The organism is uncultured Bacteroides sp., from assembly GCF_905207245.1.
Taxonomy (GTDB): Bacteria; Bacteroidota; Bacteroidia; order Bacteroidales; family Bacteroidaceae; genus Bacteroides.
In genome coordinates this window covers 57,672-106,914 of record NZ_CAJLKP010000011.1, presented here as the reverse complement: position 1 = coordinate 106,914, position 49,243 = coordinate 57,672, and the positions used below count along the sequence as shown (strand labels likewise).

Annotated in this window: 35 protein-coding genes (1 of these 35 running past the window's edge); 23 read left to right on the top strand and 12 right to left on the bottom strand. The window is 44.2% G+C overall.

Features of this window, described 5'->3' with window-relative positions; all coding sequences use genetic code 11:
- Nucleotides 1-337: 337 nt before the first annotated feature.
- The 4 genes from QZ135_RS05780 to QZ135_RS05765 are packed head-to-tail and all read right to left on the bottom strand — an operon-like array spanning nt 338 to nt 4,699.
- Nucleotides 338-1,993, bottom strand: a complete 1,656-nt coding sequence (locus QZ135_RS05780) for a hypothetical protein (RefSeq protein WP_294606693.1) — start codon at nt 1,991-1,993, stop codon at nt 338-340.
- A 13-nt stretch (nt 1,994-2,006) separates the two neighbouring features.
- Nucleotides 2,007-3,173 carry a MalY/PatB family protein gene (locus tag QZ135_RS05775; RefSeq protein WP_294606691.1) on the bottom strand — a complete coding sequence of 389 codons (1,167 nt, stop codon included), beginning with the start codon at nt 3,171-3,173 and terminating at the stop codon, nt 2,007-2,009.
- 27 nt (nt 3,174-3,200) lie between these two features.
- Complete coding sequence (locus QZ135_RS05770) at nt 3,201-3,818, bottom strand: type II CAAX endopeptidase family protein (RefSeq protein ID WP_294606689.1); 618 nt, start codon at nt 3,816-3,818, stop codon at nt 3,201-3,203.
- Nucleotides 3,819-3,820: 2 nt separating this feature from the next.
- Nucleotides 3,821-4,699 (bottom strand): prenyltransferase, encoded by an 879-nt coding sequence (locus QZ135_RS05765; RefSeq protein WP_294606687.1) that lies wholly within the window; start codon nt 4,697-4,699, stop codon nt 3,821-3,823.
- Nucleotides 4,700-4,940: 241 nt separating this feature from the next.
- Here QZ135_RS05765 and QZ135_RS05760 point away from each other — a divergent pair, with 241 nt between their 5' ends.
- From QZ135_RS05760 to QZ135_RS05745, 4 genes are all read left to right on the top strand, one after another.
- The gene (locus QZ135_RS05760; protein ID WP_294606685.1) at nt 4,941-5,726 is read left to right on the top strand and encodes a Cof-type HAD-IIB family hydrolase; all 786 of its coding nucleotides are present in this window, start codon (nt 4,941-4,943) and stop codon (nt 5,724-5,726) included.
- 34 nt (nt 5,727-5,760) lie between these two features.
- Nucleotides 5,761-7,770 (top strand): tetratricopeptide repeat protein, encoded by a 2,010-nt coding sequence (locus QZ135_RS05755; protein ID WP_294606683.1) that lies wholly within the window; start codon nt 5,761-5,763, stop codon nt 7,768-7,770.
- 72 nt (nt 7,771-7,842) lie between these two features.
- Nucleotides 7,843-8,457 carry an L-threonylcarbamoyladenylate synthase gene (locus tag QZ135_RS05750; RefSeq protein ID WP_294606681.1) on the top strand — a complete coding sequence of 205 codons (615 nt, stop codon included), beginning with the start codon at nt 7,843-7,845 and terminating at the stop codon, nt 8,455-8,457.
- A 52-nt stretch (nt 8,458-8,509) separates the two neighbouring features.
- Nucleotides 8,510-9,520: an AI-2E family transporter gene (locus QZ135_RS05745; protein WP_294606679.1), complete on the top strand. Its 1,011-nt coding sequence runs from the start codon at nt 8,510-8,512 to the stop codon at nt 9,518-9,520.
- A 317-nt stretch (nt 9,521-9,837) separates the two neighbouring features.
- Here the strand turns inward: QZ135_RS05745 and QZ135_RS05740 are convergent, their stop codons facing one another.
- From QZ135_RS05740 to QZ135_RS05720, 5 genes are all read right to left on the bottom strand, one after another.
- Nucleotides 9,838-11,481 carry a sialidase family protein gene (locus tag QZ135_RS05740; protein ID WP_294606677.1) on the bottom strand — a complete coding sequence of 548 codons (1,644 nt, stop codon included), beginning with the start codon at nt 11,479-11,481 and terminating at the stop codon, nt 9,838-9,840.
- A 47-nt stretch (nt 11,482-11,528) separates the two neighbouring features.
- Nucleotides 11,529-12,167, bottom strand: a complete 639-nt coding sequence (locus tag QZ135_RS05735; protein WP_294606674.1) for a hypothetical protein — start codon at nt 12,165-12,167, stop codon at nt 11,529-11,531.
- Between the two features lie 240 nt (nt 12,168-12,407).
- Entirely contained in the window at nt 12,408-13,220 is an 813-nt protein-coding gene (gene nagB, locus QZ135_RS05730) for a glucosamine-6-phosphate deaminase (protein WP_294606672.1), read from the bottom strand.
- Between the two features lie 100 nt (nt 13,221-13,320).
- Complete coding sequence (locus QZ135_RS05725) at nt 13,321-14,529, bottom strand: FprA family A-type flavoprotein (RefSeq protein ID WP_294606670.1); 1,209 nt, start codon at nt 14,527-14,529, stop codon at nt 13,321-13,323.
- Between the two features lie 60 nt (nt 14,530-14,589).
- Nucleotides 14,590-15,519, bottom strand: a complete 930-nt coding sequence (locus QZ135_RS05720) for a TIGR01212 family radical SAM protein (RefSeq protein WP_294606668.1) — start codon at nt 15,517-15,519, stop codon at nt 14,590-14,592.
- 525 nt (nt 15,520-16,044) lie between these two features.
- On the opposite strand from QZ135_RS05720, the gene QZ135_RS05715 reads away from it, so the two are divergent.
- The 8 genes from QZ135_RS05715 to QZ135_RS05680 all read left to right on the top strand — a co-directional run bounded on the left by QZ135_RS05715 (nt 16,045) and on the right by QZ135_RS05680 (nt 24,041).
- Complete coding sequence (locus tag QZ135_RS05715; protein WP_294606666.1) at nt 16,045-17,004, top strand: ROK family protein; 960 nt, start codon at nt 16,045-16,047, stop codon at nt 17,002-17,004.
- Nucleotides 16,997-18,142, top strand: a complete 1,146-nt coding sequence (locus QZ135_RS05710) for an MFS transporter (protein WP_294606665.1) — start codon at nt 16,997-16,999, stop codon at nt 18,140-18,142. Before QZ135_RS05715 ends, QZ135_RS05710 begins: the two co-directional genes overlap by 8 nt.
- 36 nt (nt 18,143-18,178) lie before the next feature.
- Nucleotides 18,179-18,940 carry a sugar isomerase domain-containing protein gene (locus tag QZ135_RS05705; RefSeq protein WP_009131686.1) on the top strand — a complete coding sequence of 254 codons (762 nt, stop codon included), beginning with the start codon at nt 18,179-18,181 and terminating at the stop codon, nt 18,938-18,940.
- Nucleotides 18,941-19,106: 166 nt separating this feature from the next.
- Nucleotides 19,107-19,418, top strand: a complete 312-nt coding sequence (locus QZ135_RS05700) for a type II toxin-antitoxin system RelE/ParE family toxin (protein WP_294606662.1) — start codon at nt 19,107-19,109, stop codon at nt 19,416-19,418.
- Between the two features lie 4 nt (nt 19,419-19,422).
- Entirely contained in the window at nt 19,423-19,731 is a 309-nt protein-coding gene (locus QZ135_RS05695) for a HigA family addiction module antitoxin (protein ID WP_009131687.1), read from the top strand.
- A gap of 55 nt (nt 19,732-19,786) precedes the next feature.
- Nucleotides 19,787-22,000: a S9 family peptidase gene (locus QZ135_RS05690; RefSeq protein ID WP_294606660.1), complete on the top strand. Its 2,214-nt coding sequence runs from the start codon at nt 19,787-19,789 to the stop codon at nt 21,998-22,000.
- A complete protein-coding gene (gene lipA / locus QZ135_RS05685) occupies nt 21,997-22,866 on the top strand; it encodes a lipoyl synthase (protein ID WP_294606657.1) in 870 nt (289 codons plus the stop codon). The genes QZ135_RS05690 and lipA overlap by 4 nt, the downstream gene beginning before the upstream one ends.
- Nucleotides 22,867-22,922: 56 nt before the next feature.
- Complete coding sequence (locus QZ135_RS05680; RefSeq protein ID WP_294606655.1) at nt 22,923-24,041, top strand: hypothetical protein; 1,119 nt, start codon at nt 22,923-22,925, stop codon at nt 24,039-24,041.
- Here QZ135_RS05680 and QZ135_RS05675 read toward each other — a convergent pair.
- The gene (locus QZ135_RS05675) at nt 24,007-24,711 is read right to left on the bottom strand and encodes an SAM-dependent methyltransferase (RefSeq protein WP_294606654.1); all 705 of its coding nucleotides are present in this window, start codon (nt 24,709-24,711) and stop codon (nt 24,007-24,009) included. The two genes, QZ135_RS05680 and QZ135_RS05675, sit on opposite strands and share 35 nt — an antisense overlap.
- 114 nt (nt 24,712-24,825) lie before the next feature.
- A complete protein-coding gene (locus QZ135_RS05670) occupies nt 24,826-25,683 on the bottom strand; it encodes an SDR family oxidoreductase (protein WP_073312601.1) in 858 nt (285 codons plus the stop codon).
- 505 nt (nt 25,684-26,188) lie between these two features.
- Between QZ135_RS05670 and QZ135_RS05665 the strand changes: the two genes are divergently transcribed.
- From QZ135_RS05665 to QZ135_RS05620, 10 genes are all read left to right on the top strand, one after another.
- On the top strand, nt 26,189-27,799 hold the full coding sequence (locus tag QZ135_RS05665; protein WP_294606651.1) for a glycoside hydrolase family 28 protein: 1,611 nt from the start codon (nt 26,189-26,191) through the stop codon (nt 27,797-27,799).
- 282 nt (nt 27,800-28,081) lie between these two features.
- A complete protein-coding gene (locus tag QZ135_RS05660; RefSeq protein WP_294606649.1) occupies nt 28,082-29,302 on the top strand; it encodes a DUF4861 domain-containing protein in 1,221 nt (406 codons plus the stop codon).
- A gap of 128 nt (nt 29,303-29,430) precedes the next feature.
- On the top strand, nt 29,431-31,110 hold the full coding sequence (locus QZ135_RS05655; protein WP_294606647.1) for a glycoside hydrolase 43 family protein: 1,680 nt from the start codon (nt 29,431-29,433) through the stop codon (nt 31,108-31,110).
- A 384-nt stretch (nt 31,111-31,494) separates the two neighbouring features.
- A complete protein-coding gene (locus QZ135_RS05650) occupies nt 31,495-32,148 on the top strand; it encodes an HAD family hydrolase (RefSeq protein ID WP_294606645.1) in 654 nt (217 codons plus the stop codon).
- 119 nt (nt 32,149-32,267) lie between these two features.
- Nucleotides 32,268-34,751, top strand: a complete 2,484-nt coding sequence (locus tag QZ135_RS05645; RefSeq protein WP_294606643.1) for a glycoside hydrolase family 95 protein — start codon at nt 32,268-32,270, stop codon at nt 34,749-34,751.
- Nucleotides 34,752-35,043: 292 nt separating this feature from the next.
- Nucleotides 35,044-38,349, top strand: a complete 3,306-nt coding sequence (locus QZ135_RS05640) for a TonB-dependent receptor (protein ID WP_294606641.1) — start codon at nt 35,044-35,046, stop codon at nt 38,347-38,349.
- Between the two features lie 20 nt (nt 38,350-38,369).
- Nucleotides 38,370-40,427, top strand: coding sequence for a RagB/SusD family nutrient uptake outer membrane protein (locus tag QZ135_RS05635; protein WP_294606639.1), 2,058 nt, complete (start codon nt 38,370-38,372; stop codon nt 40,425-40,427).
- A 14-nt stretch (nt 40,428-40,441) separates the two neighbouring features.
- Nucleotides 40,442-42,169 carry a hypothetical protein gene (locus tag QZ135_RS05630; RefSeq protein ID WP_294606637.1) on the top strand — a complete coding sequence of 576 codons (1,728 nt, stop codon included), beginning with the start codon at nt 40,442-40,444 and terminating at the stop codon, nt 42,167-42,169.
- Nucleotides 42,170-43,237 (top strand): nucleoside hydrolase-like domain-containing protein, encoded by a 1,068-nt coding sequence (locus tag QZ135_RS05625; RefSeq protein WP_308757856.1) that lies wholly within the window; start codon nt 42,170-42,172, stop codon nt 43,235-43,237.
- Between the two features lie 25 nt (nt 43,238-43,262).
- On the top strand, nt 43,263-44,672 hold the full coding sequence (locus QZ135_RS05620; protein ID WP_294606635.1) for a glycoside hydrolase family 140 protein: 1,410 nt from the start codon (nt 43,263-43,265) through the stop codon (nt 44,670-44,672).
- 22 nt (nt 44,673-44,694) lie between these two features.
- Here the strand turns inward: QZ135_RS05620 and QZ135_RS05615 are convergent, their stop codons facing one another.
- Nucleotides 44,695-49,146 carry a two-component regulator propeller domain-containing protein gene (locus tag QZ135_RS05615; RefSeq protein ID WP_294606695.1) on the bottom strand — a complete coding sequence of 1,484 codons (4,452 nt, stop codon included), beginning with the start codon at nt 49,144-49,146 and terminating at the stop codon, nt 44,695-44,697.
- 85 nt (nt 49,147-49,231) lie between these two features.
- Between QZ135_RS05615 and QZ135_RS05610 the strand changes: the two genes are divergently transcribed.
- Nucleotides 49,232-49,243, top strand: the start of a protein-coding gene (locus tag QZ135_RS05610; RefSeq protein ID WP_294606633.1) for an alpha/beta hydrolase family protein. It continues 1,143 nt past the right edge of the window; the window shows 12 of its 1,155 coding nt (coding positions 1-12); it begins with the start codon at nt 49,232-49,234; the stop codon falls past the right edge of the window.

Below are 49,243 nucleotides of genomic sequence, written 5' to 3'. Positions count from 1 at the left end.
TACAAGCTACAAGTAGCTGCGCTATGTTCCGAAAGGCACTTGTAGCTTGTAGCTTGTAGCTCGTAACTGATTCAAATCCGTGCAGAAACGAATCAGCCCCACCAACACGTCCGCTTAGTTCACTGATTATCAATAGATAGCATTTACATACAATTTACCTCACAATGTAAAAGCATTTACCGCAGGATGTAACGGCCTTTACCACCTATTGTAACGGTCTTTACCACGGTATGTAACGGCCTTTACCTCGGCATGTAAATGAAGTTACCATTTGGAGGAAATGGAATCACCACGAGAGGAAACTCTCTTCATCACACAGAGTACACAAGGAACGGTATTATTTACCCAAAACGAACTCAACAATGTCTTCCTTCTCTCCCATCCCCAGCTTCTTACGGATGTTCGTCTTTCGTTGATAAATGGTAGGAATGCTTTGCTGCGTCACTACACTAATCTCCTTTGTGGAGAACTCCGCACAAAGCAAACAGCATAGTTGCTGTTCTTTATCAATGAGTACAGAGCCGAAACGTTGGTTCATTCTAGTGTAGAAACCATCATAGATACGGTCGATTACAGGATACAAGTCTTCCCATACTAACAGGCTTTCTACGGGAAGCTCATGATTGGTGATGCCGGATATGCGCCGGAGCAATTCCTGGTTTTGGGATGTTGGCTGCGTGGCAACTAAACGAATAATGCCTAACTGCTGCAACAGAATCTTTCGAAAAAACTGACCATCTTCTACTTCCGCGGCTGGTTTCTCCTCTTGTCCACTATCTCCTTTCGTAGCCTCTGCCAACAATCGGTTCAAAGTTTCAATACGTTCTTCCGCCTCAATCAAGCGGTTACGGCGCCCCCGGATATAGAAGAAAGCTCCTCCACCTACCAATACCAGCACCAGTACACAGAACAATAGCGTCAACTGCGCTTCCTGCCGCTCCACCGTCAGCATCAGATTGGCATTGGAAAGCGACTCCTTACTTTCATCTTTTCGTTGAATAGTGCTTTGCAAGGCATAGAGGGCATTGTGAATGGAATCGTTATAGCGCATCACATTCAAGAAATCAAATGTACCGTAGCGAGTATAGTCTATCAGCCCCTGATAATAGGCAATCATATTTTCCGTAGTCAGGAACTTTTTGAATTGACCAACCTCGGACTTCCCCCGGTCGAGATAGTATTGGGCAGAATCTAATTCTCCAATTTTCAAATAGCATTCCGTCAGTACAAGAGTAATCATTGCATCTTTCACTTTATCAGAAGGGAAGCTCTGCAAGCGTTTTGAAACTTTTATCGCCTTTTCATAATCTTGTCCTTTATAGGACAACAATTGCGCATAGTTGCGCAGATAATGTGCCAGACGTGCCGTATCTTTCTTTTGCGCAACCAATTCGATACTCCGATCCATATAATAAGAAGCGGAATCATTTCCTTGTAATCCCATAGCAATGCCCAGGGAATAGCACAATCCTGCATCCTCTCGAATAGCAATCGCCCGGAGGTGGGCTTCTATCGCCTTCTTATAATCCTTCTCAATATATACATATCTATACGCCTGTTCAGCAAGCATACTAACAATCAGATAGGTATCCCGGCAAGCAGTAGCCTCCACAATACCGCTATCGAGCACTGCCATAGACTCAGCGTGCTTTTTCAACCAATACAAATACTTGGACTTCAGCACGTATGAGTTCAGCATCTTCACCGTGTCCCGACCGGAAACAAAATAATTGAATGCAGGCAGAATCAAAGAATCTTCTGCCATAGAAGCCCCTCTCATATTGTGTGCAAATGTACGCAACCAGCCATACAGCATTTTTTCCTCAAACGGCAACCGCTCCGGGTTCTTTATCTGCGACAAGAGCTTCATGGCACTATCTGCATTTTCATAAATCACGACATCTGCCTGACGGAGTACAGCCGTATTATCGATACGGCTACAAGCACACAACAAAACACAAATTGTGACGAAAAGATATAAGAGTTTCTTCATTAGATATAATTCTTTATTGCATCACCGCATCACGAAGTTGCTGTAAAGCCTGCTCCAGCACCGAGCGGGGACAACCGATATTCAGCCGCATGAATCCTTCTCCGGGTTTGCCGAACATAGTTCCGTCGTTCAAAGCCAGATGTGCTTTCTCCGCAAAAAGACGGGTTAATGCTTCCTGAGTCAGTTCCAGCTTCCGGCAATCCAGAAAAACGAGGTAGGAGGCTTGGGGACGTATCATGCTGATGACGGGAATATGCTCTTTCAGGTAGCTTTCCGTAAAGTCTATATTCCCTTCTATATAAGCAAGCATTTGCTCCAACCACTCAGCACCATGCTGGTAAGCGGCGGCGGCACCAATATAGGCAAGCAAATGTCCCTCGCTGAACTCTCCGGCTTCCATAAATGTCTGAAAACGTTCGCGGATGGTTTCATTTACAGTAATTGCATATGAACTGCCCAGTCCCGGCATATTGAAGGCTTTGCTGGGAGCCATGAAAACCAGCGAATTTGCAGCCGCTTCTTCGGAAACTGTGGCAAAAGGATGATGCTTATAGGAAGGCAGAGTCAGATCGGCGTGGATTTCATCGGAAATAACGAAGGTAGCGTTCTTGTGGCAGATGGCTGCAATCTCTTTCAGTTCTTCTACTGTCCAGACACGCCCGCCGGGATTGTGAGGATTGCAGAGGATAAGCACTTTGCACTCCTGTATATCTTTGCGAAAGCGTTCGAAGTCAATATAGTACTGTCCGTCACGCAACTCCAGAGGGGAATAGACAACTTCGCGTCCCATACGCTCGGTTACCAGGAAGAAAGGATGGTAAACAGGTGTCATCACCATCACTTTATCACCAGGGTTAGTGAAGCACTGCAAAGCAAAAGCCTGACCACGAACAATACCGGGAACGAAGGTCAGCATCTCACGGGTGATATCCCATTGATGACGATTGTGTAGCCAGGAACAAATAGAGGTGTACCACTCTTCGCAGGCAAAAGTATATCCCAGTACTTCATGTTCCAGACGCTCCCGCAAAGCATTCATCACGAAAGGCGGGGTACGGAAATCCATGTCGGCCACCCACATAGGGAGCAAGTCGTCGCGTCCCCAGATATTTTTAACACCATCCCACTTCACAGAATTGGTTCCACGGCGTTCTATGATTTCATCAAAATTGTATTTCATAAGATCTCTATTTTATTTCACCACAGATTATATCGGAAAAACGACAAACACCGCTACGTCCCATACCGCATGCGATACAATCAGCGCCCCCAGTTTATGCGGATACATCCGGTAAGCCAATCCCCAGATGCCACCGACCACCAACGCAGCCATCACCAGCATAAAATTGAATGACCAGATGTGCACCAGTGCATAAACCAATGTCGTAACTATAAATCCCACATTAGGGCTCCATCGTTTGGAAAGCGCATTCTGCACATAGCCCCGCCAAAAGATTTCTTCCGCAGGCCCTATCAGGATAAGCAGCAAGACGGAAAGCAACCAGGGGTTTTCTCCGGTTTTCATCCCGTAAATAAGTTCCACCTGTGGACGGGCAAAGTCGAAAAGCCAGGCGGAAGCTTTATCTCCCACCCAAAAGACTCCCCACAGGACAACTGCCAACGCCACGCCACCGGAAATATTCTTCCAGTCGAACTTCACATCTTCCACCCACCACTGCGGACGAAGGGCAAAAGCCATATTCATCAGTACAATAGCTGAGAAACTCATCGCTGTCCAGAAGTTGAATATCCCGCTGGTCCAGGGTGAAAACATGAAGAACCACAGAAAAGCAGCTATCAATAAAGGAATAATTACTCGTTTCATAATTATATAAGGAATGTAACCGTAAAGAGCAGACTGAACAGGAGTTGCAGCTTTGCCGTCTTTTCATCCAGATTGGAAATCGCACAGATTCCTTCCTTAGGCAAGCGCAACATAGTACGCGCGTTGGCAATGGCAGGCAGGAGTCCCAGCATAGTCAGCAACGACCACCAAGGGAAATATCCCAATACAGCACAAACCACAATCCACAGAAATGGGAAGATGACTTCGAATATATAGAGGTACACGTCAGTCTTCTTCCCCAGTCTCATTGCAAGAGTGCTGATTTTAGCACGCAAGTCAGTCTCTATGTCACGGGTATTGTTGGCGTGCAGAATAGCTACAGTAATCAAGCCTACCGGAACAATAATCAGCAAAAGGTCAGGCAAGAATTTCCCGACGGTGATATAAGAGATTCCCAGTGTAGGCAATATGGCATAAGCTACAAAAATAACAAAATCTCCGAAAGCACGGTATTTCAGCCAAGGATAGAGTAAAGAACAGAATGCTCCGCAAACTCCTACCCAAAGCAAAGGGAGTCCTGTACGGACTACCAGCCAAAGGCCGATAACGACTGCCGGCACCATCAGTCCCAATGCCAGGTTACGTATTTCCAACGGCATGAACTGTCCGCTTGTCAGCGTCTTCACCCCAAAAGTATCTGCCCGGTCGACTCCCCGTTCAAAGTCGAAGTAATCACTCCAGGCATTACCCGAAGCATGAAAGATAATAATGCCGACTAATGCCAGCAGTCCATTCTTCCAATCTATCACACCATAAGCCCAATATAAATATGCCAGCGTCACAATCACAGGCATCGCCGACGCCGGAAATGACCAGGGACGCACGGCAATCAACCAATCTTTTAAGGAATGCTTTTCCATTGTTTCTTATCTGTTAAAGGAACCAGTGACGAGCTACAAGCTACCGGCTACAAGTTGCTGCGCTATGCTAGCGAGTGAAAATTATTCGTCCGGCTATCATACCGAAAGGTACTTGTCACTTGTAGCTCGTAGTCCGTCACTTAATTTAGCGCTCCGCGCTAAATTATCATTTATTTGCTTGCAAAAATACAAATTATCCTCGCTTTTGAGTACTTTTGCACACAAGTAAAATAGAAATAATATGATTAAAGCCCTGTTTTTTGACATCGACGGCACTTTAGTGAGTTTTGACACCCATGCTATTCCCGAAACCACCATCGAAGCCATCGCCGCTGCCAAAGCCAAAGGCATTCGGATTTTTATCGCTACGGGACGTCCCGCAGTTATCATCAACAACCTTTCTGCCCTGCAAGACCGCAACCTGATAGATGGTTACATAACCATGAACGGCGGATATTGTTTCGTAGGCGAAGACGTGATTTACAAAAGTGCCATACCTGCCGCCGACGTGCAAAAACTTGCACGCATCTCTGCCGAACAGAACTTCCCCTGCATCTTCGTGAGCGAGCATGACATCTGTGTATGCCAGCCGGACGAAATGGTGAAAAAGATATTCAACGATTATCTGAAAGTAGATATTATTCCGGAAAAGACGCCCGAAGAAGCTATCAACCAAGAGATTTTCCAGATGACCCCATTTATCACACTGGAGCAAGAACAAGTGATTCTTCCCCAGTTGCCGGGTTGTGAAGCCGGACGCTGGTTTCCCGCTTTTGCCGACATCACTGCCAAAGGAAATACCAAACAGAAAGGCATCGACGAAATCATCAACCACTTCGGCATCCGCCTGGAAGAAACGATGGCGTTCGGCGACGGAGGCAATGATGTAAGCATGCTCCGCCATGCAGCTATCGGTGTAGCTATGGGCAATGCCGTAGATGAGGTAAAGGAACATGCCAACTACATCACCACCTCAGTGGACGAAAACGGAATTGCCAATGCGCTCAAACATTTCTCCATCATATAGCCCTCCTTTAATTTTTAATTATTAATTTTTAATTTTGACGCAGTCAATAGATACCAATAACAAAGAATTTCAGGATGCCCTGAGTCTTATACAATATACCCGCCAGTCCGTCTTCCTGACCGGAAAAGCGGGCACGGGTAAATCTACTTTCTTGCGATATATCTGCCAGAACATCAAGAAGAGGCACGTAGTTTTGGCACCTACGGGCATTGCCGCCATCAATGCCGGTGGCAGTACCCTGCACAGCTTCTTCAAACTACCTTTTCATCCCTTGTTGCCCGACGACCCGAATCTGAGCCTGCAACGGGGACGCATTCATGAATTCTTCAGGTACACCAAGCCTCAACGCAAGTTACTGGAAGAACTGGAACTCATCATCATCGACGAAATTTCCATGGTACGTGCAGACATTATCGATGCAGTGGACCGTATTCTGCGCGTTTACTCCCGCAACCTGCGTGAACCTTTTGGCGGAAAACAACTCCTATTTGTAGGCGATGTTTTCCAGCTCGAGCCCGTGGTGAAAGGTGATGAACGGGAAATATTGAACCGCTTCTATCCTACCCCTTACTTTTTCTCTGCAAGGGTATTCAGCCAGATAGACCTCGTATCCATCGAACTCCAAAAGGTTTACCGCCAGACGGATAAGGTCTTTGTCAGTGTTCTGGACCACATCCGCAGCAATACGGCCGGTGCCGCCGACCTGCAATTACTCAATACCCGCTACGGCACCGACATCGAAGAGAATGAGGAAGATATGTACATCACCCTTGCCACACGCCGTGACAACGTGGACTACATCAACGACCGGAAACTGGCGGAATTGCCCGGCGACTCCGTCACTTTCCATGGTGAAGTTACAGGCGATTTCCCGGAAAGCAGTCTGCCTACCTCGCGGGAACTGGTACTGAAACCGGGCGCACAAGTCATCTTTATCAAGAATGATTTCGACCGTCGCTGGGTGAACGGCACCATCGGCGTAGTCAGCGGCTTCGATGAAATAGAAGAAACCCTCTACATCATCACCGACGATGGGAAAGAATGTGACGTCAAGCCGGAACACTGGAAGAACATCCGCTACAAATACAACGAAAAGAAAAAAGAAATTGAAGAAGAAGTGCTCGGCACTTTCTCTCAGTTCCCCGTACGGCTGGCATGGGCAATCACCGTCCACAAAAGCCAAGGACTGACCTTTAGCCGGGTTGTCATCGACTTCACCGGTGGTGTGTTTGCCGGCGGACAGGCATACGTAGCCCTTAGCCGTTGCACATCACTGGAAGGTATTCAATTAAAGAAGCCCGTCAACCGTGCCGACATCTTCGTCCGCCCGGAGATAGTGAACTTTGCCGAACGCTTCAACAACCGGCAAGCCATAGACCGTGCCCTGAAGCAGGCACAAGCCGACGTAGAATATGCGGCTGCCAGCAAGGCCTTTGATGAAGGAAACTTTGAAGTCTTCCTAAACCAGTTCTTCAAAGCCATACACTCCCGATACGACATAGAAAAACCCGCCATTCAACGGCTCATCCGCCGCAAGTTAGGCGTGATTAACAAACTGCGTGACAGCAACGAACAACTAAAATCTCAGATGGCAGAGCAACAGAAGCGCCTGCAAACTTATGCACGTGAGTATTACCTGATGGGCAATGAGTCGATTACTCTTGCCCACGACTCCCGTGCCGCCATTGCCAACTATGACAAAGCACTGGAACTTTATCCGGAATACACGGACGCGTGGGTACGCAAAGGCATCACTCTCTTCAATGAAGGCAAATATCTTGAAGCGGAAGAGTGCCTGACGCGTGCCGTGAAATTACGCCCGGCAGAATTTAAAGCCGTCTACAATCGCGGAAAACTACGCCTGAAGCAACAAGACACCGAAGGCGCCATTGCCGATTTAGACAAGGCCACCACCCTAAAACCTGAGCATGCCGGAGCACATGAACTCTTCGGTGATGCCCTGATGCAGGCAGGGAAAGAAGTGGAAGCCGCACTGCAATGGCGGCTGGCAGAGGAACTCCGTAAAAAATCATCCAAGAAATAAGGCACACTTATTTGATAATAAGAAACTTATTCTCTACTTTTGCGTTATTATATATAGACTAATTCCAGCCCTATGCTTCTGAAACTTTACGAAAAGAATAACAATCCCCAAGACCTGCAACAGGTAGTGGATATTCTGAATGACGGCGGACTCATCATCTACCCCACTGATACTATGTATGCCATCGGTTGTCATGGGCTGAAAGAGCGTGCCATCGAGCGCATCTGCCGCATCAAGGACATTGACCCGCGCAAGAATAACCTTTCTATTATCTGCTATGACCTGAGCAGCATCAGTGAATATGCCAAAGTGGATAACAATACCTTCAAACTTATGAAACGGAATCTACCCGGTGCTTTCACCTTTATCCTGAACGGTACGACCCGGCTACCCAAAATTTTCCGTAACCGGAAAGAGGTGGGTATCCGTATGCCGGATAGTGCTATCATCCAGGAAATAGCCCGTATATTAGATGCTCCCATCATGACTACCACTCTTCCTCACGACGACCATGAGGACATAGAATACAGTACCGACCCGGAACTGATTGACGAAAAGTTCGGTAATCTTGTCGATTTAATTATTGATGGCGGCATCGGTGGAACAGAGTTTTCCACTATTGTGGACTGTACCAACGGAGAAGCGGAAATTGTGCGTCAGGGAAAAGGTTGGTTGAATGAAGGATGACTCAACCAAATGCCCGGTTTGTTTGTTTTTTTAAGAAAGCAACAAAAGGTATATGAATACAAAAGAACAATACTGGAAATATTCACTAATCACCATCATCATCGGACTGGGCGTAATCCTATTTTTTCAGATTACTCCCTTTTTGGGCGGGTTACTGGGTGCACTTACCATTTATATTCTCGTCAGAAAACAAATGATACATCTGACAGGCAGACGAAAAATGAAACGAAGCCTTGCCGCCACACTCATCACTACCGAATCCATACTCTTTTTCCTGGTCCCACTGGCACTGGCGGTATGGTTGCTGGTCAGTAAATTACAAGATATTAATCTCGACCCTCAGAGTATTATTGCCCCTGTTGAAGACATGGCACGTATTATTAAAGACAAGACAGGCTATGATGTACTTGGTAAGGACACAACTTCATTCATCATCTCCATACTCCCCACGATAGGTCAATTCGTTATGAATGGCATCAGCAGTTTTGCCGTCAACCTCTTTGTACTGGTCTTTGTGCTCTACTTCATGCTGATAGGCGGGCAGAAAATGGAGAAATACATCAACGAAATACTTCCTTTCAGTGAAACCAATACAAACCATGTAGTGCACGAAATCAAGATGATCGTCCACTCCAACGCTATTGGTATCCCTTTGCTGGCAATCATCCAGGGAGGTGTAGCCATGATAGGTTACTGGTTCTTTGATGTCCCGGACATTTTGCTGACAGGATTCCTCACCTGCCTTGCAACGGTTATCCCGATGGTAGGGACAGCGTTAGTATGGTTTCCCATTGCCGTCTACATGGCATTGTCCGGTGATTGGTTCAATGGCATTGGGTTAGCCATCTTCGGAACTTTGATTATCTCCCAGCTTGATAACCTGATACGTTTCATCCTGCAAAAGAAAATGGCTGATATACATCCGCTTATCACGATATTCGGAGTCGTCATCGGTCTTTCTCTATTTGGTTTCATGGGTGTTATCTTCGGACCGCTATTACTTTCGCTGTTCTTCCTTTTTGTGGATATGTTCAAGAGAGAATATCTGGACAGGCAAAAATAAGCTGGCACATTGTTCCGATGATATATAATTGTTCTCCTATACAAAATAAAGGCGGCAAGTCCCCCTATTGCTTGAGGACTTTCCGCCTATAGAGCATTTGGATAATTGAATATCCAACACCCCAACCAGTAGTTATAATGATAATATAGCAACGGTGTCTGTGATGCCAACTCTGTTATCAATTTGTCGTCAAAGTTAGAGCTATGAAACTACATAACCTAAAAAAGAGTGTGGACAAAGGAAATATGGATATTCAATTATATATCAACAATATACCTCGGATAAGCGCGCCATTATGTGGACAAAAAAAGTAGAATTTAACTATCCGGACACACAATATCTTTCAGTTTAATTGCCTGAAACGTAATATGGGCTACACTACTCTCATAAAGAATACCAATGGTTTCTTTATCAACCATAGTAAGACAGGTGTATCCCCAGTTATCACCTTCGTCCAACAAAAGCTGATGTTCCGGAAGCCAGGTCATACCTCCATCCAAACTTATTTTGATTGTAATATTACGACGTCCCTTCGTTGTATTGGGGTTAGAGAAGATAAGCAAATCCCGATTCAAAACATTATCCTTCGCCTTTACGCTAATCAGACTTGCCATACAGACCGGTTCTTGCAATGCTTTACGCGAAGACTCATGCTCAGTCCATGTTTTACCTAAATCTTTCGTGATTGCTACAGCACGACTCCCTCCCCGGTTATCACGCATGTTCAGCATCAGTACTCCCGGCTCAATCTCAGCAACCTGCGCTTCTGTAGTGTTTGTACGGGCATAGTTATGCATTTTCCAAGTATTTCCCCTGTCCTTACTATACATGATGCCGGCATTGGGTACACGGGTGGAATCAATGAACTGAGTAGGAAAAACAAGAGTACCGTCATCCATCGTAATGCCGCGTCCGGGACCTTGCAATAAAAAGTACCAGGATGGATTTTTCACTTGCTCTGTAATATTAATAGGAGCCGACCAGGTTTTACCATCGTCTGCACTCTTTGCCAGCACAAGTTGTGCCGTATGATTCATATCCAGTCCCGGATGTGAACTCCACCAGGCACGCTGATTTCCCATGCCATGGGTCCAGGCAGCAACTATCCACACATTGTTGTTTTTTGTATCTACTAATATAGCAGGGTCTCCCACTCCATTTTGAGCCGAAGGCAATCCACCCGTTTCACCGAAAGCCAGAGGAAGGCGCATCTTTTCCCATGTTTTTCCACCATCTGTACTCCGACTCAATCCTATATCTACATGTTCCTGTAAATCGACGCTACTATTATAACGCACATCATATACACCCAATAAAGTTCCTTTATTTGTAGTCACTAAACCCGGAATGCGAAATGCCGCCGAATTATCATCACCGGCATGGCGCACGCCTACTCCCATCCGATGTTCGATACCTTGCCGGGAGACGATATCCAAAAGTGCTTTTTTACCATCCAGAGTAACGGAAGCCACAGTCGCTATCACCTTAGTATCCAATGAAGTTTCCGGCTTCATCTGCAAACTAATCCAAAAGAAATTAATACCGGGAAACAGTTGCTGGTTAGCAGCAAGAACAACACGATTCTGCGGATTAGAAACTTCCGCTTTCTGTATGGAATAAGAAGGATTAGCCGCCAGAGTTTTCCCAGGTGTATGACTTGAAATGTATTCCACAGAAGCAAAACGTCCCTTTTTCTTATCCTGTAATGCCTCAGTACCACTATAATAAAGCTTTATCGACTGGATTGCAGACAAATTCGTATCCTTTCCCCAATCCAGAACTACCTCATTCAGCACCTTACTTTCTTTTGCATCCAGACGCAAACAAAATAAAACATTATCTACCCTTTCTATCAAAACAGGAATCTGTGTTTCCCGAACAAAAATTGTATCCGCAGCCCAGATAACTGGAATTGAACACAGTAAACAGAATAATAAAAACAGAATTGCCGGCTTCTTCATAATATCAGATCAAGTTAATAGAGTGTTATCGGTTACAAAGATAATATTCAATAATAAAAATCCCATATCTGTTGCCGTAAAACATTCTTTCCCGCCTCATCTTGTTGCAACATTCCCTTTTCCTGAAGAGAATAAAGCCTCTCCAACAAAAGAACCATTTGCTTTTCACAGATATGCATGTCGCAGACTTCTTTCACCCAGTCCACCGTTTCCTCAAAAACATCGACAGAAGAAAGACAAAGATTTTTTTGTTTTTCTGGCTTGCGGAGCATATCCGCCATGAATGACAGAATTCTGGATACCATCTTCTTACTCCGGCTGTGAACACGTGATTTCGGATTCTTTAAACGCAATAGAAAATATTCCCCAATCCATAAAGAGGCAGTAAAAGCCTCCGCAGAAGGATACTCCAGCCTTTTCCAGAATTTAATAAGAAAAGTATCCACTTCCCCTAACATTCCATCAGTGTTGTCATCTATATAGTACCTGTGCGCCAGGCATTCTATCACGCATCCCAGTTTTGCTACACAAACCCCGTTCTTCGTATCACTCACTATCTTTTCCGCTTCCCTCAGAGCCTTGAGAGCATTATCTTCTTCTATGCAATCGTCATACAGCCGGAATTGATGGAATAATGAAAGAGAACGGCATAGCAGATCGTCGAAAGGGCAATCCGTATCATTCATATTCAAACGATTTATTCATTTAAAAAGCTATAAAGTTAGGAACGATAAAGATAAAAACAAACAAGTATCAGTGGACAAAATCACTCCGGAACAGAAAGCTAATTTTCAACACATTACCTCAAAAAAGAGATATTATTTCCAAGTAAGAAGCGGACAAGGCTTAAAAAAAGAATTGCGCATCCCCCCCACACTATCAACGGAAAGCAGACTGCGCAATTACTCTTATATGAAGTGCTTTTTTTACTTCAGTAAAGAAACAGGATCCAGATGGTCCGCCTCAATATCTTTGAAATAACGATACGTACCAACTTTCAGTTCAAAAGTTGCGTCATCGTCTGCCACGATAATACCTTTTTCGTGCATTTGCAGGGCGCTGATAGTCCACATCTGTGTGATAGCACCTTCTACTGCATGATAGAGGGCACGGGCTTTATTATGTCCGTTCACAATAATCATCACTTCCTTGGCGGAAAGCACTGTACCTACACCTACCGTAAGAGCTGTTTTAGGCACTTTGTTCACATCGTTGTCAAAGAAACGTGAATTAGCAATGATGGTATCTGTTGTCAAAGTCTTCTGACGCGTACGTGAAGATAAAGAAGAGCCCGGCTCATTGAAAGCGATGTGTCCGTCAGGACCGATACCACCCATGAACAAATCGATGCCGCCATAAGATTTAATTTTATCTTCATAGCGTGCACACTCAGCATCCAAGTCGGCAGCATTACCATTCAGGATATTGGTATTCTCCGGTTTGATATCGATATGGCTGAAGAAATTGTTCCACATGAAAGAGTAATAGCTTTCGGGATGCTCTTTGGGCAGACCTACATACTCGTCCATATTGAAGGTAACCACATTCTGGAAGGAAACAATTCCTTTCTTATTCAGGTCGATTAACTCTTTGTACATGCCAAGCGGCGATGAACCGGTAGGACATCCCAAGACAAACGGTTTTTCAGGCGTCGGGTTAGCTGCCTTGATTTTAGCGGCCACATAATGTGCAGCCCACTTGGATACGGATTGATAATCCGGTTGGATGATTAGTCTCATTGTGATTGTTTTTTATCAGGTTAATAAACAGTTCTAACTATGAATTATTAATTATAAACTATTAACTGGCTGCGCTGTGATACCACATGGCAATTTATATTTAATAATTCTCCCCCCTGTCCTTCTTCAGGCGCTCTGCCATAGAACGTGCCAGGTGTTCGCATTGTTCGTAAGTGATGTCTTTCATCGCTTGCTTCATTTCTACCGGATCGGCTACGATTTCGAACTTACTCTTCTCTGCGAATTCAGCCATACGCTTCACCGCAGCACCGGCCCAAGTGAATGAACCGAAATAGCCCAGATAGCGGCCTTTCACTTCGCGTATCAATATCTTGGAAAGCAAAGACTCTATATCCGGATAAATCTGGTTACTATAAGTAGGGCTACCGATAATCAGGCCACGATATTTAAAGATGTCAGCAATAATATAAGAGGGATTGCTCTTGCTCACATTGTGCATCACAATGTTCTTGATACCCTGAGCAGATAGCTCGGCAGCAATTGCTTCCGCCATCTGTTCTGTATGACCATACATGGAACCATAGGCTATCACCACACCCTCGTCCGTAGCATAACGGCTCAGTTTGTCATAAATGCCTATCACCTTATTTATATAGTCTGTCCATACGGGACCGTGAGTGGAGCAAATGGTGGTGATATGCAGTCCGCCCAACTTCTGCAAAGCTTTCTGCACCGGAGAACCGTATTTACCTACAATGTTGGAATAATAACGCACCATCTCGTCCCAATAACGGTCGGTATTGATGCGGGTATCGAGAAAGCCACCATCCAGCGTACCGAAACAACCGAATCCGTCACCGGAGAAAAGTACACCTTCCGTTTCATCAAAAGTCATCATGGTTTCGGGCCAGTGCACCATCGGTGTCAGGTAGAAACGCAGTTTATGATGTCCCAGCGCCAGGAAATCTTCGTCTTTCACAACGTATTGTTCGCCCGTTACGCCATAATATCCCTCAATCATGCCGAAAGTTTGCTTGTTACCTACGATGATGATATCGGGATAATGCTGTTTTATAAGTCGGATGGAACCGGAATGATCGGGTTCCATGTGATTGATAATGAGATATTGAATGGGACGTTCGCCGATAATGCTTTTTATCTTACGGAGATATACCTCAAAGTAACAGGCATCTACCGTATCAATCAGCGCTACAGTTTCGTCATCTATCAGATAAGAGTTATAGGACACTCCGTAAGGCAACGGCCACAGGCCTTCAAACAGATGCTTGTTGCGGTCATTCACTCCTACGTAGTGTATTTTTCCTTTTATCATTGTCTTTTGGTTCATAATACTTCTTTATTTAGATTGATTCCACATTTAAACAACCGCAAAAATAAGTTTTTTTTCTCACATTTCATATTTCTTTCCCTGATAAGCACCAAGCTGACGCATTCTTTTTTGCACACGATGGTTAAATTCATAATTTTTCAGCCCCCAGTCGGGCGCAATTAACAATTCTTTAGGAGACTGTGAGACAAAGCGTTCCAGTACTAAATCAGGACGGAGATGCTCTATGTAGTCCACCACCAAGTCAATATATTCTTCTACATCGAACAGATGGAAATCTTCGGGGTTCTGTTCGTATTCATGTGCCATGCGGGTGCCACGTATCAATTGCAACTGATGCATTTTCAAAGTGGTGAGTGGCAAGCGCGATAAGGTTGTGGCTTGTTCTACCAACTCTCCGTGCGTCTCTCCCGGAAGCCCCAATATGACGTGCCCGCCTGTAAGGATGCCGCAGGCAACAGTGCGTTCCACGGCATCTATCGTATCCTGATAGGTATGTCCGCGATTGATGCGGCGAAGCGTTGCATCATTGGTACTTTCGATGCCGTATTCAACTAATAAAAAGGTATTTTTGTTCACCTGTTCCAGATAACGCAGCAAAGCATCCGGCATGCAGTCCGGACGGGTGCCGATGACCAATCCTACCACATCGGGCACTGTCAGAGCTTCTTCGTACTTTCGTTTCAGAGCATCCAGTTCACCATAAGTGTTGGTATATGCCTGAAAATAGGCAAGATATTTCATTTCGGGATACTTATGGGAGAAAAAGACTTTGCCTTCTTCCAGTTGCCGGGTGACGGATTTCTCTGTACGGCAATATTCGGGATTGAAAGTCTGGTTATTGCAGTAAGTACAACCGCCATAACCTTTGGAACCATCCCGGTTGGGACAAGTAAAGCCGGCGTTGAGCGATATTTTCTGTACCTTATACGGAAAATAACGTTTCAAAAAGAGTGGAAACTCATTATATAATATAGGTGTAGAATCCATATATCAGTTATTTAATGACAAAAATAAGGCTTTTCTCCGGGAAGTATGTGCTAAAGGAACACAAATTATACAAATAGTCAATCACCTCATAAGGGAGGCAGTTCAATATAACAGATGCACAAACCTATAATATACCAGCTATAGATTTATCACTCATTTAAACCGGAGCTGAACCGGACCTTCTCCTTTCCCATAGAGAAGGAGAAGGTAAGGAGTAGGTAGGGAGTAAGTAAGGAGTAGGTCAGTAGCAAGCTATTAGCATAACTGAGTAGTTACTACTCGGATAAATTTGTTAACGAACATAAATGAATATTTTTTAGGCTGTACAAAAAAACGTTTCAACTACTGATTTTCAAGCATATTCAATAACTATCTTACAGTAAAAGCCAATTGTATTACATATATTTTAGTGATTAGTGACATATTTTACACACATTTTCTTCCTTTCCGAAGCATAGAAAACGAAATAAATTCATAGCTTTGCCTAAAACCTTGATAAATCAACCTATAAATACTATAATCACCATGGCTACCATTGCTCTCGATATAGGCGGTACCAAAATAGCAAGTGCTATTTTCCTCCCTGACGGAAGTATGTTGTTCAACCGGAAGCGCCTGCTGAAAGGAAGGACAGGACACGAAGTAGGTAAACTCGCTGCAGAAATCCTTGCCAAACTCCTGACTGTTGCCCGTAGAAGCCGCATCCAGATTGACGGTATCGGCGTATGTGTGCCCGGCATCGTTTATTCACAGACGGGACGCGTATGGGCGCCGAACATCCCCGGGTGGGAAAACTATCCACTACAAGAAGTGCTCCGTACCGTAACTGCACCGGGCATTGACATTTACATCGATAGCGACCGCACCTGCTACATGTATGGAGAAATGTGGCAAGGAGCCGCCAAAGACTGCCACAGCGCAGTGTTCATTGCGGTGGGAACAGGCATCGGCGCAGGCATCATCATCGACGGGCATGTGCTGCATGGCGCAAGTGACATCATCGGCGCTACGGGTTGGATGGCACTACAGCCGCCTTATAATGAAGAATATGATGCTTGCGGTTGCTTTGAATATTATGCTTCGGGCAATGGCATCGGAGCCAGAGTGCGGGATGCTGTCCGTGCAAACAAGTCCTATAAAGGGCGCCTGCGCCAGAAGCCAATTTGCCGCATTTCCGCTTACGACGTGTTCAGCGCATATAATGAGAAAGACCCGATTGCAGTTTCCGTTCTGCACAAAGCCATAGAAATGTGGGGAATGGCTTCTGCCAATATTGTCAGTCTGCTCAACCCGCAAAAAATAATCTGGGGTGGCGGTGTATTTGGTCCCGCCGGCATTTTCATTGACGACATCTACAAAGAAGCCTGCAAATGGGCACAACCGCTCAGCATCAAACAGGTGGAATATGTAGCCTCTCAACTATCCGGCAATGCCGGACTGATAGGAGCCGCTTTTCTTGCTATTAAAAAGCATTTATATGAGTAATTACAAAAAGAATCTGGTATTCACGGCTGCGTGCATCGGTATGTGCTTCTTTGGCATTTCGATGATTACGTTGGGGGCGGTATTGCCATCCCTCACCGCCAAACTGGGTTTGGATAACCTCCAAGCCACTGCATTGGTGACGTTCCTGCCTCTCGGCCTATTGGGAGGTTCCCTACTGTTCGGTCCTATTGTGGACCGCTTCGGACATAAGGCTTTGTTATTGCTCAGTTGCCTGGTGGTGCTACTCGGACTGGAGGGAATCGCTTTCTTCACAAGCATTCCGTTACTACAGCTCTCAATTATAGGCATCGGGCTGGGTGGCGGCATTCTGAACGGCGAAACGAATGCATTGGTAGCCGATATTTCCAATGAGGAGGAGAAAGGTTCACGCCTCAGTCTGCTCGGAGCGTTCTATGGCATAGGAGCATTGGGCATTCCTGTGTTACTGAGTTTCCTGTCCGAATACTATTCTTTTGAAATAATACTGCAAGGCACAGGCATTGTGATGCTGGCAGGTATTCTGTTCTGCCTCGGTGTACGCTTCCCCGCCCCCAAACAGCCGCAAGGATTTCCCATTAAGGAAGGATTGGGACTGTTGAAGGAAAGCAGCCTGCTGTTGCTTAGTTTCATCCTGTTCTTCCAAAGTGGTATCGAAGGTGTATGCAACAATTGGACTACTCTCTATCTGGGGCAAACCACCAGCATTCCCGAAAACCGTGCTCTCATGGCACTGACCTGTATGGTGGCCGGACTGACCGTTGCCCGCTTGTTGCTGGTAGTCCTGTTCAAAAAGATAAAACAGGAGACAGTCCTGCGCACCAGCCTGATTACGGCTGCGGTAGGCTTCGCGCTATTGACTTTCTCGCCCAACTTCGCACGTGCCGCCGCAGGCATGGTGCTGATTGGTGCGGGATTGGCATCCACATTCCCCGTTATACTCAGCATCATCGGCAGCCGGTACGCCTCCCTTTCGGGAACGGCCTTCAGCGTGGCACTCGTCATCGCCCTTATCGGACAGACGTTGCTGAACAGCCTCACGGGAATCATTTCACAAGGATACAGCATCGCAGTGTATCCATACATGATGATTGTTTCCCTGCTCATCATGCTCTTATTGTTTAAACGTTCACTCAGATAAAAGAAATTATTTACCCCCTAAAAAAACAAAAAAATTATGTTAGCATTAGAATGGTTAAAAAACGCGCATGGCATCATGGAAAAACTGGAAGCCACGCAATTGGAGAATATCAAAAAGGCAGCCACCGTTATGGCAGACTCTATCGAGGCCGGACGCTGGGTACACACGTTCGGATGCGGTCACGCTACTATCCCTGTTGAGGAAATGTATCCGCGCATTGGTAGCTTCGTAGGTTTCCACCCGCTATGCGAACTCCCGCTGACATTCTTTACACAAATCATCGGCCAGATGGGTATCCACCAATTCCTTTTTCTGGAAAGAACCGAAGGCTACGGACAAGCAATCATGAAGAATTACGATTTCGATTCCAAAGATTGCCTCTGGATTTTCTCTCACACAGGCATCAATGCAGTGAATATCGACGTGGCACTGGAAGCAAAGAAACGCGGTATGAAAGTGATTGTTTACGGTTCGGCCGGAGAAACGGGCGACAAGGCAAGCCGTCATTCCAGCGGTAAGAACCTGTTTCAGCTTGCAGACATCGTAGTTGACTCGTGCGTGCCTTTGGTAGATGCTTCCGTGCCTTTGAAGAACCACTTTGACAAGGTAGGTCCGTTGTCTACTCTAAGCTTTGTGACTATGGTATGGATGACCATCACCACCGTTGCCGAGATTCTGGCAGACCGTGGCGTACAATTGTACATACACCCGTCACATAATGTTCCGGGCGATACAACGGCTCATGAACGTCTGGATGCAGCCATTGCCGAGTATCAGAAAAAAGTAAAAATCCTCTAAAAACAACAGACGACCCTAATCATCATCTATGAGTGACGGTAGCCCGCCTCAGCTTTGCCCCCACAAAGCTGGACGGGCTTTTTTTATTGAATAAAACAAAATAAATATTCACTAAATGAGTGAATATCTCAAATTAGAGTTATCTTTGTAACATAAAGATAGAACAATGATTATTGAATATGACAAAGACTATCTGCGTGACCTTTATGAAGATGGCAAATGCAAGGATAAGAAACACCGCTTTGATACATCTGTAGTAAAGAAATACCAGAAACGTATAGATACCTTGACGGGAGCAACAAGAATTGAAGACTTATTCGTCTTCAACTCATTAAATTTCGAGGCACTGCATGGTAAAGATAGCTTCTCTATACGTATAGACTATCATTATCGACTGGAATTCAAAATAAAAAAAGAAGGAAGCGAGACAGTTGTAACAATATGTACCGTATTGGATATAACCAATCATTATCAATAAAATTATGAATACAGTAAAAAGAATACCAACGCATCCGGGAGATGTTTTGAAAGAAGAATTAGAATGCCGTAAAATCTCTCAAAAGAAATTTTCAGAAGTTTTAGGAGTATCCTATACTATGCTCAATGAGATACTAAACGGAAAACGCCCCATAACCAGCGACTTTGCCTTAATGGTGGAAGCGGCTTTGGATATTAATGCGGAACTGCTTGTCAACATGCAAACCCGTTACAATATGGCTGTCGCCCGTAAAGAAAGTACGCTGAATAATAGACTACACGAAATACGCAAAATGTGTGCTTCCTTGTTATAGTCTTCTTTTAATAATTTATTCCCATATCCACCCACTAAAGAAATCAATCAAAATTATGAAACAGATAAGTATTGCAATTCTTCTTTGCCTCTGCACATTGGCAGGTTTTGCGCAAGGCGGTCAGGCACTTGATTTAAAAGACATTGTATCGGGTAAGTTCCGTGCTGAAAACATTTACGGAGTGATTCCTATTCCCGGAGACGGAGAACACTATTCACAAATGAATGCGGCAGGAACGCAGATTATCAAATATTCCTTCAAAACGGGAAAACAGGTAGAAGTATTATTTGATGCCGCTACCGCCCGCGAATGTCCGTTCAAGACATTCGACAGCTACAGTTTTTCGCCGGATGGCGGCAAATTACTCATCGCTACGGAAAAGACTCCGATTTATCGCCATTCTTATACCGCTATACATTATATATATAGTCTGAAACGGAACATCAACGGAGAAATCAACAATATAGTGGAGAAACTGTCCGACGGCGGTCCGCAGCAGGTACCGGTATTCTCACCGGACGGAACGATGGTTGCTTTCGTGCGAGATAATAATATCTATCTCGTAAAATTCTTGTATGGCAACAGCGAAAGCCAGGTTACGGAAGATGGCAAACGCAATGCTGTGCTGAATGGCATTCCCGACTGGGTATATGAAGAAGAATTCTCCTTCAACCGCGCTTTGGAATTCAGTGCCGACAGTAAAATACTGGCCTATATCCGTTTTGACGAGACAGACGTACCTTCTTACAGTTTCCCGGTTTTTGCCGGAAGCAATCCCCATATCTCAGCCTTTGAGAAATACCCGGGTGATTATACCTATAAATATCCCAAAACCGGAGAAGCGAATTCAAAGGTATCTGTACATACCTTTGACATCAAGTCGAAAGTAACCCGCAAAATGCAGGTGCCTATGGATGCTGACGGGTATATTCCGCGCATCCGCTTCACACAAGACCCTAACAAACTGGCTATCGTGACGCTGAACCGTCATCAGAACCGCTTGGACATGTACTTCGGCGACCCACGTTCCACGGTTTGCAAACAGGTGTTGCGCGACGAAAGCGATGCTTATATTAAGGAGAATGTATTCGACAATATTATTTTCTATCCCGATAACTTTAGTTATCTGAGCGAAAAGAGCGGTTATAACCATCTGTACTGGTACAGCATGGGCGGCAACCTGATTAAGCAAGTCACTGCCGGAAACTACGAAGTAAAGAACTTCTTAGGCTGGGATGCTGCTGATGACAGCTTCTATTATATCAGCAATGAAGAAAGCCCGCTCCGCCAAGCTGTGTATAAGATAGACCGCAAGGGAAAGAAGACTAAACTTTCCGCTCAGCCCGGTATCAACAGTGCCCAGTTCAGCACGAACATGAAGTACTACATGAACCGCTATTCAAATCTGAGTACTCCTACTGTTATCACCCTGAACGACAATACAGGCAAAGTATTGAGTACGCTGGTAACCAACGACCCATTGAAGCAAACCCTGGCGAAATACAACATACCCCAGAAGGAATTCTTCACTTTCCAGACGCAGGACGGCGTAACGCTGAACGGCTGGATGATGAAACCGACAGATTTCTCCGCATCCAAGAAATATCCTGTACTTCTGTATCAATACAGCGGTCCCGGTTCCCAGCAAGTGCTCGACACATGGGCTATCAGTTGGGAGACTTACATGGCAAGCCGCGGTTTCATTGTCGTCTGCGTGGACGGACGCGGAACAGGCGGACGCGGTGCGGAATTCGAGAAGTGCACCTATCTCAATCTGGGTGTAAAAGAAGCGAAAGACCAAGTGGCAACCGCCCAATATATGGGTAGCCAGCCATATGTAGACAAGAACCGCATCGGCATCTGGGGATGGAGCTACGGCGGATACATGACCATCATGAGTATGAGTGAAGGTACCCCCGTCTTCAAAGCCGGAGTTGCCGTAGCTGCCGTGACCGACTGGAATTATTACGATACCATCTACGGCGAACGCTTCATGCGTACCCCGCAGGAGAATGCCGAAGGATACAAAAGTTCTTCCGCCTTCACACATGCCAACAATCTGAATGGAAACTTATTGTTAGTTCACGGCATGGCGGACGATAATGTTCATTTCCAGAATTGCGCTGAATACGCAGAACATCTGGTGCAACTGAACAAGCAATTCGATATGCAAGTCTATACGAACCGCAACCACGGTATCTATGGCGGCAATACCCGTTATCACCTGTATACAAAACTGACGAACTTCTTTGAGAAAGAGTTGAAATGACAGACAGAATACGCAAGCCCGAATGGCTTAAAATAAGTATAGGAGCCAACGAACGGTACACCGAAACCAAACGTATCGTCGACTCCCACTGCCTGCACACCATTTGCAGCAGCGGACGTTGCCCCAACATGGGAGAATGCTGGGGAAAAGGAACCGCCACCTTCATGATAGGCGGTGACATCTGCACCCGTTGCTGCAAATTCTGCAATACCCAAACAGGCAAACCGCTTCCGCTGGATGCGGATGAACCCACCCATGTGGCAGAGTCCATAGCTTTGATGAAGCTATCTCATGCAGTCATCACCTCCGTAGACCGGGATGATTTGCCCGACCTCGGAGCAGCACACTGGGCGCGTACCATCCGGGAAATCAAACGACTGAACCCCGAAACCACGGTCGAAGTACTTATCCCGGACTTCCAAGGAAAGAAAGATTTGGTTGCACAAGTAATCGAGGCTTGTCCGGAAATCATCTCCCACAATATGGAAACAGTGAAACGCATCACCCCCTTGGTGCGCAGTGCTGCCCGTTATGATACGAGTCTGGAAGTGATACGTCAAATAGCCGATAGCGGAACAACAGCCAAATCGGGCATTATGGCAGGGTTGGGAGAAACTCCGGAAGAAGTGGAAGAACTGATGGACGACCTGCGCCGGGTGGGTTGCCGGATATTGACAATCGGTCAATACCTTCAGCCATCACACAAGCACTATCCTGTAGCAGAGTACGTTACCCCTGCACAATTTGCTTCTTACAAAGAGACAGGTTTAACCAAAGGCTTCGACCAAGTAGAGAGTGCACCTTTAGTACGCTCCTCTTACCACGCCGAAAAACAAATCAGATTTTATAAAAAAGAAACGAAATAAAAACCAATTGCTCTATTTATTTGTTATCTATAAGATAACGACAAAATAATGTAGCAATGTCTAAAAAAGGAGTTCTATCATCTAAGTTCAATATGTCTTTGGGATTTATCCCTGCTATCGTATCTATTGTATTATGCGAATTCATAACCCAAGACATTTCCATCTACATTGGTGCAGGTGTAGGGGTCCTTTATAGTTTATTTACACTATGGAATAAAGGAGCCAGAATTCCCAATTTCCTGCTTTACTGTACTACGGGAATGCTCCTGTTATTAACTCTTACCACTTTCTTCTTCGGTGATTGCTCCACTCGCGACATGTTTCCGTTGACGTTGGAAATCAGCACTCTCATACCGATTGTCGTTATCTTCCTGAACAGAAGAAGATTTCTTGCCCATCAGATTTCCCAATCAAAGAAATGTTGCAAACAGCTTTTTGCACAGGGGGCGGAATCTGCCATTGTATCTGCACGGGTGGTTATCATTATCACTTTCATCCATCTGCTGGCCATCTTCATAGCTATACTGGTTCCCGGTCCTTTAAGTGATACCGCCCGGAATGTACTGTTCCGTTTTTGTCCGCCCGCCGTATTTATATTGAGTATACTGTTCAATCAGTTCGGCATCCTCTATTTCAACGTAATGATGGAGCATACTGCTTTTGTTCCCATTGTCAATACGAAAGGAGATGTCATCGGAAGAAGCCTGGCAGTAGATGCCATCAACCGGAAGAATGAATATATCAACCCGGTAGTCCGTATTGCCGTATCTCACAACGGCATGCTCTATCTACGCCCGCGTTCGCAACGTTGCATTCTCGAACGGGGAAAAACCGATGTGCCGATGGAGTGCTACCTCTTATACGGAGAAACTCTGGAACAAAGCATCGTCCGCCTTGTGAAACAGGCATTTCCACAAGCTCCGATACAGGACTTACAATTCAATATCATGTATCATTTTGAAAATAAAGTAACAAACCGGCTTATCTACCTTTTCCTTCTTGATATAGAAGATGACAATCTTTTACGGGATAAGCAGATAAAAGATGGAAAGCTCTGGACTTTCCAACAGATAGAACATAATTTAGGCAAGAACTTCTTTAGCTGCTGCTTTGAGAATGAATACGAGCATCTGAAAGAAGTTATTTGTACAAGAGAAAAATACAAGGAATTTTAGAAAGGTCGGGAACTTTTCCCTGCCACTCTTTCACTGTTTTGGTTTTGATATACTCTCCTTCGCACGTAATGTTCGCAGCAATACAAAGTTTGGTTTGCGGGCGGCAGGTACGCAAAATATCATCCACCATTTTATTATTGCGGTAAGGTGTTTCAATGAAAAGCTGTGTCTGTTGCTCGGCATAAACTCGCTGTTCCAAGGTTTTCAGTTTCTTGGCACGCTCATCCGGTTCGATGGGGAGATAGCCATGAAAAGCAAAACTTTGTCCGTTGAATCCCGAGCCCATCACAGACAAGATAATGGAAGACGGTCCTACCAACGGAACCACTTTTAGGTTGTTCCTCTGGGCAATCGCCACGACATCCGCTCCCGGGTCGGCCACTGCCGGACAACCGGCTTCGGAAATCACTCCCATAGATTGCCCTGCCATCAACGGTTTCAGATAACCGGAAATATCCTCGGGCGATGTATGCTTATTCAGCGGATAAAAAGTCAACGTATCAATATCTATTTCCCGTTCCACCTTTTTCAGAAAGCGGCGCGCCGAACGCACATCTTCTACAATGAAATGACGAATACCAAGTATGACCTCCTTATTATAAGAAGGCAACACAGTTTCAATAGGGGTATCCCCCAAAGTGACGGGCAAAAGATAAAGAGCAGGAATCATAAATTAAGAAATGAAAGAATGAAAAAATGAAAGAGGAAGGAAAGGAATGAAAGAATTAAAAATGGAAGCAAACAGCCTTTCATTATTAATTCTTTCATTATTAACTTTTACGGCCTAACCGTAAATAATGTTTCCATTTTCATCCATATACTCATCCAGCCCTTTTTCATAAGTGGCCATGGCACGAAGACTCATACCTACGCTGGAGAAACCACCATCGTGGAATAAGTTCTGCATAGTCACCTTACGGGTCAGGTCGGAGAACATCACGATACAATAGTCGGCACATTCATCGGCTGATGCATTGCCCAACGGAGACATACGGTTGGCGAAATCGAACAATTTATCCATCCCCTTCACACCCGAACCTGCAGTTGTCATAGTCGGTGACTGAGAGATTGTATTGACACGTACATTATGTTCGCGACCATAGATATAACCGAAGCTACGTGCAATGGACTCCAACAATGCCTTGGCATCTGCCATATCGTTGTAACCATAGAATGTGCGTTGTGCAGCCACATAGCTCAATGCAAGGATTGAGCCGTAATCTGCAATGGCATTCAACTTCTTGGCAGCCTGTATCATCTTATGGAAAGACACGGCGGAAATATCCAGCGTCTTGTCCAGCATATCATAATCCAAATCATCATACGTGCGTTTCTTGCGAACATTGGGAGACATGCCGATAGAGTGGAGCACAAAGTCAATCTGACCGCCCAGCACTTCTACGGAACGCTTAAATACATTTTCCAAATCTTCTACGCTTGTAGCATCTGCGGGAATAACTTCGCATTGCAATTTATCTGCCAGTGCAGATACTTCGCCCATGCGAACTGCTACCGGAGTGTTTGACAAGGTGATTGTTGCACCTTCTTCTACAGCTTTTTCTGCTACTTTCCAGGCAATGGACTGCTCATTCAGAGCACCGAAAATAATGCCTCTTTTTCCTTTCAACAAATTGTAACTCATACCTATAATAATTAAAAGTTGACAAGGTTTTCAGGGAACAAGTAAGCAAGGCATCGCCTTGTTATCTTGCATCTTTCCACCTTGTTCACTGATTTTGAGGTCGCAAAGATAGTGCAAATTGAACGCATAGCAAAATAAGCTTGCTTATTTTTGCCTTTGCTGAAATGCCGCCTATCTTATTTAAAGATATGAACTTTCTGCATAAAAACCCCGAAAGTGTGCAAAGAAAAGGACAAAACCACAAAAAATCCACCTAAACCAACAAATTATGCACATGGTTTCCACTAAAGCCCGATACATTTGCAAACGGTAATTAAGAGGTTTTTTCATAATATTTATTTAAGGTTAGAATTAGGTTAACATGAATCATTTATTATTTCTTTCGTAAGCCACTCGGGAGAGCCGCTTGCGGGAGGATAATAATTAAAGAAGTTGAGAGTTAAGGAAAGACCTGTTAATCCACAACTAATAACGAATAATTTATAACTAAAATATAGTATCACGAATGAACACATTTGTCAAAAAGCTATTGGTGCTTACTGCACTAACCCTCCCTTTGCTACCCGTTCAGAACACGGTGAAAGCCCAAAACGGAGATTATATAGATGATAGTATCTATGAGAATTTACCCTTCGATATGCCGAAAGTGGAACAACCCACATTTCCGGACTATACAGTCAGTATTATAGACTTTGGAGCCAAAGGAGACGGCATTATACTGAATACCAAGGCTATCAACGACGCAATCAAAGCAGTCAACGCTAAAGGCGGCGGTAAAGTAGTCATCCCCGAAGGCTTGTGGCTGACCGGTCCAATCGAATTGCTGAGCAATGTTAATCTGTACACAGAGATGAACGCACTGGTTCTGTTCACAGACGACTTTGAAGCTTATCCTATTATAAAGACATCTTTTGAAGGACTGGATACCCGTCGTTGCCAATCCCCTATTTCTGCATGGAATGCTGAAAACATTGCAATTACAGGACATGGCGTATTCGATGGTTCGGGTGATAGCTGGCGTCCGGTGAAGAAAGGCAAACTGACTTCCGGTCAATGGAATAGCCTGGTTAAATCGGGAGGTGTTGTCGATGCATCCGGTAGCATCTGGTATCCCACTGCCGGAGCTTTGAAAGGAGCTATGGCTACCAAAGATTTCAATAATCCGGAAGGCATTGAAACAGATGAAGAATGGAATGAAATCCGCCCGTGGCTGCGTCCGGTGTTGCTGAATATCGTGAAGAGCAAGAAAGTATTATTGGAAGGCGTTACTTTCAAGAACTCCCCCAGTTGGTGTCTGCACCCACTGTCATGCGAACATATCACTATCCACAATGTAAAGGTATTCAATCCCTGGTATTCGCAGAATGGCGATGCACTCGATTTGGAGTCTTGCAAGAATGCACTGATTATCAACAACATCTTTGATGCGGGTGACGATGCTATCTGTATCAAGTCAGGTAAAGACGAAGACGGCCGCAGACGTGGCGAGCCTTGCCAGAATGTGATTGTAAAGAATAACACCGTATTGCACGGTCATGGCGGTTTTGTGGTAGGTAGCGAAATGTCAGGCGGCGTAAAGAATATATATGTAACAGACTGCACATTCCTTGGCACAGACGTAGGTCTGCGTTTCAAAAGTACCCGTGGACGTGGTGGTTTGGTTGAAGGTATTTATATCCACAACATCAATATGATTGACATTCCGCACGAAGCACTGCTGTTCGACCTCTTCTATGGCGGCAAGGCTGCCGGTGAAGAAACGGAAGCTGACCTGGCAGGCAGAATGAAATCGTCTGTTCCACCCGTAACGGAAGAAACTCCCGCTTTCCGCGATATCCATATTACGAATGTAACTTGCAAAGGTGCCGGACGTGCCATGTTCTTCAACGGTCTGCCGGAAATGCCTATCCGCAATGTACATGTAAAAGATGTTGTGGTTACGGATGCCAAAGAAGGTATCGTTATTAGCCAGGCCGAAAATGTTTCTATCGAAAATGTAAAGATAGAGACAAAAGGCAAGGCATTGCAGGTGAAGCAGGCCAAAGACCTGAAAGTAAACGGAAAAACATATAACAACTCGGCAGCTAAAGCTTTGAACATCGATTTGTATAAGTGATTAGGGTTCAGGATGACAGATACTCAGTAAATCATCAGTTAATTCATAACGTATTAGTTACGAGCTACCGGCTACAAGCTACAAGTAGCTGCGCTATGTTCCGAAAGGCACTTGTAGCCTGTAGCTGATTCATAACCGTGCAGATATAAGTTAATAAAGAATGTACGCAAACAAATTTATTGACCTTACTCACAAAGCTGACAGTATTTATATCAAAATAGAAAAGGAATTACGCGAGGTTTGCACTACTTTTGTGGCAAATTAATTATATATTTAAGAACCATGAGAAAGAAAATCTTTACAGTATTACTGTTATTGTGCGGCCTTTCTGCTGTAGTAGAGGCACAAGACGCAGAAAAGAGTTTTACAGTGGAAGTAAGCAATGCCTGGAACAAGGCGAAAGCTGACGAACCGGTAGTAATCAAACTCAGCGAAATCAATCCCCAATTCCGTGTACGCTCGGCAGTTGTCATGAACGGCAACGAGGAAATCCCCTCGCAACTGGACGATCTGGACGGTGACCGCCGCCCCGATGAACTGGCATTCGTTATCGACCTGCCCGCCAAGAGCAAAAAGACACTGACTGTCACCCTGTCTTCTGCCAAAAGCGACAAGACGTATCCCGCCCGCGTGTATGCAGAAATGCTCGTCAGCGACAAAAGAGGCAAACATGTGCCTGTGCAGTCCGTAACCATTCCGGGCACCAGCAATATATACAACCAGATGCATCACCACGGTCCGGCTTTCGAGTCTGAGTTAGTGGCTTACCGCCTGTACTTCGACCATAAGCAAACCGTTGATATCTACGGAAAATTCAATAAAGGTTTCGAAATCAAAGAATCACAATTCTATCCGACTGACGAACAACTGGCACGTGGTTTCGGAGATGATGTTCTCCTGGTAGGCGGCAGTTGCGGTCTGGGTGCACTGAAAGGCTGGGACGGCAAGAAAGCAACCCACATCACTCCCGTTGCCACTCTCACCGAACGTATCATTGCCTACGGTCCGGTGCGCACCATCTCGGAAATAGAAGTGACCGACTGGCAATATCAGGGCTCGGAACTGAACATGACCAACCGTTACACCCTCTACGGCGGACACCGCGACGTATTCGTGGAAACTTTCTTTGCCGAACCACTGAAGGATGAAATCTTCTGTACCGGCGTCATAGACATCAAAGGTTCTGTCTCTTACTCCGACCACAAAGGTCTGATAGGTTGCTGGGGAACGGACTGGCCCGTAAATGACACGGTGAAGTACGCCAAAGAAACCGTAGGATTGGGTACGTACATTCCACAGAAATATGTAAAAGATGAAGTGAAGGACAAAGCCAACTATCTGTACACCATTGGTGCCAAAGGCAGCAAATACTTCACTCACAATATCACATTCACTTCCATGAAAGAAACTTTCGGATACAAGACGCCCGAAGCATGGTTTGCCTATATCCGCGAGTGGAAGGAGGAACTGGAACATCCGGCAACGGTGAAAGTGATAATTTAGTGCTATGCACTAAATTAAGTGACAAGCTACAAGCTACGAGTGACAAGTAGCTGCGCTATCGTGCCGAATGGCACTCGTAGCTTGTAGCCTGTAGCTTACAAATAACTAATCACTAATAGCTAAAAAACATGAAAGCAAGAAAGACCCTCATGAGTCTATGCCTGTTGCTCGCCCTGCCACTGGCGGCACAGCAGAAGAACTATGTTTCCGAGGTATGGGTAGCCGACCAAGGAAATGGTAAGTACAAGAACCCGGTGCTCTATGCAGACTATTCCGACCCGGACGCCTGCCGTGTAGGAGATGACTACTACATGACATCCTCCAGTTTCAATTGTCTGCCCGGACTCCAGATACTCCATTCCAAAGACCTTGTGAACTGGACTATCATCGGTGCTGCCGTACCTTACGCACTCCCCCCCATTGAAACTCCCGAACGTCCCGAACACGGTAACCGTGTATGGGCGCCCGCCATCCGCCATCACAACGGTGAGTTTTATATCTTCTGGGGAGACCCCGACCAGGGTGCTTTCATGGTGAAAGCCAAAGATCCGAAAGGTCCGTGGACCGAGCCTGTACTGGTGAAGCCGGGCAAAGGCATCATCGACACCTGCCCGCTTTGGGATGACGACGGTAAAGTGTATATGGTTCATGCCTATGCAGGCAGCCGCGCCGAACTGAAAAGTGTCATCACCATCTGCGAACTGAATGCCGAAGCAACCAAAGCCATCACTCCGTCACGCATCATCTTCGATGGTCATGAGGCACACCAGACTTGCGAAGGCCCGAAATTCTACAAACGCAACGGTTACTATTACATTTTCCATCCGGCAGGTGGTGTTCCCACAGGCTGGCAGGTAGTGCTCCGCTCCAAAAACGTATACGGTCCCTATGAATGGAAAACAGTGCTTGCACAAGGTGACAGCCCAGTGAATGGCCCCCATCAGGGTGCATGGGTAGACACCCCGACCGGTGAAGACTGGTTCTTCCACTTCCAGGACGTAGGCGCTTACGGTCGTCTGGTGCATCTGCAACCCATGAAATGGGTGAACGACTGGCCCGTTATCGGTATCGACAAAGACGGTGACGGCTGCGGCGAACCCGTGATGACTTACAAGAAACCTAACGTAGGCAAGACTTATCCTATCTGCACTCCGCAGGAAAGTGATGAATTCGACGGTTATACCCTGTCCCCACAATGGCAATGGCATGCCAACATCAACGAGAAGTGGGCCTATTATGCAGGCGACCAAAGCATTGTACGCCTGTACTCTTATCCGGTTGTGAAAGAGTACAAGAATCTCTTCGACGTTGCCAACCTGTTGTTGCAGAAAGCTCCGGCTCCCAACTTCACCGCTACAATGAAGCTGACCTTCAAGCCGACAGAGAAATATAAAGGCGAACGTACCGGACTGGTAGTGATGGGTATGGACTACGCCGGACTGATTCTGGAAAATACAGATAAAGGACTCGTTCTTTCTCAGGTATCTTGCCCGAAAGCCGACAAAGGCACTCCGGAAGAAGTGAACGGCACAGTTGACTTAACGGACAACACTATCTACCTGAAAGTAAAGTTCACCAGCGACGGAAAGAAAATCTCCAAGAGCGAAGGCGGACATGACTTATTGGTAATGTGCAATTTCAGTTACAGCCTCGACGGAAAGAAGTATCAGTCGCTTGGCAAACCCTTCCAGGCCAAAGAGGGCAAATGGATTGGCGTAAAGGTAGGTACATTCTGCACACGTCCTGCCATCACGACCAATGACGGCGGATGGGCGGATGTTGACTGGTTCCGCATCACCAAGAAATAAAAATAGTGCTTTAGCTATCATCATTCATTCCTCCTTACTGAGACTTTGTTTTCAGTAAGGAGGAATTTTCTTTTTGCATATACCACTAAATATCAACACATTGCATTTACCAATTATTTACCGCAGGATGTAAAAGCATTTACCGCCGCATGTAACGACCTTTACCTCCTATTGTAACGGTCTTTACCACGGCATGTAACGACCTTTACCTCGGCATGTAAATGAAGTTACCATTTGGGATAAAAAGAGTTTCCCCGTAAAGTAACGGAAGATATGCCACAAGATAGCAGAAGTCTCCCTGCAGAGTTTTCTTCTTTTACTCTGATATTGTTTGAACGGAATGCGCTATATTTGTGTTCTCTAATAAAAAACACCTAAAGAAATATGAAGAAACTGGTTATATTCGATTTAGACGGAACCCTGCTGAACACCATTGCCGACTTGGCACAAAGTACCAACCACGCATTAGCTGCGTTAGGTTATCCCACCCATGAAGAAAAAAAGTATAATTTCATGGTTGGCAACGGCATCAACAAACTATTTGAACGTGCCCTGCCCGAAGAAAGCAGAACGGAAGAAAATGTTTTGCGCGTACGCAAAGAGTTCGTACCTTATTACGACCAGCATAACGCCGACAAAAGCCGTCCCTATCCCGGCATTACGGAACTTCTGGATGAATTGCAAGCCAAAGGCCTGCAACTGGCCGTTGCTTCCAATAAATATCAGGCTGCCACTGAGAAACTGATAGCCCACTATTTCCCAAATATCCGCTTCACCGCCGTCTTCGGGCAACGGGAAGGGGTGAATGTAAAGCCCGATCCCACCGTTGTACATGACATATTGCAAATAGCGCAACTTTCAACAAAAGACGTTCTCTACGTGGGAGACTCCGGCGTAGATATGCAGACTGCCAACAATGCGGAAGTGACATCCTGCGGTGTAACCTGGGGCTTCCGTCCGCGCACGGAATTGGAAACATTCCACCCGGATTACATAGTGGACAAGGCTGAAGAGATAGCGGCAATAGCTTTCAAGTAAAAAGGAAATGCACTGCAATGTGACATAATTCTATTTTTACTCCTTTTTAGCCAGATATTCCCCCTGAAAGTGCCGCAAACTGCCTAATCTTGCAATCGAAATACCAAAAATGAAAAACAATGATAAAGAAATGGTTATTAGCATGCTTCGCCGTAGCCTGCATAGGAAGTAACGTGCAGGCACAGCAAGCAGATGAAACACTTAAATTATGGTACGACACCCCCGCCACACAATGGGTGGAAGCTCTGCCATTAGGTAACGGACGTATAGGTGCGATGGTTTTCGGTGATCCTGCGCACGAACAGTTCCAATTGAACGAAGAAACCGTATGGGGCGGCTCCCCTCACAACAATACCAACCCTAAAGCCAAAGAGGCTTTGCCACGCATCCGCCAGCTTATCTTCGAAGGTAAGAATGCGGAAGCACAGGCTCTTTGCGGCCCCGCCATCTGCTCACAATCAGCCAATGGAATGCCTTATCAGACTGTAGGAACGCTGCATCTCGATTTCGACGGAATCAGTAACTATACTGATTATTACCGCGATCTGGATATTGAAAAAGCTATCAGCACCACCCGCTTCACAGCCAACGGAGTGACTTATACCCGGGAATCCTATACTTCTTTCCCCGACCAGGTACTGGTTATCCGCCTGACAGCCTCACAAAAGAAGAGCATCTCATTCACCGCCAAATATACAACTCCTTACAAAGAGAACATTGTGCGTTGCATCTCTCCCCGAAAAGAGCTGCAACTCAATGGGAAAGCCAATGACCACGAAGGCATCGAAGGTAAAGTTGAATTCACCGCCCTCACCCGTATAGAGAACAACGGCGGAAATCTGGAAGTATTGTCGGACAGCACCCTGCAAGTGAAAAATGCCAATAGCGTCACTCTATATGTTTCCATGGGCACCAACTTTGTGAACTATAAAGACGTCTCCGGCAATGCCCAAGCTACGGCGCAGAAGTATCTGGCAAACGTAAACAAGAACTATACAAAAAGTAAAGCAGCCCATATCAGCACCTATCAGAAGTTCTTCAACCGCGTATCACTGGACTTGGGTCGCAATGCCCAGGCCGATAAACCGACTGACGTACGCGTCAAAGAATTCAGTTCCAGCTTCGACCCGCAAATGGCGGCCCTGTACTTCCAGTTCGGACGCTACCTGCTGATATGTAGTTCGCAACCCGGCGGACAGGCAGCCAACCTGCAAGGTATCTGGAACTATCAGCTCCGTGCCCCGTGGGATGGCAAATACACCACCGACATCAATGTAGAAATGAACTACTGGCCTGCCGAAAGCACTTCCCTGCCCGAAATACACGAACCTTTCCTGCAATTAGTGAAAGAAGTAGCCATACAGGGACGTGAAAGCGCCGCTATGTATGGCTGCCGCGGCTGGACGCTGCACCATAATACGGATATCTGGCGCAGCACTGGTGCCGTAGACGGCCCCGGTTATGGCATCTGGCCTACCTGCAACGCCTGGTTCTGTCAACATTTGTGGGATCGCTATCTTTTCTCCGGTGATAAGAACTATCTTGCCGAAGTATATCCTCTGATGCGTGGTGCTTGCGAGTTCTACCTGGATTTTCTGGTACGTGAACCTGAAAATAACTGGCTGGTGGTAGCTCCCTCCTACTCTCCGGAGAACAGACCGGTTGTCAATGGGAAGCGGGACTTCGTAGTCGTTGCAGGAACCACAATGGATAACCAGATGATATACGATTTGTTCTATAATACCATTACTGCCGCCCAGTTAATGAAGGAAAACACCGCATTTACCGATAGTCTGCAAATGGTAGTTAATCATCTAGCCCCCATGCAAGTAGGTCGTTGGGGCCAATTACAGGAGTGGATGCACGACTGGGATAATCCCAAAGACCGCCACCGTCACGTTTCCCACCTCTGGGGCTTATATCCCGGACGCCAGATCAGTGCATACAACTCTCCTATCCTGTTCGAAGCCGCCAAAAAATCGTTAATCGGTCGTGGTGACCACTCCACCGGTTGGTCTATGGGTTGGAAAGTCTGCCTGTGGGCACGCCTGCTGGACGGCAATCACGCTTATCAACTGATTACCGAACAACTTCATCCCACTACCGATGAAAAGGGACAAAATGGAGGTACTTATCCGAACCTGTTTGATGCCCACCCGCCTTTCCAGATTGACGGAAACTTTGGTTGTGCGGCCGGTATTGCCGAGATGTTTGTTCAAAGCCATGATGGTGCCATTCATCTTCTTCCGGCATTGCCCGAAGTATGGAAACAGGGAACACTAAAAGGTATCCGTTGCCGCGGAGGATTTACGGTTAAAGAAATGAGATGGGCAAACGGTGAGTTGCAAACAGCCATAATCACTTCTAATATCGGCGGCACACTCCGCATCCGAAGTCTGACTCCCCTTTATTTGAATGGGGAAAAATTGAGCTCTACCTCGCAGGAAGTATCTGATAACCCGCTTTTGCAATCACAGAGTATTCGCAAGCCACTGGTTGCAGCCAATGCTCCAGTTTGTGTACCGGAATATGCACAGACGTATGTGTATGACATAGATACGAATGCAGGAAATGAGTACATTTTGACGGCAAAAGGGCTATAAGCTAAATAGTAATTAAAACCATAGAGCTACTGGCGAAAGTCGGTTGGGAATATGTTAAAATGTCAAGAGGGGAACAATAAATTCCCCTCTTTTCTGTTATATAACATCATTTAGGTAATCCGCAAAAGCATAATAGACAGTAAATAACAAAAAATACCACCCTAAAAACAGATATTACACATTTATCTTTTCACATCCCTATACATTTGCAACAATGAATTAACAGTGTGCCCGAACACACTAACGAAAAAAATCATATTAAATTAATATCATGCAAAGAATGTCTAACAAGATGAAAAACATGCGCGCCGCGCTACTATTCTTTTTAGTAGCCGTGATATCGCTTAGCGTATCAGCGCAAAATGTAACCGTAACAGGTACTGTGACGGACAAAACGGGAGAAACCGTTATCGGCGCTTCCGTAGTACAGAAAGGGAATACCGGTAACGGTACTATTACCGACATTGATGGTAATTTCACCCTTAGTGTTCCCGCCAATTCCACATTAGTATTCTCTTATGTGGGAATGACTCCTCAGGAAATAGCATTGAAAGGAAAAACTTCGGTCAACGTAGTTATGGAAGATGATGCACAAGCTTTGGAAGAAGTTGTGGTAATCGGTTATGGTACGGCAAAGAAGAAGGATTTGACTGGTGCGGTTAGTACGGTAAAAGGGTCGGAATTAGCCAAAGTACCCGTTACCAACGTAGCAGAAGCATTGACCGGTAAATTGGCAGGTGTGCAAATCACAACAACCGACGGTTCGCCGGATGCCGAAATGCTTATCAAAGTACGTGGTGGTGGATCTATCACAGGTGATAGTTCTCCTCTTTATATTGTTGATGGTTTCCCTGTATCAAGTATGGGTGATATTTCTCCATCAGATATTGAAGACATTACAGTATTGAAGGATGCAGCTTCTACAGCAATTTATGGTGCACAAGGTGCCAATGGTGTTATTTTGATTACGACCAAAAGTGCCAAGGGAGGAAAGACTGTTGTTAGCTACAATGGCTATATACAAGGGAAAAGTATCCGCAACACCCTTGACGTAATGGATCCTTACCAGTTTGTCATGTACAACTACGAAAGACAAGCACTCAGAGGAGCGTCTTCCATTAAAAATTTTGAAGAACGTTACGGTGCTTATGGTGATTTAGATTTATATCAATACCAGAAAGGACACAATTGGCAAGAAGAAATGTTTGGTAATAATGAACTTTCTCAATCCCACAACATCAGTGTTACGGGCGGTAGTGAAAAAACAAAATTCACATTAAGTGGAACTTACGCCAACGATAAGAGTTTAATGGAAGATAATGGCTACAGACGTTACAACATGAACTTCAAGTTGAAACACGAATTATACAAAAATCTGAATCTGGATTTTGGTGTACGTCTCGCTGATACAGAAACTCAAGGTGTAGGAACTGGTGGCGGTACATATAAAATCCGTTCTTACGATGCTTTAATGAAAGCACCAGTTTACGGCCTATACGACCAAATTGACATTGATCCGAGTACATTGCCGGAAGATGAGTATCAAGAATACGTTAATGCTACACGTTCTCTGAAAGATCAGGTAAATGACTACTGGAGAAGAAAGAATGAACGTCGCTATAATTTCAACGCTGCAATTACTTGGGATATTACCAAAAGTTTCAGCTATCGTGCTGAAGGAGGTTATGATTATACATTCAACCAACAAAAGGACTGGTATGGTCCGAAGAGCAGCAAGGCCGTACAGGACGGTGGTGAACTTCCTATGGGCGAATGGTCTAAGAAAGATTCCTGGAAATTACGTGGTGCACACACATTGGCATGGAAACAGAACTTTGCAAAGATCCATGATGTAAATATCATGATTGGTCAAGAATATGTTGCTTCTAACAGTGAAAGCAATAATATGATCGGTAAATTCTTCCAGGAAGATATTTCACCAGAGAAGATGTTTGCAAGCATGGCCAACAACTCTAAAGCGACAGGTGCTCAAACAATATCTTCGACTCTTGGAAAGGAAGACAGAACCATTTCTTTCTTCGGACGTGCTAACTATAGTTTATATGACAGATACTTATTGACAGTAACTATGCGTGCTGATGGTTCTTCCAAATTTTCTAGAGGTAACCGTTGGGGATATTTCCCTGCTGCAGCTTTAGCATGGCGTATTATTGAAGAGCCGTTCATGGAAAATACAAAGGAATGGATGTCTAACTTGAAGCTACGTTTTTCTTATGGTACTGCCGGTAACAACCGTATTGGCGACGCCATGTACGAAACAACGTATAAAGCATATTCCGGAGGGAAATACTACGGACAAGGAGGCGAACAGAATCCTCACTATACATTAAATAATAATCAGTTGGCTAACTCTAATTTGAAATGGGAAACAACCATCACACGTAACGTTGGTTTGGACTTTGGTTTCTTTAATGAAAGACTCTCCGGTAGCATCGATTATTATTGGAATACTGTAAAAGACCTGCTGATAGAAATGCCTATTACTGCTATTGGTTATACTAGTATGCAGCAGAATCTAGGTCAAACATCTAACAAAGGTATCGAATTATCATTAAATGCGTCTATTCTCCAAAATAAAGACTATTCCTTAAACTTCAATTTCAATATTGGCTTTAATAAGAATAAAGTGGATAAATTAGCCGATGGTGTAAACTCCATGTCATTCAATTCCGGAGCATTTTCTTCTGATATGCGCGGGCAAGACGACTACCGTGTAATAGTAGGTCAACCCTTAGGACTTGTATGGGGATTTGTATATGATGGAGTATATGGTGTAGATGATTTCGTAACCTATACTGATGCCAGCGGCAAAACACAGTTCCAATTTGACCAGTCAGGTAATTATATTCTCAAGGAAGGTATAGTAGATAATACCTACATGACAGCCAGTTCTTACGGAGGTTTACGTCCAGGAGCCATGAAGTTGAAAGACTTAGATGGTGATGGTAAAATTTCAGAAGATAAGGACCGCACTATCATTGGCAAAACTCAACCCAAATTTACCGGTGGCTTTGGTTTGAATGCAACTTATAAATGGTTCGATTTCTCTGCAAACTTCAACTTTGTTGTTGGTAACGATGTATACAATATGGATAAGATGGTATCTTCTCAATCCTATCGTAACACTTATGCTAACTTACGTGCAAACATGGCACCTGTTACTTTGGGGGGCAAAGCCTGGACATACTTAGACCAGACAACTGGGACTATTGTTACGGACTATGAAACATTAAAGAGTATGAATGCAAATGCAACGTACTGGTCTGCTACTACAATGTCTGATAATAATCCTGTACCTACATCCTGGGCCGTAGAAGATGGTTCATTCCTCCGTCTTCAAAACTTAACAGTTGGTTTCACCTTACCTAAGGATTGGACAAAGAAATTTGCATGCAGTCAGCTTCGTTTATACTGCACTTTGAATAATGTATTCTGTCTGACTAATTACTCCGGATATGATCCTGAGGTTAGTACAGCTATCCGTAACAGCAAGACCAGTGGTTTAACCCCGGGAGCGGACTTCTCTGCATATCCCAAGTCATTCTCTTGGACTGCCGGTGTGAATATTACATTTTAATAGATTAAACAATATAGAAAATGAAAAAGAAAATTTTATATATAGCAGCTTTAGTTGCCGGAATGTGTTTCACAACCTCTTGTGAAGACATGTTGGATACTAAATCCCTGTCCACCGACAACTTGGAGTATCTTACCTCCAACCCTACTGACGCCCGTAAAATGTTAGCTCATGTCTATTCATATTTCTGTGAAGATACTTATACTTCACGTATGAGTACCAACTGGATGCAAAACACTGACATCGAAGTGGGATTCATTACAAAAGCACAATCTGAAAATACCGACCGCCGTGGTGTTTGGTGTCTGAATATGAAGCAATTTAATGACATTAAGAATTGCTGGGATAACAGTTTTAAAGCCATAGACTTTGCCAACCAATGTATTCAAGGCATTGAAAATAGTGATATGTACAAAGAAGGTAATAAAGACATGAAACAGCTCCACGGAGAAGCGTACTGTCTTCGCGCATACTGGTATTGGTTAATGTGTAACTTCTGGGGAGATGTTCCATTTGCAACGACTCCTACGACTGCAGAAGATATGCACAATGATCCTCGTACTGATAAAAATATCATTTACTCTCATCTTATCCAAGACCTTATCAATGTAGAAGAAGAGATGCAATGGAGTGATGCATTGACAGTGGAGTATATGAACCGTGATTTTGCACTAGGCTTTATCGTAAAACTGGCAATGTTCCGTGCCGGATATTCTATGCAGGCTGATGGCACAATGGCTCGTTGCATACAGACAGGTGAGGAATATACAGTGACATACGTCAATGAAAATGGAGTAGAGGTTACCGCAAGCAGTGCAGATGACTACTACAAAGTAGCCAGAGCATATGCTCTTAAACTCATCAATTTAAAAGACCGTAATTTGAATACCAACTTTAAAGAAATCTTTGATAACCAAATAAACGGTTGCAATCCTGGTAATAGTGACGTACTTTTTGAAATGGGATTTGTTCCTAATTCGGGTGGTGACATCGGCTGGTGTCATGGCCTAAGTGTTGTAGACGGTTCAAAAGGTGCTGGAACAACATATACCAACTTAACTCCGAATTATGCTTGTTCTTTTGATTCACAAGATCAACGTCTGCCTGTTACATGTGCCAATTATCGTTGGCTATATGATGAAAAACAAGCTGCTGTAGATGCTTGGGGTATTCAACCTGCAAAATGGTGTCGCCTGGATATGAAAACCTCTGTAGCAAGTAAAGGCACAGGCATAAACTGGCCTGTACTCCGTTATGCAGATGTATTACTCCTATTGGCAGAAGCTGAAAATGAAATCAATAATGGACCTACTGCAACAGCCAAAGAGATGTTGGGACGCGTACGTGAACGCGCATTCATCAATGCAAGCAATAAATCAGAAATGGTAGATAAATATATCAACGCATTAGGAAATTATGACGCTTTCAAAAAAGCTATTATTGATGAACGTGGTTGGGAGTTCGGTGGCGAGAATATCCGCAAATTTGATTTGATACGCTGGAACTATTATAGTAATGCAATTGTAAATACAATCGAATGGATGCGTGATGTAGCCATGAATTATAACCAATTAGAAAACGTAAATGGCGAATTCACTTATAATTCTAAAAAGGAAATTGAAGATATGAATGTTGCTTCACGTTTGTACTACAACTACACAAACGGACGTGTTATTTTTGAAAATGATTACTTCACTTATCGTGATCAATCTAACAGTACATATAGTACAGCTACAACTTTGAGTGATAATGATATCAAAACTCCTAATGCAACATTCAGTGGATTAAAGCGTATCAGTTTTGCAGATAGCTTCATTAGCGTAAGCTCTACAAATCCTGAAACAGGGGAATCTTATGGTAAAGATGAAAATGGTAATGATATCAAAAAAGGTACATTACATGAACGTGTTATGTATTCATGGCATGGTCTGACAGACGGGGCTTTAATTAAAGGGACTGAAGATATCAGTAGTTTGAGAAATAAAGTAACCCCTTATGTTTTCCCTATACCGACAGACCGTGTCGTTTCATCCAATGGTATATTGTCTAACGATGGTTACGCTATCCGTAACAAATAAAAAATAGAAGAATTATGAAAATAAAGAAATATATAACAATGATATTGCTTGCCTTTACGGCAAGCAGTACATTCATCGGTTGCGACGATGATGACTTTACAAATGATGCCCCTCGCTTATTCCGCCCGGTAGCCTCATTGGAAGTTCAGAATAATAATATCATAACTACCTGGGAAAACATAAAAGGAGCTACAGAGTATCAATTACAACTATATCGTGTAATTTCTACCGATGATGCAGGTCAAAATACATATGAGTTGTACACAGAAGCTTCCTGCGAACGCTCTCCCTATACATTTGAAGGATTAAATTGGGATGAGAAATACATGGTTAAGATTAAATGTATAGGAACAAACAAAGAGTCTGAGATGTATACAACAACAGATATCAATGTTACTTATATCTCAAAAATCAAAAGTCTAAAGCTCATTGATAATGCAGCACGCCTAACTTGGGAAGAAGGTGGTAGTACCATTAAATTAGTAAAAGCTGTTCCAGCAACCGAAGGGTTGGAAACTATCATTAAAGAAGTTTCTGAAGGAGAATACATAAATGGCAGCGTTGATATTCCAGGTTTAGTATCAGAAACATCCTATACTGTATATGCTTATAGCAGCGTAGAAGAACAAAGTAACGCTACATATGCCGGAAAAATTACGGGTAAAACAACAGTTCCTATGGATTTTGATGCTTTATTTGGTGCAGGAAAGTGGATTGATATTCGTAGCTATGATGAAGTAGAAGCCGTAGATACATTGAAAACCAAAGAGTTTTGGCAGCAGGTTACAGATGGAATGACCATTATTCTGAGAGGAGACTTTGATTACAAGGTTAATAACAGCATTCAGTTTGATCGTTCTGTTACTTTTAGAACAGCCGCTACTTTAGGAGGTAATGCACGTTTTATCTCCAGTGGTGGTTTACAATGTAGCAAAAATGTTACCATTGATAAAATCGCATTTGAAAACGTTGATTTCTATAGTGATATGGCGCTTCCCGGAGGTGGAAAAGAGGTTGCTACCACTGATGATAAAGGCTTCGGTGGACGACAAGTATTCAACGAGAATGGTACGAATTCTACTATTAAAGAATTGGTATTCAGAGGTTGCCATATTGAAGGATATCGTGCAATTGTACGTGCACAAGCAGATAGCGATAATATCACAAGTTTATTATTTGACGAATGTACGATTAATGGAGTTGGTGACCAGGGAATGATAACAACCAATAACAAGAAAGCTGATTGGAGAAACGTGACTTTCAGAGACTGTACCATTACTAATATTGTAATGTTAGGAGATCTTCGTTCCACAGCGAAACAACTAACTCTAAACATAGAAAATTGTACTTTCTGTTATGCACCTATAGAAACAACAGCTAATGCAAATACTCCTTTATTCCGTTGTGATAAGAACGCTGTTATAATAAATATCAGTAAAACTCTTTTTGGTCCATCCATGGCCTCAGAAGGAAGTGCCGGATCTAAGATTAAAACTTATACAGCAGGAACTGTCGGCTCTATCTTCTTAAACGCCAGTGCAGCTTTGGTATCTGCAAGTCAAAGTTACAAAACAGACTTTAAATGGACAGAGATTGGTGAGACTAAAGTAACATATCCAATAGATGGACTTATTGGATTATCCATGAGTGAAAACGAATTATGGAGCACCCCTGCAAAAGGTGATTATAAAGTCATTGGAAATATCGGAGAATCTGGTATTGGAGCTTCTAAATGGCAATAACTGATTTGTAGTTTAACAAGATTAAGAGGGAAATGGGTACATACTACATTTCCCTCTTTAACTATGCACGCAAAGAACTTGCTCTCACCAGATTCCTTACGCGCCATTTGCAAACAAGGAAGACAAGGTGCAGCCCCCTTTAAAGGTTATACCACAGCCACCGAGGGATCTGACTGGATCATTAGATGTGCCAGAAAAGAGAGCAATCAACCATTATGGATATTGGTATGGGGAGGACTCGACGACTTAGCCCAAGCCTTACATGATGCTCCGGATATCCGGAATAAAATAAAAGTATACTGGATTGGCGGACCAAATAAAAAATGGAGTACCAATAGTTATATATATATTGTCAAAAACTTCCCCGACCTTTGGTTTATTGAGGCTAATGCTTCATATCGCGGATTCATAACTAATGATAAACTACCCGGTAAGTTCAATAAGGATTATTACGATAAATGTATTCGCGGAGCCGGTTATTTGGGAGAAGACTATATAAAATATTACGATGGAAAAGTTAAGATGGGAGATACACCATTATTATTATATATGATGGATGGTAATCCAGACAACCCTCAAAGAGAAAGTTGGGGAGGAAATTTTGAGAAATTTACTCATAGTCCGAGAGTCATTTTTGATCGGGCTACTACCCTTAAAGACACGGTTCCGGTATATGCTATCATAGAATTTCGGATAAAAGGACCTGAGATTAACACACCATCAGATTCAGTTTGCTTCACCCTGACTGTGGACAAGCAAAACTGGGATGGGCTCTATCTTGGCAACGGAAAATATGCCGTCAGGTATGCCCCCAAAGCCACTGCCGTCCTGACTTATAAAATAACTTCTGATATTCCGAATTTTCCAGAACAAATCGGAGAATTCGTTGTAAATAATGCATGGCCTGGAAAAATTAATATAGATGACTACAAATTAGGAAATAATTGGTACACCGACCGAGAAGATATAAATTTGTTTGAAGGAAAATGGCAAGGAAGTAAAACTGTATCAAAGTGGCGCAAAGCTGTTCTGCAAGACTGGGCCAAACGCTGGGAATGGCTTAAATAATACATATCTAAAAAATAACAGTAATATGAAAAAGTTATTATTATACATCTGCTTCATTAATATATACTTTCAAGTATTTTCACAACCACGCACTCTTCCCTGGAGTAACGGTCCCTTGCAAGTATCGACCAACTCCCGCTATCTCCAGCACTCCAATGGCACCCCCTTCTTCTGGCTCGGAGATACCAGTTGGTTACTTCCCGAAAGACTAAACCGGGATGAAGCTGAATATTATCTGGAACAGTGTAAACAAGCCGATTTTAATGTCGTACAAGTGCAAACCATCAATGGCGTACCTGCTATGAACATCTATGGCCAGTCCTCCATGCCAGACGGATTCGATTTTTCCAATATCAACCGTCCCGGTATATACGGCTATTGGGACCACATGGATTTCATCATTGATGCCGCCGCCCGTAGAGGCATTTATGTTGGTATGGTATGTATTTGGGGCGGACTGGTAAAAAGTGGCAAGATGAATATAGAAGAAGCCAAATCTTATGGTACTTTCCTTGCCAACCGTTATAAAGACCACCCTAATATCATCTGGATAATTGGTGGAGATACCTACGGAAACATTAAAACCGAGGTTTGGAATACGCTTGCTACTACTATCAAATCCATTGATAAAAACCATCTCATGACATTCCATCCCTTCGGCAGAACTCTTTCAACCGAATGGTTCAATGATGCTTCTTGGTTAGACTTTAACATGTTCCAAAGTGGACATCGCCGCTATGGGCAAAGCAAAGATGACAAAAACAGCTTACTACCACAGGGTACGGAAGAAGACAATTGGCGGTATGTGGAACATAGCCTTGCTAAAAGCCCATTACGTCCTGTCATTGACGGTGAACCCTCTTATGAAGCCATTCCGCAAGGGCTTCACGATCCCAAAGAAGGCTTTTGGACAGACAAGGATGTACGCAGATACGCTTATTGGTCAGTCTTTGCCGGTGCATTCGGACATACCTATGGTCATAATTCCATCATGCAATTCTTAAAACCGGGAGTAAATCCTGCCTATGGAGCAACCAAACTATGGTATGATGCATTAAAAGCCCCAGGATTCAACCAAATGAAATACTTGAAAAGATTACTACTCGCTTTCCCGTTCTATGAACGCATACCTGACCAAAGCTGCATCATTGGTGAGAATGGCATAAAGTATGAACGCCTCACCGCTACACGAGGAAATGACTACATATTAGTGTACAGCTACACAGGGCGTTCCATACAAATCAACCTCAGTAAAATCAGCGGAGAAACGAAGCAAGCCTGGTGGTACTCGCCTCGTAATGGTGAATTATCATATATAGGAGAGTTCAATTCAAAATCAGCTACCTTTCATCCAAAAGGCAGCCAGGAAAATGGCAACGACTGGGTGCTCATTATTACAGAAAAAGCCAAAGAGTACACAAAATCCTTAGAATAAGTGATTTATAACACATATAAAGTTACTTCTTCCCCCCCTTGTCCCTATATTCCGTAGGTGTCATCCCCATCTTCTGCTTGAAGCATTTACTGAAATAGCGTGGGTCGTTGATGCCTACCATATAGGAAATCTGCGTCATGGAATATTCTCCGGTTTCAATGAACTGAACAGCACGCTTGATACGCATTTCCTTGATAAATTCAATGGGTGCCAAACCTGTCAATGTCTTCAACTTCTTGAAAAAAACAGAACGGCTGACGGCCAGTTCCTGCACCAAATCATCTACCACCAGATCACCGTTATCCATATTCTTCTCCATCAGGTCTACCAACTTATCCATAAACTTACGATCATTAGGAGACATTTCAGGCCCCTTCTCTTCCACTGCTTCTTCGGTAGAATCAACTGTTGGGGCTCCTGTCATCAGGTTATCACGATAGATGCCCTGCAACTTCTGACGTTGGGTGAGCAAGTTCTTCACACGCGCTTTCAGGTAAGTAGCACTGAACGGCTTCGTGATATAATCATCAGCTCCATACTCCAATCCCTCCAGTTTACTTTCAATAGAAGTCTTGGCTGTTAGCAATACAATGGGAATATGGCTGGTTGTCATGTCTGCACGTAGTTCGCGAGTCATTTCGATACCATCTTTCTCAGGCATCATAACATCACTGATAATGATATCCGGAAGGAATTTCAATGCTTTACTCCAACCTTGCATACCATCCACTGCCTCCACAATTCTATATTCCGAAGCAAAAATACTACGAAGGAACAGGCGAAGTTCGGAATTGTCCTCCACTAATAACATGGTTCCCTTTGAATCCGTATCTTCTGCTGTTTCTTCGGCCACATTATCTTCTTCCGGTTGAGCCGGCACTTCACTTGCAATATCGGTGACCTGCTCTGCAATCTCCATGCCCACCGTAGCATCATCCTGCAAAAATTCCACAGTTTCATCATAGTGCTCTTTCCCTTTCAGGAAATCAACTTTGAAACAACTACCCTCACCCAACTTACTGTCAACTGAAATAATAGCCTTATGCATCTCTACCAGTTCCTTCACCAGTGACAGACCAATGCCGGTACTTGACTGATTGAACAGGTTACGGTCCACCAGATTTTCGAAGCGGACAAATAAAGACTTTTTCTTATTATCGGCAATACCTATTCCTTGATCTTCCACACCTACGGAAACCGTTTTCTCATCTTCACGGACAAGGACAGTAATCATTTTCCCATTCGGAGTATATTTAAAGGCATTGGAAAGCAAATTAAATACTATCTTCTCAAACTTATCCACATCTACCCAAAGATACAATTCATCCTTTTCCGTTTCGAACAGGAAGTCTATTTGATGTTCCTCAGCTACAGACTCGAAGTTTTCCATTATCTTGCGGGTGAAAGCTACCACATTGATACGTTGCACCTGCATCTTCATCTTCCGATTCTGTATTTTCCTAAAATCTAAGATCTGGTTAATCAGCCTCAACATGCGGTTCGTATTCCGTTCCACAACCTGCAACTGTTCACGAGCATCATCCGGAAGCTTAGTATTCTCCAGGACATACTCCACAGGTCCGGAAATCAGAGTTAACGGGGTACGCAGTTCATGAGAAATATCAGTGAAGAAGCGCAGTTTCATGTCGGTCACCTGTTGCTCTACGGATACTTCATGTTTCAGACGATAAATCGTGAATAAAATATATACCGCCGCCACAATAATCATGATAAAGAAAAGCACATACAGGAAATAAGCAAACGGAGTTTCCCAGAAAGAGGGAAGAATCTCAATATCCAGGGTACGTGTGTTTTCAGTCCACACCCCGTCTCCATTCGTTGAACGGACTTTAAAGACATAGTGCCCTTTCGGAAGATTGGTATAAGTTGCCACACGCTGCTTACCAACAGCGTTCCAATCCTTCTCAAAACCTTCCAGAATATAAGCATACTGGACTTCAGAAGGCGCAGAATAATCAAGCGCAGCAAACTGAATGGTAAAGATATTCTCCCTGTGCGATAACACCAGTTCTCGCGTATCATCCAGAGCTTGTTTCAGCACAGAGCCCTGCCCAGGCAGTATGTCCCTATTAGCAATCAACAACTTGGAGAAAACAATGGGCGGTACATAATTACTCTTACAAATGGAATCCGGATTAAAATAAAAGATACCCGTACTGGCCCCGAAAAGCATATTGCCCGATGCTGTATACTCCGAAGCAGCCTCACTGAAACGTGCCCGGAAAAAGACTTCTTTATCAGCATAGTTTTCAAACTTCTCTTCAGAAGGAATGAACTTACTGATTCCGTTTTCCGAACTCAGCCACAAACTACCATTTTTATCCTCCCGTATGGAAAGCAACACATCCGAAGGAAGACCGTCAGACACTGTATAGGACTTAAATGCAGCATTACCCTCCTTATCCAAGGATACCAGTTTATTCAATCCGCCGCCAAAAGTAGCGATGAAGAGTTCTTTGTTCTGAGTAGATACAATCCAATGCACATCATTGTTACTCAAACTATGTTCATTGTCCGGAATACGCAGGAAGTGATGGAACTTCACATCTTCGGGAGTCTTGAAGTCTGCATCAATCATCAGTGCTCCAATGGTAGTTCCGATCCAGATATTTCCCTGATAATCACCTGTAATGAAGCGGGCTTTAGAGCAATAATCTATAGGATAACCTTTCAGATTATTACGGTGGTTCACAAAGACTTCCTTTCCCCCCTGATCGTATGTCATATAGTTTACGCCACCGGCAAAAGTAGCTACCCAAATGCGTCCCTGAGCATCTTCGTATACACAGTAAACATTGTCATCACTCAAACTGTAAATATCGTCTTCCTGATGTTGATAACGGGTAATCTTATACTGATAGGCATTTTTCTGTTTTTCAGCTTTTACCAGTCCATCCCCTTTCGTTGCAATCCAAAGGTTATGTTGACTATCTTGCAAAATGAAATACACAGTACCGCGCAATGGAGTACCACTTTGCGAAACAGTACCGGATTCAGTCAGGTACCCCCGGTTCACACGATTTTTGTCATACACCCGCAGTTTACCATCTTTCAGACCAACCCATAAATTCCGGTCTACATCCTCACAAAGAGCGCGAACTTCATTGCTCAATGATTCATAATCATGAGGAACCGGTGTCATCACCCGGAATTGTGACGGGCGGAATGTTACCTTCTCCAACCCTTTGGAATGCGTACACATCCACAGATTGCCCTGACTATCAGAGAAAGCTGCATGAATTTTATTGGAAAAGCGCCAATCGTGTCCCGACAGACTATTATAAAAAGGACGCAAGCTATTGCTCTCACGGTCAAAGTAGGAGAAACCTCCGCCATAAGGGTGCACCCACAGCACACCGTTAGCATCTTCATGGATATGAAATGCCGGACGTGAACGGTCGCTGCTGGTAGGCTCCACAGCCATTTCTTCACGTTTTAAAATTCGGGTACGAGGGTTGAAATGCATGATTGAACCCGGAGTGTGCTGTTCAAACCAAACTTCGGACGCTTTATCCACATAAACAGAATGGATAGCCCCTTTCGGGAAACGGGAAGCAGGAAAGTGTTCCATTTCCTTTGTCTTAAACTTGTAAGAGAAGAAGCCATCGCTCGCAGTAGTAAATATCATCTCCTCTCCATCTGTATCATCGATGGAAACAACACGGGAAGAAGCCTCCAGAGGCAATAACAGAAACTGCCCGCTCTCTTTTTGATAGCGCCACACACGTCCGTTTCCCGAGCCGAAATAGATTTCCGAATCATGTTCCAAACAAGAATAGAAGGCCTGCCCACCCTTCTTATCCCGTTCTGTGGTTTCAGAGAAATAAAAGACCGGCGTTTTCTCTCCGGAAGCCAGCATTCCCAATCCATTGTCGGATAATATCCATTCATTACCCGAACGGTCTTCATGAACATGAAACACGCGCGTTGCAGAGAATTGTCCCGATTGAGCGGAAAACCATTGTGAAGTCAAACTATAGTCTTGCGGATTGGTCGTTACACGAATGGATCCTTCAATTTCCGACAACAACCAGACCGTTCCTCCCGGAAGCACTTTTATCTTTGTAATATTGGCAGCAGAACCCTCTTCATTCTCCCCCGGCACACGCTCAAACGCTTCTGTACGAGGGTCAAACCGATAGGCATGATTGTCATACGTCTGCAACCAGAGAAAGCCATACTTATCTTCTGTCATATAGTCCACACGGTTATGACTCAGCACGATGCGGTTATCGAGCCGCGCCTTATACGTTTTGAATGAATATCCGTTGAACTTATTAATGCCATCCCACGTAGCAAACCACATATTCCCTTTGCGGTCTTGCAGAATGCTCATTATTGTATTCTGAGAAAGTCCGTCTTCAGACGAATAATGGGTGAAAAAACAATCCGGTTGTGCTTTTACTGACACTGCACACACCAACCCAACTATCAGATATAAGATTTTTTTCATCATAGCACGCCTTTTCTATGCGGTAAAGATAAGGAATTCATATAAAATTCATGTATCTTTGTTTGCATTTTAACAACCACAAGCTATGAGGCACATT

Excerpts from the sequence above, each read along its gene's own strand:
- lipA (WP_294606657.1), top strand. The coding sequence starts at position 21,997 with ATGACAGACAGAATACGCAAGCCCGAATGGCTTAAAATAAGTATAGGA.
- QZ135_RS05665 (WP_294606651.1), top strand. The coding sequence starts at position 26,189 with ATGAACACATTTGTCAAAAAGCTATTGGTGCTTACTGCACTAACCCTC.
- QZ135_RS05635 (WP_294606639.1), top strand. The coding sequence starts at position 38,370 with ATGAAAAAGAAAATTTTATATATAGCAGCTTTAGTTGCCGGAATGTGT.
- QZ135_RS05630 (WP_294606637.1), top strand. The coding sequence starts at position 40,442 with ATGAAAATAAAGAAATATATAACAATGATATTGCTTGCCTTTACGGCA.
- QZ135_RS05690 (WP_294606660.1), top strand. The coding sequence starts at position 19,787 with ATGAAACAGATAAGTATTGCAATTCTTCTTTGCCTCTGCACATTGGCA.
- QZ135_RS05745 (WP_294606679.1), top strand. The coding sequence starts at position 8,510 with ATGAATACAAAAGAACAATACTGGAAATATTCACTAATCACCATCATC.
- QZ135_RS05620 (WP_294606635.1), top strand. The coding sequence starts at position 43,263 with ATGAAAAAGTTATTATTATACATCTGCTTCATTAATATATACTTTCAA.
- QZ135_RS05705 (WP_009131686.1), top strand. The coding sequence starts at position 18,179 with ATGTTAGCATTAGAATGGTTAAAAAACGCGCATGGCATCATGGAAAAA.
- QZ135_RS05675 (WP_294606654.1), bottom strand. The coding sequence starts at position 24,711 with ATGATTCCTGCTCTTTATCTTTTGCCCGTCACTTTGGGGGATACCCCT.
- QZ135_RS05655 (WP_294606647.1), top strand. The coding sequence starts at position 29,431 with ATGAAAGCAAGAAAGACCCTCATGAGTCTATGCCTGTTGCTCGCCCTG.
- QZ135_RS05735 (WP_294606674.1), bottom strand. The coding sequence starts at position 12,167 with ATGAATGATACGGATTGCCCTTTCGACGATCTGCTATGCCGTTCTCTT.
- QZ135_RS05615 (WP_294606695.1), bottom strand. The coding sequence starts at position 49,146 with ATGAAAAAAATCTTATATCTGATAGTTGGGTTGGTGTGTGCAGTGTCA.
- QZ135_RS05660 (WP_294606649.1), top strand. The coding sequence starts at position 28,082 with ATGAGAAAGAAAATCTTTACAGTATTACTGTTATTGTGCGGCCTTTCT.
- QZ135_RS05645 (WP_294606643.1), top strand. The coding sequence starts at position 32,268 with ATGATAAAGAAATGGTTATTAGCATGCTTCGCCGTAGCCTGCATAGGA.
- QZ135_RS05725 (WP_294606670.1), bottom strand. The coding sequence starts at position 14,529 with ATGAACCAAAAGACAATGATAAAAGGAAAAATACACTACGTAGGAGTG.
- QZ135_RS05740 (WP_294606677.1), bottom strand. The coding sequence starts at position 11,481 with ATGAAGAAGCCGGCAATTCTGTTTTTATTATTCTGTTTACTGTGTTCA.
- QZ135_RS05780 (WP_294606693.1), bottom strand. The coding sequence starts at position 1,993 with ATGAAGAAACTCTTATATCTTTTCGTCACAATTTGTGTTTTGTTGTGT.
- QZ135_RS05770 (WP_294606689.1), bottom strand. The coding sequence starts at position 3,818 with ATGAAACGAGTAATTATTCCTTTATTGATAGCTGCTTTTCTGTGGTTC.
- QZ135_RS05640 (WP_294606641.1), top strand. The coding sequence starts at position 35,044 with ATGAAAAACATGCGCGCCGCGCTACTATTCTTTTTAGTAGCCGTGATA.
- QZ135_RS05715 (WP_294606666.1), top strand. The coding sequence starts at position 16,045 with ATGGCTACCATTGCTCTCGATATAGGCGGTACCAAAATAGCAAGTGCT.
- QZ135_RS05765 (WP_294606687.1), bottom strand. The coding sequence starts at position 4,699 with ATGGAAAAGCATTCCTTAAAAGATTGGTTGATTGCCGTGCGTCCCTGG.
- QZ135_RS05750 (WP_294606681.1), top strand. The coding sequence starts at position 7,843 with ATGCTTCTGAAACTTTACGAAAAGAATAACAATCCCCAAGACCTGCAA.
- QZ135_RS05670 (WP_073312601.1), bottom strand. The coding sequence starts at position 25,683 with ATGAGTTACAATTTGTTGAAAGGAAAAAGAGGCATTATTTTCGGTGCT.
- QZ135_RS05700 (WP_294606662.1), top strand. The coding sequence starts at position 19,107 with ATGATTATTGAATATGACAAAGACTATCTGCGTGACCTTTATGAAGAT.
- QZ135_RS05695 (WP_009131687.1), top strand. The coding sequence starts at position 19,423 with ATGAATACAGTAAAAAGAATACCAACGCATCCGGGAGATGTTTTGAAA.
- QZ135_RS05650 (WP_294606645.1), top strand. The coding sequence starts at position 31,495 with ATGAAGAAACTGGTTATATTCGATTTAGACGGAACCCTGCTGAACACC.
- QZ135_RS05760 (WP_294606685.1), top strand. The coding sequence starts at position 4,941 with ATGATTAAAGCCCTGTTTTTTGACATCGACGGCACTTTAGTGAGTTTT.
- QZ135_RS05680 (WP_294606655.1), top strand. The coding sequence starts at position 22,923 with ATGTCTAAAAAAGGAGTTCTATCATCTAAGTTCAATATGTCTTTGGGA.
- nagB (WP_294606672.1), bottom strand. The coding sequence starts at position 13,220 with ATGAGACTAATCATCCAACCGGATTATCAATCCGTATCCAAGTGGGCT.
- QZ135_RS05710 (WP_294606665.1), top strand. The coding sequence starts at position 16,997 with ATGAGTAATTACAAAAAGAATCTGGTATTCACGGCTGCGTGCATCGGT.
- QZ135_RS05775 (WP_294606691.1), bottom strand. The coding sequence starts at position 3,173 with ATGAAATACAATTTTGATGAAATCATAGAACGCCGTGGAACCAATTCT.
- QZ135_RS05720 (WP_294606668.1), bottom strand. The coding sequence starts at position 15,519 with ATGGATTCTACACCTATATTATATAATGAGTTTCCACTCTTTTTGAAA.